Origin of the sequence: Amycolatopsis sp. M39 (assembly GCF_001651785.1) — a bacterium.
Lineage (GTDB): Bacteria > Actinomycetota > Actinomycetes > Mycobacteriales > Pseudonocardiaceae > Amycolatopsis > Amycolatopsis rubida.
Genome location: NZ_LWSF01000001.1, coordinates 330,004 through 387,674, shown reverse-complemented (window position 1 = coordinate 387,674; position 57,671 = coordinate 330,004). Strand labels below are relative to the sequence as shown.

Sequence of the window (57,671 nt, the reverse complement as noted above, 5' to 3'; positions counted from 1 at the left end):
CCCAGCACCCGGCCGAACAACGACTCCGACACCCCTGCCGCCATCGACGCCACCCCGGTGATCCTTCAGTTCTTCAAAGCGCACCGGCTGGGCAGCGTCTCCCACTGACGTACGTGCACCGCGCGCCTCAGCTGACCCGCTCCACCGGTTCCCGCTTCTTGGCGAGCATCCGGCGGAACCCCTCGGCGACCACCTTCGCGGTGTCCTTGCCGTGGTCGGCGGTGATCCGCTTGACCATCTCGGCGGACTCCGCGGCCACTTCCTCGTTGCGAGCGAACATCCGTTCCTCGTGCAGAGCCAGCGCGGTCTCGACGTCGTCGGGATGCGCAGCCAGCAGCTGGGCGAGGTCGGAGCCGTCGAGCATGGCCAGGTTCGCGCCTTCGCCGTTCGGGCCGCGCAGGTGTGCCGCGTCGCCGATCAGCGTCACGCCCGGGACCCGCTCCCACCGGTGCACGCCCGGCAGCGTGTAGTGCCTGCGCAGGATCGGCGCGGTGTCGCCGCCGGAGATCAGCTCGCGGATTTCCGGGGCCCATTCGGCGAACTCGGCCGCGATCCGGGCGAGCGCGTCCGGGGTGTCGAGGCCTTCAAGCGCGTCGAACCACTCCGCCGGTTTCTTGAGCATCGCGTAGGTGTGCAAGGCGTCGCGTTCGCAGTGCACCATGATGCGCCGGTCCGGCCCTGGGGCGCCCATCCCGCCGCCGCCCACGACCTTCGCGGCCGCCGGATGCCGGGTCTCGGCGTCGTAGAGATATGTCTCGATAAAGGCGAGGCCCAGGTACTCCGGCACCGCGTCGGACAGCAGCGGCCGCACCCGCGACCACGCGCCGTCCGCTCCGACCAGCAGCTTCGCGACGACCGAACCCCCGTCGGCGAAGGAAACCTCGTGGCCGTCGGCGACCGTGCGGACGCCGCTGACCTTCCGGCCCCAGCGGACGGTGCCGTCCGGGAGCGAGTCGAGCAGCATTTGCCGCAGCTCGCCGCGCAGGAGTTCGGGACGGCCGCCGGTGCCGTCGTCGGGGTGGTCCAGCAGGACGGTGCCGTCGGGATCGAGGATCCGCATCTGCTGGCGGCCTTCGAGGATCAGGCCGCGGAACTCGTCCATCAGGCCGGCCGCCTCGACGGCGATCTGGCCGTTGTAATCGTGAATGTCGAGCAGCCCGCCCTGGGACCGCGACATCGGCGACGGTTCGGCCTCGTAGACCGTGGCCGGAATCCCGTGCAGGTACAGGACCCGGGCCAGGGTCAGTCCGCCGAGGCCGGCGCCGATGATGGTGACTGGAGTCTGCATTGTTCTCCTCTGTGAGCTGGTGATGTCTGAAGAGTGGCTGGCATCGCTGGCACCGGCCGCACACTCCGCTGGCAGTGCGCTGCCAGGCGCTGACAGCTAGTCAGGGTCTGGGATCCGAGACAGAATCGGCCGGCGGCTACTTGGCCGAAAGGGCCGTGCTGACGTTGAGTTCGTCCAGCGCATTCACCGAAGAACCGCAGGAGGAGCACGTGGCGGCCACGCTGGAGCGACGCTCGATCGACCCGGTGCCGGAGTCCGAGCGGCACGGGCACCCGCGCAGTCTCTTCACCCTGTGGTTCGCCGCGAACACGCAGATCACGTCGGCGGTCACCGGCGCGCTGACCGTGCTGGTCGGCGTGCATCCGCTGTGGGCGATCGTCGCGGTCGTGGCCGGCAACGCGCTCGGCGGCATTCCGATGGCACTGCACGCCGCGCAGGGTCCGAAGCTCGGCATTCCGCAGATGATCCAGTCGCGCGCGCAGTTCGGCGTGTACGGCGCGGCGCTCCCGCTGGTGCTGGTCGTGGTGATGTACCTCGGCTACTTCGCGAGCGGTTCGCTGCTCGGCGGCCAGGCGGTCGCCCAGATCACCCACCTGCCGACGGACGTCGCGATCGCGGTCTACGCACTCGCCTCGGCGCTGCTCGCGATCATCGGATACCGGCTGATTCACCGGTTCGGCTGGATCGCGTCCGCATTGTCCGTAGTCGTCTTCCTCTACCTGACGATTCGCCTGATCAGCGGGCACGACCTCGGCACCGTGTTCGCCGCGCCGCACCTGGACTTCCCGAAGTTCCTGCTCGCGGTCTCCCTGACTGCGTCGTGGCAGCTCACCTTCGGCCCGTACGTCGCCGACACCTCGCGCTACCTGCCCTCGGCGACGTCGGTGCGCGCGACGTTCTGGTGGACCTATGGCGGCACGGTGCTCGGCGCGGTGTGGGCGATGTCGTTCGGTGCGCTCGCCTACGCCATTGCCGGGAAGGCGTTCAAGGGCCACGAAGTCGCGTACGTCGTCGGCCTCGGCGGCGAGGCGCTGCTCATCCCGCTGCTGCTGGCCATCGCGCTCGGCAAGTTCACGGTGAACGTGCTGAACATCTACGGCGGCTACATGACCGTCGCGACCGCGCTGACCGGTTTCGGTCGCCGCGCGGCGCTCTCCCAGGCGACGCGGATCGGCTACATCGCGGGCGTCGGCGTGGTCGGCGCGGTCATCGCCATCCTCGGCCGCGGGCAATTCCTGTCGAACTTCGTGTTGTTCCTCGACTTCCTGCTGTACTTCCTCACGCCGTGGAGCTCGATCAACCTGGTCGACTTCTATCTGCTGCGCAAGGAGAAGTACGACCTCGACGCGCTCTACGACCCGGACGGCCGCTACGGTCGCTGGGCCTGGCCCGCGCTGGCCGCGTACGTGCTCGGCATCGCGGTGCAGATCCCGTTCGCCAACGTCGAAGGTATTTTCGTCGGCCCGATCGCCCCGCTGCTCGGCGGCGCGGACATCTCGTGGCTGCTCGGACTGATTGTGCCCGGCGCGCTCTACGTGGCGTTCATGCGCCGGTCGGTCGCACTTCGAGCGTGACCGTCCGGGCCGAGTCCGCGCCTTGGTCCGCGCTGGAGACAGCGAACGCGGTCAGCGGCAATCCGCTCTCCGCGGCCAGCACTCGGGCCGCAGCGGACGCGCGAGCCAAGGAGACCGTCGAACCGCCGCTCGCCGGTCCGCCGGGGACAGCGACGCCGTGGCCGATCACGGTGATGCGAATGGACTGTCCCTTGAGGACACGAGCCCAGTCCGTCAACGCAGTTCGCCCGGCTTCGTTCGGAGTTGTCGCATTAGGACTGAACAGGCTGCGGTCGAAACTGACGATGACCGCGTCGGAACCGGCCTTTGCGGACACACCTGGTGCCGCCAACGTCTTCGCCAGCTGCTTCAGCTTTTCCTGCCGTTCCTTCGCGGCGGTGGCATCGCGGGATTCCTCGCCGTGGAGACGATCCAGCTCTGCGCGGAGACCGCCGTCCGACTTGGCCACCGTAGCGACGGGAGGTGGCGGCGACTGTCGCGCAGTCAGCACCACCCCGCCCGCGATCGCAGCGCCGAGCACCACCACCGCACCGGCAGTCAGCAGATACCGGCGAACCGGTCGCCGCCGCAATCGTCCAGAGTGGACTTTCGCGATCACTCGACGTCCCGCCTCCGCGGCGGAATCGCCCGGCCGCAAAGCCAAGACAGCTGCCCACGCCGCGTCCGCCGCCGCGAGATCGCCGGACTGCGCGTGCACGCGAGCGAGCAGATCGAGCCGCGCGGGATCACCGGCCGAATCCGGTTCCAGAAGCGCGGCGGCCGCCTCGTAGCCGCCGCGCCGGGCGAGGTCAGCTCCTTCGGCGAGGACGAGTTCCCGCTCCAGCGCCTGCGAAAGCCCGCTCATTCCCGCTCCCCGCGCAGAATCCCGCCGCCCGGCTGACCTGGCCGGTCGTCCGGGAGCAGCCGGCGCAACCGGCGGTTGACGTCCGGCAGCGCCGCCCAGTTCGACGTCGCGACCACGTGCTCGCCCTCGCGGATCAACTCCCGCGCGCGGGCCGGGTCGGACATCGTGTCGCGCGCGGCCCGCAGCGCGTTGAACACCTCCAGGTCCAGCGAACCGTCCCGGCGCAGCAACAGCACTTGCAGGTCCAGCACCCGATCCGACAGCCGCTCGCCCGCCTCGACGTCGGGTGATTCGGCGATGGCCGCGTACCGGCGCTCGATCCCGGCCAGCTCGGTCCGGTCCTCGTCCGCGCCGACCCGGTCGACCAGCTCGCGGCAGTGCTCGATCTGGTCCCGCAGCCGTTCCAGCACCTCGGGAACGCGCAGCTCCGCCTCGATGTCGTCGAGATCCGCCTGCACGTCGCGCATCCGCCGTTCCGCGGCGACCGCGGCCCCCTCGTCGGCTCCCCCGGAGCGCACCTCGTCGCGGACGGCCGCGACGCTGCCCTGTTCGTCCAGCCGGTTCAGCAGCCCGCGCGCCCGGTCCGACCGCGTCCCCTCGACCTGCGTCCGCACCTGCTCGTGCCGCGCTTCCAGCTCGTTCAGCAGCCGCCGCAGGGTCTGCGGATCCGGCACCTGCTGTTGTTTGAGATCGATAACCGCCTCGAACTCGTTGTCCAGCAACGGAACCTCCGCCACCACGGACACCTGCCGCGAATCGTCCATCTCGAAAGTCATCACGACCTCGCTGCCGCGCGGCAGGTCGAACCGCACGTCCTTGGCGCGGATCTCGATGACGCCCACCTGCTGGTTCCGCTCGCCGCGGCGGCGTTCGCCTTCCGCGACCGGAATCCGGATCACCGAGGACGTGTTGCCTCGCAGCAGCGTCGCCGTGGTGAAGAACGTCTGCCGTTTCGCCGCCGGCAGCGGCGCGTTCTTCATCAGCATCGGAGTGAACGACCCATCGGCCTCGGTCAGGCCGACCGTGTTGACCACCGTCTGGCCCATCATTTCGTTGAGCTGGTGGGTGATCGTGAGCGAGTCCGGCCGCACCGGAACGCGGGTGCCAGCCGGATCGAGCAGCTCGATCTCGAACCGGTTCGTGCTCAGCTCGTCGAGCACCGTGTCGACGGTGAACGTGCCGTCGGCGGAAAGCGAAACCTCGGACGTCCGGTAGACCGGCTGGCGCTGCGGCGCGCTGAGCGCGATCCGGAACCGCGCCCAGCCGGCCGAACCGTCCGTCGAGCAACGGCCGGACACCGGCACGCTCGGCAGGCTGGTGGTGGCCGGATAGGACAGTTCCAGCGAGTACTCGCCGCGTTTCGCCGGACGTACCGTCCGCGGGCGCGCCACAGTTCCGGCGTATGCGGCGGCACCGCGCGCTACCACCGTGCTCGGGTCCTGGCTGTGGTCGAGCGGAATGCCGAGCCCGGCCGACGGATCGGCCAGCAGCTCGCGCAGCCCTGGCGCGAGGGTCGGGCCGCCGACCAGCAGCAAGCGGTCGATGTCCGCCGGACGCAGGTTTGCCGACTCCAGCGCGGTCCGGCACAGCTGCACGGCACGGAGATAGAACGGCCGCGCCACCTGGTCGACCTCCTCGCGGCGCAGGGTGTACTCGAACATCTCCTCCTGCCCGTCGCCCCGGTCGAGGTCGAGCAGCACCTGAGTCTGTTCTGCCTGGGAGAGCTGGATTTTCGCGGTTTCGGCGGTACTGCGCAGCCGCACGAAGTTCCGTCGCCAGCGCGGATTGTCCCGGCGGAAATCGGTGAGCCCGAGCTGTCGCACCACCTCCGGAGCCAGCACCTGGTCCAGCACCGCGTGGTCGATGTTGCGTCCGCCGAGGTGGGTGTCGCCGGCGTGGTGCAGCACGCTCAATTCCCCCTCGGCAGTGCTGACCACCGCGGAGTCGAACGTACCGCCGCCGAAGTCGAACACCATCCAGTGCGCGCCCTTGCTTTCGTTCTGGAAGCCGAACGCGAACGCCGCCGCGGTCGGTTCCTGCAGCAGCGGGCAATTCCCGGTGAACCCGGCCAGTTTCGCCGCTTCCTGGGTCGCCTCGGTCTGGTTGAGCAGGAACGCCGCGGGCACGGTGATCACCGCCGCGTCCGGCATTTCCCGCGGAGCGACGGAACCGCGCAGCGACCGCAGCACTTCCGCGGACAGTTCCACCGGCGTCATGCTGACCCCGGCCTTCGGGAATTCCCGCCGCGCGTCCGGCAATCCCATCGACTGCTTGAATTCGACCTGCACACTGTCCGGGTCGTCTTCGAGCCTGCGTCGTGCCCCCGCCCCGACCTCGATCACGCCGCGCCTGCGGCACCAGACCGCGGAGGGCGTGTAATCCATCTGCAGGTTGTTCTTGAGCACCGACACCGCACCGTCGTCGAGCACCGCGATCGCGCTGTTCGTGGTGCCGAGGTCGATCCCGAAATCGATCGTGTCACGCATCCGCTTCCCCGTTCCCCCGGGCGGCCGGGCGCCCGACGATGACCTGTCCCATCTGGATCCGGCGGCCGGTCAGATAAATCGACGGCCGCACGGTCTCCACCACCCGCTCGACGTCCAGGTCCGGTTCGTCCTGGAACAACAGCACCTCGAGCGCCATCCCGGAGCCGAACGGGATCCGGTCGTGGTCCTGCACCAGCACCCCCGCCGCGTCGAGCGCGTCCTGGCTCGCGCTGAGGAACCGGCCCGCCTGCCGCGCCGCGCGGTCCTCAGCCCCGGCGAGCTTCCGCCGCGCCCGCCACAACGCCGTCGCCGCCTCCGCCAAGTCCGATTCGGACAGTGGCGGCGCGTCGTCCTTAGCAGTCAATACCGCGGAGAGCTGTTCGAGCACTTCCCGCAGCCGAGCGCGTTCTTCTGGCTGAAGGCCAGGTTCGGCGATCCGGAATTCCTTGTGCTGCTTGCGTTGCCGCGCTTGTTCGCCTCGCCGGTTTCGCATCACAAGCTCCTCCGCACCCGAACGAACGGGGCGACGTACAACAACGCCGCCGCCACGGCAATAGCCACCCCATACGGCAGCTCGACTGGACTGAGCGCGAGGTAAACCACGAAGTCCAGCCCCAGCAAAGCCGGGTACCGCCCCGGTGTGGTCCACGGCCGGGCCGCCACCACGCAATTCGTCAGCGCTGCTGGCGCCGCTCCGAGAAACATGACCGCCGGAAACACTTCCTCCGGAAGTTTGAACGCGAGGAACATCGTCGCCGCGACCGCGTGCAGCAACGCACCGAAGATCCGAGCCGCCGACGGTTCCCGCCCCGGCGGAGCAGCCGGGACGTCGGCCGTGGCAGCGACCTCGTTGCGCGCCACGGCTTCCAGGGTCTCCGGGTCGCGGCTGCAGCGACGAGCGACCGCGAACACCTCCCGGATCAGGCTCGCGGGCCCGCCGCGCACCTCCGCGAGCGCGACCCCGATGTTGTTCGCCACCACCGCGATCGACTCCGAAAGCGACGCGGTCCGGCGGAATTCCGCCCGCGGAACCACCTCTTCGAGCCGGTCGAGCAGCGGTGCGGTCTCTTCGATAGCTCGTTCCGCGGCCGCCTGAACCCGATTTCCGTCCAGGTCTCCCCGAAGCTCTTTGAGCAACGCCTCGACCCGCCGGTACGTCCCGTCCGCGATAGCCGCCCGCGCGTCCTCGACCGCGTGCCGATCAGCTCCGAACAACGCAAGGTAGCCGGTGAACCGCCGCGGCTCAGCCGAGCGCGTGGCTACTTCGATCAACGGTGCGAGCAATGCGTCCGGCAACGCCGTCCGCAGCCCGTCCACAGTGGATTCGTCGAGCCGCCGGTCACCCAGCTTCTCGACGCGGTGGTTCAGATGCCGCCAGAAGGATTCGCTGCGCAGGACCGCCGTCCAGCAGCGAGCCGCTTCGGTCCACAAGGGAGTGGGGTGGTCGTCGGTGCGGTCGGCTTCCGCATCGAGGGCTGCCGCGTAGGCGGCGACCGCGTTGTCGTGTGCGCGGTGGAGCGGGAGCGGGCATTCGCAGTCGGCGGGCATGCCCCAGGTCCAGAAGACCTCGTCGACGAGCCGGTGCTCGGTGTTGCCGAGCGCGTCGAAAGCCGCCCGCACCTCGTCGACGGTCGCGTCCGCGGGCACCCCGTCCGGCACCGCGCCGCCGACTTCGAGCACCCCCAGGACTCGAAGTCGCCGCTCCCGCACCTCGCGCCGCGTCGCGGCCGCGGTGAGCCCGACGATCCGGAACGGGTTGCGCCGGTACAGCTCGGGGGTCGACACCTCCCGCACCCGCGCCGCGGCGGTCCGGCCGCGCCCCTCGTTCGCTCCCATGCCCGGGAAGGTAGGGCGACCCGGCTGGGAGGGGTCCCGGACCAGCCGGGCTAGCTGGACTCGCGCACGACCAGCGACACCGGCAGGACCTGCGCGCCCGGCGTGACGTCCTCGCCGTCCAGCAGCCGCATCAGCGTCGAGACCATCGCGTGGACCTGTTCGCGCGGATCCTGGTGCACCGAGGTCAACGGCGGCGTCATGGCCGGTGCCAGCGCCGCGTTGTCGTCGAAGCTGACCACCGCGACGTCGCCGGGCACCTCGCGTCCGGCGTCCGACAACGGCACGGTCACACTCACCACGGTGCTGTTCTCGTCGCTGGCCGGGTTCGCCTTCGCCAAACTGCGCTTCCGCGGCCGCAACGGTTTGTTCGTGTTCATCGTGGTGACGCTCGCGGTGTCGAAGCTCGGCTGGGCGGGCGGGCTGCAGTCGGTGATCGTGCCGAACCCGGTCACCGCGTTCGGCGTGTTCTGGATGCGACAGTACACAGTGGACGCTTTGCCGTACGAACTGATCGAGGCCGCGCGCGTCGACGGATGCAGCATGATCCGGGTCTTCTGGAATGTGTGCCTGCCCGCGGTCCGCCCGGCCGCTGGTGGTGCTCGACGCGGGCAGTCCGACCGTGCGGGTGGCACCGGAGAAACCGCAAAGCGGTTACTACGTCGACTATTCACGGGTGCTCGCGGGCACCACGCTGGCCACGATTCCGATCCTCATCGTCTTCCTCCTGCTCGGCCGCCAGATCGTGGCCGGGATCATGCAAGGCGCCGTGAAAGGGTGACCATGTCCGCACAGCCGATCCCCGAGGTGCTCGCGTTCCCGGACGCGTTCGGCTGGGGCGCCGCCACGGCGGCCTTCCAGGTCGAAGGCTCGACCACAGTGGATGGACGCGAGACGTCCGTCTGGGATACCTTCGCCGCGCCCGGGCGCGGTGGCCCGAGGCGACACCGGCGACCCGGCGGCCGACCACTACCGCCGCTACGCCGACGACGTAGCGCTGATGCGTTCGCTCGGGCTCACCGCCTACCGGTTTTCCCTTTCCTGGCCGCGAATCCTGCCGCACGGCAAGCCGGAGCCGCGCGGAATGGACTTCTACGACCGGCTCGTGGGCGCGGGCATCCAGCCGTGGGCGACGCTGTATCACTGGGATCTCCCGCAGTCACTGGAGGATCGCGGCGGCTGGACCGCGCGCGACACCGCGTATCGGTTCGCCGAATACGCCCAGACCATCGCGGCCCGGCTCGGCGACCGCGTGGCAAGCTGGTCGACGCTGAACGAACCGTGGTGCGCGGCGATGCTCGGCTGCGGCTCGGGCGTCCACGCGCCCGGCCGGACCTCGCCGGAAGGCGCCGTGGCGGCGGCGCATCACCTGCTGCTGGGACACGGACTGGCGATGGACGCGCTCCGGCAGCACACGAGCAGCCCGTCCGGGATCACGCTGAACCTGTACCCGGTCGTCGCGGACTCGCCGGACGACGCCGACGCCGATGCCGCCCGCCGGATCGACGGACTCCAGAACCGGTTGTTCCTCGACCCGCTGCTGCGCGGCGGTTATCCCGCTGACCTGCGCGAGGACCTGGCGCGGTTCGGCTCCGACGCCGTGGTGCGCGACGGCGACGAGGCGGTGCTCGGCAAGCCGATCGACTGGCTGGGCGTGAACTACTACCGCGGCTACCGGGTGGCCGGTTCGGCGCGGCCGGGAAGCAGGTGCGTCCCGGCGGGCTGACCGAATCGCTGCGGCAAGTGCATCGGGACTATCCGCCGATGCCGTTGTACGTCACCGAAAACGGCGTCGCGTATCCGGACCCGATCCGCGACGGCGAGGTATCCGACGACGACCGCATCGCCTTCCTCGACGCGCATCTGCGAGCCACGCACGACGCACTGACCCACGGCGTTGATCTCCGCGGGTATTTCTACTGGTCGCTGCTGGACAATTTCGAATGGGCAGAGGGGTACGCGAAGCGCTTCGGCCTGGTGCACGTGGACTTCCACACCCAGCAGCGCAGCGCGCGGTGGTATGCGGAGGTGATCGCCCGTAACGCGGTGCGGTGACCTACTCCCGGGTTCACCCGCACCGCCGGGAAAGACTTTCTCTTCGGGTTTCGCGTCACGGGGTCCGGGCGCGGCCGTCGGACCAGTGCCGGGGCTGCCCCGAACGGCCCCGCGAGCGGAGACTGGAGTGTCCGATGACGGTGCGGAGCCGGGTGACCGACGAGGTCACCACGTGGCTGGCCGGGGAATTCGCGGGCCGGGTGCCCGCCGAGGCGGTCAAGGTGGTGGTGCGGGCGGCCGGACGGGACCTCGACGGCAGGGTCGTCCCGGACGAGCACGGCGACCTGCTCTACCGAGTGGCGCGGGCCAGGCTGGTGCGGATGCTCGCCGCACCAGGCGAGCCGCACATCCCGCGTTCGCGCCGGTAAGCCGTTTGCTCCCGGATCCGCGCGGGCCCGGGAACAGATTCCGGTGGCGTGAGGTAACCAGGCGCGCGCCGACCGTGTTCGCCGCGCGCCGGAGACTGCTACGAGCCCGGCACCCGGCTGCTCAGCGGCGCGTGCGAACGCTCCGGCGGCCACCAGACCTGCGCGGGCGGCGGGGGAACGTCGTCGTCTGGAAGCTCGAGTGCGTCCGCGCCGCTCTGCCAGCGGTTCCAGTGCACGGAACACAGTCCGCGCCACAAGGAATCCTCCGTGCAGTCCCGCCTGCGACACCTGCGTACCTGCTGCCCGCTATCAATCACGTCCACGACTCCAAACCGCGCTCAACCTCCCCGCCGGCTCCAGTCTGCCTCGGCTCCGCCGGGAACGCCCCGTACTCGCGCCAACACAACCCTTGTGCAGCAACGGAACGGGAGATCTCACCCTACTCCAGCCACCTGCGCGCGTGCCGCGCGACCACAGTGCACTCTTTCAGCGGTTGACGCCTTCGCCGCCCGGCGTCAGCTGTGAATCTCCTGTGCCGCAACGGAGAGTGTGCACCCGACGGCATACCGTAGATACGTCCACAATGGATGATCAACGTCGCGGATGATTCGCGTCGTACTCGTGCGCGGCAGTGCGCTGGGTGCGGGCGCGCAGGAGCTGCTCGTCCGGGGAGTCGTCCACATCGGCCAGCCCGAGCGAGACCGCACGGCGGATCTGCTCGCGGTTGTCGCGCACGACGGAGGAGAAGAAGTCGTCGATCCGCGGGTCCAGAAGGACTTCCAGCAGGACCCGGAAGGACGTGTCCACGGTGGCGCGGACGATCTCGTCGTGGAACGGCAGCCTGCGCAGTCTGCCCAGCTGCGGGTCTTCGGAGATCTTTTCGGTGATGATGGCGCGCAGTTCGGTCTTGTTCTCGTTGAGGGATTTGGCGAGGTTCTCCGGGTAGTTTCCGGTTTCGAGAACCTTGACCACCTCGTCCAGGACGGCGATGGTCACCGGTTTTTTGATGGCGCGGACGATGGGTTCGGAGAGCTTGTCCACCAGGCGGTAGGTGAACTGCTCCCCCACGGCGCGGTCGGCGGCCCTTCCCAGCCGGATGATCAGGAGGATCACGCCGAGGACGTGATGGTTCGCGGTGAAGTCCGGGTGGGCGACGGGGATCATCGCGAAGACTTCGTACCAGGTGCGGGCCAGGAAGGCGGCGCGCCAGCCTTGTTTGCGCCAGCGGTGGAGGAGTTCCAGGAAGAAGATGCCGCAGATGACGCAGTCCGCGAGGAAGAACCAGTGGCTGATGTCCGACGGGGGCGGGCTGATGAGGAGCCAGGCCAGCATTCCGGTGGAGACGACCGCCAGGGCGAGCATGATCCAGTCGTCGGCCCGGACGTTGCCGGGGAGGATGCCGCTGTTGAGTTCGGTACGGGCCGGACGGCCGGTGGTCATGCTGGCTCCCTGGTCCTGGGGGTGTTGCCGGGGGTGATGATCCCATGGGAGCGCCGGTGGGGCTGGGAACGCTGGGGCGTTTTGGACGGCTCGTGCTTCGCACATCGCGGGTCGGTCGCGCGGTGGGGCACCCCGAAGCTTGATTGTGCTGACGGTTTGAGGGTGCTTGTCAAGGCGGGAAAGATGCCTTGACAAGCACCCTCAGACCGCATTTTGGCTTCGTATCGGGGTGCGGGGGCGGTGTGGGTGCACCGTTCACTGGGTGCGTTGGCTGCGGTTTCGCGAGTGGGGCCAGCGGGCGCGCGGGCTGTCCGCAGAGGGACCCGTCGCTGGTCGTGAGGGGAACCCTCAGGGAATCAGGGGCCGTGAGGGTGACCCTCACGTACCGCTACGGAACCGGTTCACCTTGGACTTCGAGGCCGGACATCTTGACACCAAACACCCGGTACAGCAGGCTCTTCTCACGCCGCCTAGTTAGGAAAGTTTACTAACAAGGAGACTCCGAAAATGCCCGCTTCCCGGAAGGTGGCGTTGTTCGCCGCCGCTTCCGTCTCGCTTGCTGCTGCGCTGGCTGGCGCTGGGCCCGCTGCCGCGGCTTCCGTGGCGCGTCCGTTTCCGGCGCACGTCACCTATCAGACCGGTGTCCGCCCCTCGGTCAGTCAGACCGAGCAGGACGCCGCGGTCAAGAAGCAGTACGACTCCTGGAAGAAAACTTACCTCCGCCAGGCTTGCGGCGGTTACCTCGTCTGGGCGACCGACGACGCGCCCAACAAGGGCACGGTTTCCGAGGCACAGGGATACGGGATGAACATCGTCCCGTTGATGGCGGGGTATGACGACCAGGCCAAGACGATTTTCGCCGGGATGTGGAAGTTCGTCCAGGACCACCGGGACAGCAAGGGGCTCTTCCAGTGGGTGATCGACGGCAAGACCTGCGAGTACGCCGACGACGGCACCCCTGACTCGGCCACCGACGGCGACCTCGACGTCGGCTACGGGCTGATTCTCGCGGACAAGCAGTGGGGCGGCTACCGCTCCGCCGCCAAGGACTGGCTTGCCAAGATCTACAAGTACGACGTCGCCTCCGATGGGCATCTCAAGATCGCCGACGACGCGGGCGACGACGACACCCGGCCCTCCGACTTCATGCTTGACCACCTGCGCGCGTTCGCGAAGTACGACACCGCGCACGACTGGAACAAGGTCGTCACCCGCACCGAGCAGCTGATCACGCAGTTCACCGCCAAGTACTCGCCGAACGCGAATCTGCTGTCGGACTTCGTGGTCGGCGCGAACACCACCAGCCCGAAACCCGCGCCCGCGGATCACCTGGAGAACCAGCCGGACAACATCGTCGGCTACAACTCCGTCCGGGTGCCTTGGCACCTGGGCACCGATGCGCTGCTGTACGGCGGCAAGGTCGCGACCGAGGTCGCCAAGAAGGAATCGGCCAGCTACCAGAGCCACTCCGGCGGTAACCCGGCCAAGATTTATCCGCACACCAAGCTCGACGGCACGCCGACCAAGACCAGTGACCAGTCCGAGGTCGCGGCCAACCCGGTCGGGGTCGCGGCGATGGTCGCGGGCGACCAGGCCTGGACCGATTCGCTGTGGAAGTACCTGGCGGGCAACCCCTACGACGACACCTACTACGGCGAGACCATCAAACTGCTCGTCTACCTGGTGATGTCCGGCAACTACTGGGCCCCGTGACCCCGGGCCCGCCCGCGCGGACGGCTAACCGGCGGCGTCCGTGCGGGCAGGCGGGCACGTTCCGCCTGGGGTGGTCAGCAGTTCGAAGTGCCACATCTCGTTCGCGTACACCTGGCACAGACCGTATTTCTCGCCGTGCTGGATGAGCCAGTCGGCGGCTCGGGTGGGGGCGACATCGACGGCCTTACCGGACACGTGCGTCGATTTTTCCGGCGTGTTCACGAACTTCCGCGCCTCTTCCAGGCTGCCGTACTTTTCGATGCCGCCGTCGAGCAGCTTCTGCTGATACTCCTTCGTCCGCCAGCCCGACGCGATGTGCATGTCCACTTTGCGCTGACGAGCGTCGGTTGCCGCCTCCTGCAACGCTTTCCGCAGCGCCGGATCGAGATTCCCGACCGCGGGGTAGCTCGTGTCGAAGGGCGTGAGCGTGACGCCTTCCGGGGCGCCGCCCTGAGCCGGGTCGTGGTCTGGATCGCCGTCGAGCGCCGGGAGACCGGAGCACCCGGCGACGACGACCGCGGGCAGCGCGAGCAACACTGGTTTGACCTTGTTCCGCAGCACGCCGCAACTATCGCGAGCGGGTGTCCCCGGAGGGTTCGGCGAACGTCCGCGCCGCGTAACAAGACCGCATGATCAGGTAACGCCTCAGGCAGTCAGCCCGATCCCCGCTTCGGCGGTGTTGACCAGGAAGGTCAGCGTCTCGTAGAAGTACAGCTCCACAGTGGACGCGTCGTGGCTGGAGTACCCGATGGACAGATCCTGTCCGAAGTGGAGCTCGTAGTCGCCGCCGCGGGTGGACAGGACACAGGCGCCGCTGATCGCGGGCGTGCGGATGAGTTCGCCGTCCACGATCTGCTTCAGGTGTTCCAGCACCGGATAACCGTGGTTGGCCGCCTCGTACGCGGCGGTGAACTCGTCGTCGCTGAGCAGGACGGTGTACGGCCCGGCCACGCCCGCGTCGCGCAGTTCGGCGATCGCGTCTCCGATCGCCTTCGGATAGCTCGGGGCCTCCGACGGCAGCGCGATCGGCGACAACGACGAAGCCGGCCGGATCCCGGTGATGCCCGCTTCGGCGAAACCGTCGAGCACGATCCGGTCCTCGGCGTACGCGATCTGCTGCGCGGCGTCCTTCACCGGCTGCCAGTCCGCGTCTTTCGCGCCCCACTCGACCGAATCGACTTCCTCGCGCGAGACCGTGAACGGCACCCGCAGCTCCACGATCCGCTGTGCCGTGCGCAGGCTCGTCGCGACGCCGTCGAACTTGCCGCCGACGCGCTCGCGGCGTCCGGTGCCGATCGCGGCGAGCGCCGGGTCATCGGTGACGACGACGTCGACCACTCGGCGCGCCGCGGCGAACTCGGCGAAGGTGCGCTTCGCCTCCTCCTCCAGGTCCGCCCACGCGGCGGCGGAGATCGGGGCGAGTTCGCGATGCAGGTTGTTCATGACCGAATGCTCCTTCGCAGGCTTCCGATGCCCAGCGACGTCCCGGCGGGCGTCGCGGCAGCCGGTGGTTCCGGCTCGGGCGGGGCGTCCGGCGGATCTTCGAGGAAGTCCGCGGTCGGCACGTAGAACAGCGCGCCGGTGTGCGGCGTGGAGAAGTCGAGAATCCGGTCGTAGGTGCCCGGCGGCGACCCGACGAACATGTTCTCCAGCATTTTCTCGATCACCGCCGGAGATTCGGTGTAGCCGATGAAATAGGTGCCGAACTCGTCGTGCCCCGGACGGCCGAACGGCATGTTGTCGCGCAGGATGTCGAGTTCGTTGCCCTCGTCGTCGGTGATCACGTTGAGCGCGATGTGCGCGTCGGCGGGCTTTTCCTCGTCCGACATCTCCACATCGGACAGTTTGCGCCGTCCGATCACCAGTTCCTGCTGTTCGGTGGTGAGCGCGTTCCACGCCCCCATGTCGTGCAGATACTTCTGCACGACCACATAGCTGCCCCGGTTGAACGGTTCGTCGTCGTCCACCAGCACCGCCTGGTTGACGCCGTTGCCGGTCGGGTTCTCCGTGCCGTCGACGAAGCCGAGCACGTCGCGCGCGTCGAAGTACCGGAAGCCCTGCACCTCGTCGAGCACCTTCACCGAACCGCGCAGCCGGTCCATGATCAGCGATTCCAGCTCGAAGCACAGGTCGAGCCGCTCGGCACGGAGGTGGAACAGCAGGTCGGCCTCGGCGGTGCGGACGCTCGTGTGCTTCTCGCCGGAGAAAACCGGCAGCTCGTGCAGCTCGGCGGGCCGCGGGCCGCCGTAGATCCGGTCCCACGCCGCCGAGGAGATCCCGGCGACACAGGTCAGCCCGGCCCCGGCGGCACGGAAACCGACCGCGCGCTGCAGCCCGGCCAAGTCGGCGAGCAGGTCTTTCGCGGTCTGCTCGGCACCGGCCTCGACCTGGACCATCAGGAAGATCGCCGCCCTGGTCAACGGTGCGGAAACGGCCTGCGGCCCCGGCGGTTCAAGGTCCCCCGCTTGCACGCTCGCGCACCCCTTCTCGCCCGGTGACCGTCCGAGCGCATCCTAACCACGGACGGGCGAGCGCACCCGGCATCGCCACTCGGGCGGGGTAACCGAGTGACGCGGCACAGACGACCTTGTCCGTCTCGACAACTCGCCGGGTCAGAACTGCCCGCCGCCCGCGTGCACCGTCTGGCCGGTGACCCAGCGGGCCCGCTCCGAGGCCAGGAACCCCACGATGTCCGCGATGTCGCCGGGTTCGGCGATCCGGCCGAGCGGCGTCTGGCTCGCGCTGTACTCGACCACCCCGGGCGGCCCGTCGGCGAGGAGCGCGTCGGTGCGGACCGCGCCCGGCAGCACACTGTTCACCGTCACGCCGCGCGGGCCGAGTTCCTTAGCCAGCACCCGCACGAACTGGTCTCCGGCTGCTTTCGCGGCACCGTAGATCCCGGTGCCGGGCCGGGCCGTCTGGACCACTCCGCTCGACACCACGACGATCCGGCCGCCGTCGCGCACTCGCCGGGCCGCCTCGCGCAAGGACACGAAGGTGGGCCGCAGGTTCGTGGTGAAGATCAGGTCGAAGATCTCGTCGGAGGCCTCGGCGAGCGGCACGAACCGGGCGATCCCCACGTTGGCGACGACCACGTCGAGGCCGCCGAATTCCTGTTCCGCGCGGTCGAAAAGGCCACGTAGCTCGGCGTCGTCAGTGACGTCCGCGCGCAGGGCGACTGCCCGCCCGCCGTCCGCGCGGATCTTGGCGACGACGGCCTCGGCCGAGTCCTGATCGGAGCGGTAGTTGAGCGCGACGGAAAACCCGTCCGCGCCGAGTCGTTCCGCGATGGCCCGGCCGATCCCGCGCGAACTGCCGGTGACCAAGGCGACGCCCGTTTCCCTTTGCACAAAGCCAGTTTAGAGCTCATCGGTGCCCGGCCAGGCTCAGCCGAACCGCCACCTTCGCCAGCCGTTCGCCGACCACGAGCCCGAGTGCCCCGATCCCGGCACCGACCACGAATCCCGCTAGCACGTCGTGCGGATAATGCGCCCCGACGTACACCCGCGAAATCCCCATCAGCACCGCGAAAACGAGCGCCCAGAGTCCCCATTTGCGGTTGACCAGCAACAACGCCACCGCGAACGCGGCGACGATGACCGTGTGGTTGCTGGGAAAGGCGTAGTCAGCCGGCGGGTCGCAGGGCAGCAGCGTGTGCACCCCCGGAACCACGCGGCACGGCCGGACCTCGGCGAACACCGACTTCAGCACGGTGTCCACGGCGAGCGCCACCGCGATCGCGATCGGCACCCACGCCGCGGCCGCCAGCGCCGCCGGTCCCCTGGTCCGCGCCCGCCAGAGCACCGCGAGGATCACCGGCACCACCAGGAACACCCCGTACTCGCTGAACGTCGTCGCGATTCCCGCCAGCCAGTGCTGTGACCAGGCGAAATCGGTGACATCGCGATACCAGCCAGCGTCGATCATCGCGGCACGCTCCGGCGTGCGCGGACGAGTTCGACCAGCAGCGGGCTCAGCGAAAGCAGCACCACGACAGCGATGATCGGCAGCAGGTACGTGTCGATGTTGGGCACCGACGCTCCCAGCGCGTACCCGGCCAGCGTCACCCCGACCGTCCACAGCAGACCGCCGAGCACCTGCCACAACGCGAACTTCGCGGCGGGCATCCCGGCGATGCCGACGAGCGGGTTCAACACGGTCCGGACCACCGGGATGAACCGCGCCAGCACTACCGCCTTGCCGAGTCCGTACCGGGTGAGCAGCGCCGATCCGCGCGCGACGCCCTCGTGCAGGTGCTTGCTGCGCACCCGGGCGAGCAGCGCGCCGCCGCCGCGCCGGCCGAGGACATACCCGGTCTGCGCACCGAGCAGCGCTCCGGCCGCCGCTGCGACGATGACGGCCGCGAGCGGCAGGTGCAGCTTCGACGAGGCTGCCAGCACCCCCGCGGTGAACAACAGCGAGTCGCCGGGCAGGAAAAAGCCCACGAGCAGGCCGGTCTCGGCGAACATCACCGCGAAGACGCCGAGCGGGCCGAACGCGGCCAGCAGCCACTTCGGGTCGAGCATGCCCCACCTCCAATTACTACATAACTGTCGAAATTCTACATGAACGTAGTAGCTGACTGAACTGCTTCGACAAGCAGGTAGAATTTGGGGCATGCGCAACGGACGGGGCGAGAGTGCCCGGCGGGCTCCCGGCGAGCTGGAGGCCGAGGTGCTCGCGGTGCTGTGGGAATCCGACGAGCCGATGTCGGCCGCCGGCGTGCAGGAGCGGATCGGCGGCGGGCTGGCCTACACCACCGTCGTCACGATCCTGTCCCGGCTGTTCGAGAAGGGCGTGGCAACCCGGGAGAAGCAGGGCCGCTCGTTCACCTACCGCGCCGCCGACGACGAACCCGGGCTCGCCGCCCGCCGGATGAGCAAGGTGCTCGACGCCGAAGCGGACCGGTCCAGCGTGCTGGCGAAATTCGTGTCGAACCTGTCCGAATCGGACGAGGCCGTGCTGCGCGACCTGCTGCGCCAGAACGGCGGCTGACCGTGAACCCCGACCTGCTCGCTCCGCTGCTGCTGCCGCTGGCGTCCTGGCCGGTGGCGCGCTGGATCGCACCCCGATTGCCGCCGCGGCTCGGCAGCTGGCTGCTCGCCGGTTCCGCGCTGGTGCTCGCCGTCGGCAGCACGGCGACGCTCGCGGTCCTCGCGGCGGCGGGTCTCGCGCAGTTGCCGTTTGTCGGCGAGCTGGGCGATTTCTCCGCGATCGCGTTCCACGGAGCCGACGCGGTGAACCTGCCGCTGGCGATCGTCAGCGGGGTCGCGCTCGTCGTCACCGCTGTCGCGTTGACGCGGGCGGCGATGCGGCACGCACGTTGGCACCGGAAGGTGCACGCCGAGCTGAACACGCACACCCGCGAGGCTGGCTTCGTTCTGCTGCCGGGTGCGGAACCGGTCGCGTTCGCGGTGGCTGGAGGCGGCGGCCGGATCGCGGTGTCCAGCGGGATGCTCGCGGTGCTGGAACCCCAGGAACGCCGCGCACTGCTTGCGCATGAACGCGCACATCTGCGGCTGCGGCACCACGTTTTCGCCGCGATCGTGACGGTCGCGACCACGGTCAACCCGGTGCTACGACCGCTCGGCTCGGCGGCCCGGTTCGCACTCGAACGCTGGGCGGACGAAGCGGCCGCGGACCGCCTCGGCGACCGGAAACTGGTGGCCACGGCGGTCGCGAAGGCCGCACTGGCCAGCCGGTCCCAGCCGTCGCTCGCGCTTGCCGCGACCGGCGGACCGGTGCCGCAACGCGTGCGTGCACTGCTTTCCGCCCCGCCGTCCGGTTCGCGGCGGAATCCGTTGGCGGCCGTGGCGGTGGCGGTCGTGCTCGGCGCATGCACCTGGTCAGCGGCCAGCACGCTCGACGCGGCGACCGATCTCCACTCCGGACTCGAGACCGCGCAGCACGCCGCTTGCGTGCTCGCGCAGGGGACCCACGGCGAGTCCGCGCTCCCGGCATTCCGACACCAGCACCGGGACTGCGCCGAGCGCTGATCGCCACGCTCCCGGCGCGGCGGCGACGTCGGAGTCGTGCAGCAGAATCGTGCCGCCGCCGGTCAGTTTTCGGCACACGGTGCGCACGACTGAGCGCGGAGTGGCGCGACTGGTCCAGTCGAATCCCCAGGTACTCCATAAAACGGGCTGAAGTCCGAGCATTCGTGCCGAGACCAAGGCACTCGCGCTAAACACTCCGTACGGCGCGCGCAGCCACTGTGGTCGCGTGCCGGTGACGAGTTCGATCAGGTCGACGGTGTGCGCCAGTTCGTCGTGAAGGGCCTTCGGCGAGCGGCGCAGGAAGCAGCGGTGATCCCAGCCGTGCACTGCGATCTCGTGCCCGGCCGCGGCGATCTCCTGGCCTAGTTCCGGCGCGGCGGCCAGTTCCCGGCCTAGCACGAAGAAGGTCGCACGGACGTCCAGTTTTTCGAGCACTCGCAGGAATCGCGGCGTTGACTCCGGTTTCGGGCCGTCGTCGAAGGTCAACGCCACGTGGCCAAACTCGCCTCGTCCGGCAAGCCGGGGCGTTCTCAGCTGCGGTACGAAGAACGCGGCTGGTGCTCCGTGCACAAGGGCCGCCGCGGCGAGACCGCCGATCATCCGACCGCCTTGACCGGTCGGGGCAGCAACCACTCCAGTGCCTCGGCCAGCTCGCTCGGCGAACGGACCCACGGGACGATGCCGTCATTGTGCAGCACGGCGGCGTTGGCTCGGCCGTGGCCGGGCAGGCAACGGTAGGTCAGCACGGGAAGGCCGGTCGCGAGCGCCTCCGACGTCGTCAACCCGCCCGCGTTCTGCACCACGACGTCGCACGCGCGCATCAGTTCCGGCATCCGGTCGACCCAGCCGAATACGTGCCGGTGTCCGGTTTTCCGCAGTTTTTCCGCCAGCGCTTCGTTGCGCCCGCACACTACGACCGGCTCGATGAGTCCGGTCGCGAGAAGGTCGCCGGCGGTCTGTCCGATTTGGCCGACGCCCCAGGATCCGGCCACGATCAACGCGAGCGGGCCGTCGTGCGGAAGGCCGAAGGCGAGCCGGAGCCGCAGCCGTTCGGCGATTCCGGCCGCGGGCCGGAAGGCGGGCGCGACCAGCGGGCGCGAGACGAGCGTGCGATCGGCTCCGAGCACTTGGGCTTGGCGGGCGGCGGTTTCGTTGGGAGCGACGGTGAGCGTCGCGTCCGGGCTCACGCACAGCCGGTGCACCGACGGGTCGGTGAGGTAGACGACCAGCGGCGCGGTCAGTTCGTGCGACCGCCGCAGCCGGGCGACCGCGAGCGTGGCGAGCGGATAGGTCGACACGACGACATCAGTGTCCTCCCCCAGCAGTTCGCGCAGCCGGGGCGTGGCGAGGCCGGCGAACCGGCGGGCGGCACCAGCCAGCGCGGGGGTGCCCAGTGCGCTGAGCAGCCAGTCCCAGCTGCGCGGGACCGTGTTCAGCTGCTGGCGGTAGGCGCCGCAGAGCAGCTCGCCGAGTCTTCCCGGCAGCAGATCCAGGAAATCGGCTCTGACGACGTGCGCGCCGCGGCCGGAAAACCACCGGTCCAGCTCCCTGGCGGCACCGTCGTGTCCCGCTCCGATCCGGGCGGACACGATCACCACGCGGGCCATCGGGCACCTCTTTCTACCTCTACATGTTTGTAGTAAAACTACATCGCTGTAGAATCAGAGTCGCGGCCGGGCCGCCCGCGGAGATGCACCCTCGGTCCGGCATTCCGGGCACCCTCTCCGCAATTTGGGGGAAGCGGCAACCCGTCCAGGTGAGACGCCCGCTACCGTGGGTCTTTCGACCACCGGATGTGGCAGGAAGAGGAACCCCGATGCGTCGCAAGACTTCCAGCGCGCTCCGCGTCGCCCAGGTGCTCCTGGCCGTAGTTTCGCTGCTGGTCCTCGGCGGCACCGCGTTCGCGTGGTCGAAGCTGAACCAGATCACCGACGGCCTGACCAGGTCCGATGTGATCGGCTCCGGTTCGAACTCGCCGATGGACGAGCAGAACATCCTGATGGTCGGCCTCGACACGCGCACCGACGCGGAGGGCAATCCGCTGCCCGAGGATGTGCTCGACCAACTGCACGCGGGCGGTGCCGAGGACGGCGGCGACACGACGGACACGATGATCGTCGTGCACATCCCGGCAGGCGGCGGAAACGCCACGGCCATCTCGATCCCGCGTGACTCGTATGTCCAGCTTGCCGGGAAGTTCGGGAAGCACAAGATCAACTCGGCTTACACCTATGGGCAGACTGCCCGGAAGAACGAGCTGAAGGCTCAGGGGGAGTCCGGGGCCCCACTGGAGACAGACTCGGCTCAGGCTGGGGCCAAGACGGCGATTGAGACCGTTCAACAGCTGACGGGGTTGACCATTACGCATTATGCCGCGGTTAATCTGGCTGGGTTCTACTACGTTAGCCAGGCCGTTGGCGGGGTTCCGGTTTGCCTTAAGGCTCCGGTTCGGGATTCCTACTCTGGGGCGAATTTTGCGGCCGGACCGCAGAATGTTGCCGGGGCACAGGCGTTGCAGTTTGTTCGGCAGCGGCATGGGTTGCCTAATGGGGACCTGGATCGGATCAAGCGGCAGCAAGTTTTCATGGCCAGTATGGCCAAGACTATTCTTTCCGCTGGGACGCTTACCGACCCAGGCAAGTTGGATGCGTTGATCGGGTCGGTCAAGAAGGCTGTCGTTGTTGATACCAACTGGGATTTGCTCGGGTTTGCTCAGCAGCTGCACGGGATGAGCGCCGGGAGCATCAACTTCGTTACCGTGCCGGTGGTCAGCATTACGTTGAAGACGCCCAATGACGGCGATGCGGTGCAGGTGGATCCTCAGCAGGTGCAAAAGTTCGTACGGGAACAGACCGGGGCCGCGACCTCCGCTCCGCCGTCTTCCGCGCCGCCGTCTTCGGCTGCTGGGGATCCCGCGTTGGCGTCCTATGTGGTGGATGTGCGCAACTCGTCCGGGGCGGACGGGTTGGCCAATCGGGTGGCGGACAAGCTTGCTGCTGCCGGGTACCAGCGGGGATCCGTGGCGAACAGTGCCACTCGGCGGACTTCTACTGTTTATTACGGTCGGGGGCAGCGTAGCCAGGCTGAGGCTATTGCCACGAAACTGGGCGGGGTTGCGGTGGCTTCGGACAGTTCTTTGGACAAGGATCATTTCCGGGTTTATTTGGGGCAGAAGTATTCGGATGATTCCGGGGTGCATCCAGCTTCGGCTCCGGCGGTGATGGAGCCTCCTGCTGGGAATGCTGAGGGCACCGGGAGTGTGCCGGAGATTACTGCTGATGGGGTTACTTGTGTGAACTGACCCGGCTCGTGCTTCGCACATCGCGGGTCGGTCGTGCGGCGGGGCACCCCGAAGCTTGATTGTGCTGACGGTTTGAGGGTGCTTGTCAAGGCGGGAAAGATGCCTTGACAAGCACCCTCANAAGCCAAAATGCGGTTTGAGGGTGCTTGTCAAGGCGGGAAAGATGCCTTGACAAGCACCCTCAAACCGCATTTTGGCTTCGTATCGGGGTGCGGGGGGGTGGTGTGGGTGCGCCGTTCACTGGGTGCACCGGCTGCGGTTTCCCGTGGGGGGGCCAGCTGTCCGTGAAGGGCCCCGGCACGGACCCGTTACTGGTCGTGCGGGGTGGCCCTCACGTACCTAGCGGAGGGCGGGGCGGGGACGCAAAACGGGCCGGTCCGCAGAGGACCGGCCCGTTGCTGAAGCAGGGTTATGCGTTAGATCAGGCGTTGCTGCGACGGCGGCGAACCACCAGGATCATCGCGCCGCCCGCGATCACCAGGGCTGCGCCGATGCCGATGGGCAGGGCGGCGTTCACGCCGGTGTTCGCCAGCGGGGTCTGGCCCGAGTTGTTGCCGCCGGCCGCGGGGGCGGTCGTCGCGGGCGCGGTGGTGACCGGGCCCGTTTCGGTCCAGGTGCCGGTCGCGGCGGCCTGGACGCCGCTCTTCTGCGACTGCGCCACGATCAGCGACTGCGCCGGGTTGTCGTCGTAGTTCTTGGCCACGAACAGACGACCGGTGTTGACGTCGCCCGCGGCCTTGATCGCGAGTTCGGCAGTGCCGGGCTTCGCGTCCTTCGGGACGTCCAGGAACAGCTTCGTGCCGTTCTTGATCGCCGAGGACTTGATCTCCTCGCCGTTCTCGCCGACGACCTTCACGCCCTCGGGGAGCTTGCTCGTGAAGTCGGTGACGCTGCCGGTGGTCGCGACGGTGAACGGGCCGATCTTCGTGCCCGCTTCGCCGGTCGCCTTGGCCGGAGTGATGCTCAGCGCCGGCTTCGTCTCCTCGACGCCGGTGTTGGCGTCACCGGTCAGGTAGTTGTACAGCGCGAGAACGTCGGCCGCCTCGTCCGCGGAGCCGTTGCCCAGCGGGTTCTTCTCGTCGAGGTCCTTCGCGTCGCTGTAGTGCCACACCGCGGCCTGGGTCGCGGTCAGCGCTTCCTTCGTGGACAGACCGTCGTGGAGCTTGGCACCCTTGTCGGTCAGCGTCTTCTCGAGGGACGCGACGTCCTCGGACGGGTAGCTGTGGTGCAGCACCCAGTTGATGTTCTTGTTGTTCTTGCGGAACGGCGACTTCGCGTCGGGGTAGTCGTTCCAGCCGTGTTCGACCATGGTCTCGCCGAACCGCGCATTGACCTCGATCTGCACGCAGTACATCTTCGAGACGGCGCCGTCGGACAGCTTCAGGTTGAACAGCGTCGTCTGGACCTTGCCCTTGCCGGCGATGTTGACGTCGAAGCCCGACGCACCGCCGCGTTCCAAGGTGCCCGAGGCCGCGCCGCTGCGCGCCGAGGGGGCGTTGTCGTCCGCGAGGGCGACCGGCGCGGCGATCATGAGCGCCGCTGCCGCGGACGCCACCGCAGCCCCTCCCCGGACCAGAATTGACCTGCCGTGCATGCTTTCTCCCATCCAGTCCCGAACACGAACGACGGACCGCGTGAGACCACATCTCCCCGACCACGACGGCCACCAATTCGGGTGAAGAATCCACCCAGTCAAGCGATGGCGAAGCATACACAGGGCTCACATGCGCACCGTGAGTGGTCCCCTGAAGGCGCTTTAGTACCACCAGTCGGAGTCGTTCTTCCCCTTGCGTTGCTCTGGGTAAATATGCAAGGAGCTGCGGAAACCCGAGAGAAAGGGCACGGAACGGTGCACAAGCAACCTCCGGCGGACGTGCTGGCCGCGTTCGGCTGTGCCGAGGTCCCGGTCCGGCTGGAAGGCGGGAAAGGCGGCACCTGGCGCGCCGGGGACATCGTGCTGAAACCGGTGGAGTTCGCTCCGGAAACGCGGTGGCGGGCGGCAGCGCTCGCCGAGGTGGCGGAGTCGGCGGAGTTCCGGATCGCGCGTCCGCTGCGGGCTCGCGACGGGGAATGGATTGCCGGGAACAGGACATCCGCCGGACAGCCGTCGCTCGGCTGGGAGGCGAGCCGACTGGTCACCGGCCGCCCGGACACTTCCCGGCCCGACGACGTGATCCGGGCCGGGATCGCGTTCCATCAGGCGATCGCCCGGCTGCCGCGTCCGGGCTTCCTCGATTTCCGTACCGATCCGTGGGCCATCGGAGACCGGATCGCCTGGGCGGAACTGCCGCCCGAAGGCTCGGAGACCGCGCACAGCCTCCTCCGCCCGTTGCTCGATGCGCGCCGTCCGGTCGAGTCGGCCGCGCAGGCGGTGCACGGCGATCTTCCCGGCAACGTCCTGTTCGCGCCGGGACAGCCGCCCGCAGTGATCGACTGGGCGGTCTACTGGCGTCCCCAGGCTTGGGCCGCCGCGGTGGCGGTCGCCGACGCGTTGTGCTGGTACGACGCGACCCCCGGCCTGATCGGCCGCTGGGCGCAGCTGCCGGAATGGCGGCAGCTGCTGATCCGCGCGCTCGTCTACCGGATCGTCACGCACGACCTGGCCGGGCACTGGACGCCCGGCCAGGTCACCGCCTACCAGCCCGCCATCGCGGCCGTGCTCAGTTGACCAGGTTCTCCAGCGGCTCGCCCTTCGCGTAGTGCGCGAGCTGCCGTTCGGCCAGCCGCTTCGCGCGCGGGTAGAACGAGTCCGAACCGCCGGCGATGTGCGGGGTGATGATCGCTCCGTCAAGGGTCCACAGGGGATGGTCGGCGGGCAGCGGCTCCGGGTCGACGACGTCGAGCGCGGCGCGCAGGCGACCGGCGGAGACCTCTGCGGTGAGCGCGCCGGTGTCCACGGCGGTGCCGCGGCCGACGTTCACCACCAGCGCCGTGTCCGGCAGCAGAGCCAGTTCCGCGGTGCCGAAGAGGCCGCGCGTCTGCGGGGTGTCGGGCAGGACCAGCACCACGATGTCCGCGGTCGGCAGGAGCTCCGGCAGTTCGGCGATGCCGTGCACGCCGGGGCGAGCGGTGCTGGCGACCCGGACCACCTCGGCCTCGCCAGCCTCCAGGTACCGCTCGATGGCGCGGCCGATCGAGCCGTAGCCGACCAGCAGGACGCGGCAGTCGGCGAGCGAGCGCGTGTGCACCCGGTTCCACGAACCGGCCTGCTGCTGCGCGAACCAACGCGGGAAATACCGTTGCGCGGCAAGGATGAGCGCGAGCGCGTGCTCGGCGACACTGAGATCGTGCAGGCCCCGGCCGTTCGCCAGCTGCACCCCGGACGGGACGAGCGGCAGCAGATTGTCGTAGCCGGCGGAAAGCGTCTGGACCGCGCGCAGTGACGGCAGTTCCGGGATGAGCTTCGCCGCCGCCGGGCCTTGGTCGTAGGGCAGGACGTAGAACTCGACGTCGTCGAGGCCGTCCGGCGGGGCGCCGCGGCCGTCCCACCCGACCGCGTTCAGTTCGGCCGGAACGGAAATGTCGGACCAGGGCACCAGTACACGCGCGGTCATGCTCGCCTTTCCTTCGTCTTCACCGGAACCGCGAGCACCAGCACCGCGGCTGCGGCCATTGTCCCCGCCAGCATCAGGAACGCGGCAGCCGTGCTGCCGGTGGCGGATTCGAGCCAGCCGACCAGGTAGGTCCCGAGGAACCCGCCGAGCGCGCCGGCGGCGTTGACCACGGCTACCGCCACCCCGGCGGTCCGCTGCGGCAGGAGTTCGGAAATCATCGCGAAGAACGGACCGTACGGCGCGTACAAGGCCACCGCGGCGATCGCCAGCAGCACGAACGCCCACCAGAAGTGCTGCTTGCCCAAGAGGTACGAACCGTAGAACGCGACCGCGCCGGCGAGCAGCCACGGCCATACGAACCGCCGCCGCGCCCCGGACCGGTCCGAGCCGCGCGAGTTGATCAGCATCGCCACCACGGCGAACGCGTACGGGATCGCCGACAGCAAACCGGTCGCGCCGATTCCAGCCGACGAACCCGCCTTGACGATCGACGGCAGCCAGAACACGAAACCGTACACCCCGATGCTCCATAACAGATACTGCGCCGCCAGCAGCAGAACCGCCTTGGACCGCAACACTTCCCGCACCGGACGCTCAGCCGGTTCCGGCAACCGCGCCTGTTCCGCGGCGATCGCGCTTTCGACCGCGTCGCGATCGGCCGGGTCGAGCCACGGAGTGTCGGCAGGCCGGTCGCGGACCTGCGCGCGGAACACGAAAGCCCAGATCAGCGCTGGAATTCCCTCGATGATGAACATGCCGCGCCAGGACGTCGCCTCGATCAGATAACCGGACGCCGCCGACAGCCACATCACCGTGACCGGATTGCCCAGGATCAGAAAAGCGTTGGCACGGCCGCGTTCAGCCTTCGTGAACCACCGTGCGAGCAGCACGACGAGCGCGGGCAGCACCGCCGCTTCCACCGCGCCGAGCAGGAACCGGACCACGATCAGCACCGGCACCGAACTGAGCAGGCCCTGCGCGGTCGCCAGGACGCCCCACGCGAGCACCGACCAGAAGATCAGGCTGCGCACGCTGCGACGGTCGGCGTAGAGCACGCCCGGGACCTGCAGCAGGAAGTAGCCGAGGAAGAAGGACGCGGCGATCAGGCCGGACGTCGTGCGCGTGAGGTGCAGTTCCTCGGCCATGCCGCCCGCGGTCGCGATCGAGAAGTTCGACCGGTCGAGGTAGGCGAGGCTGTAGGTGACGAAGACGATCGGGATCAGCCGCAGCCAGCGCTGCCTCCCGAGCGCGCCCGCCTGCTCGACGGTGTTCATCCGGTACTCCTGTCGCCGCTGACCCAAGTCCTTGACGAGCTTTCCGTAATATGGAAAGCTATTCCGCAATACGGTGAGAGGCAGTGTGCGTTGCCGCGCCCGGGACGTCAAGGGGGTCCGATGGCGGACATGGTGGGCAAGGCTTTGCGGGTGCTGTCCCTGCTCGGCGGCTACCCCGAGGGCGTGTCGCTGTCCGAACTCGCGCGCGCCGCCGGGTATCCGGTGAGCACCACGCATCGGCTGCTCAGTTCCTTGCAGAGCGAGGGATTCGCGCGCAATGACCCGGTGTCGAAGCGGTATTCGCTGGGGCTGCGGCTGTTCGAGCTTGGCCAGTCGGTGTCGCAGGCGCGCGGGTTCGCCGGCGTCGCGCTGCCGGTGATGCAGAAGCTGTCCGCGGAGACCGGCGAACCGACACTGCTGGCCGTGCTGGACGGGCACAACCAGGTTTACGTGCACTCGGTGCAGGGGTCGCAGCGGCTGCAGATCCGGGGCGAACCGGGCGCGCGCGGGCCGTTGCACTGCACTTCGATGGGCAAATGCCTGGTCGCGTTCGCGGCGAACCGGGAAGAGCTCGTCGCTTCGCTTGAGCTGCCCGCGCTGGGCCCGCGCACGATCACCGGGCGAGAGGCTTTCGCGGCGGAGATCGCGGCGGTGCGCGAACGCGGTTTCGCGATCGCCGACGAGGAGCACGAGGAAGGCATCCGCGCGGTCGGCGTTCCGATCCGGACCCCGGACGGAACTGCGATCGCCGCGTTGTCCACCGCCGCACCGGCTTATCGGCTGACGGTTGCTCAGCTAGCGGAGTTCGTGCCCGCTTTGCGTGCTGCCGCACGGGAATTGGCGGCGTTGTTGCCCCGGTGAGGTCGTGCGTGTTTATCCCGGTGCTAACCGGGATCGCCACTCACGACCCGATCTCGCCCCGGATCCACGAGACGAGCTGGTCCACGCGCGCCGCGGTTTCGATGCCGGGCTGCGGACAGTCGGGGCCGAAGTTCTCGACCGCGATCAGCGTGTTCTTGCCCTTGACCGGCACGAAGAACGGCGAGCCCGAGTCGTCCGGGCATGGGCTGTTCTCGACGGTGCGCTTCTTCAGCGGTTCGAGGGTGATCTCGTTCTTGCGCACCTGGTCGACCTGGAAGTCGCCGCGTTTGATGTGGTCGGTCTGCACGACGACCTTCGAGGACAGCGAACCCCAGCCGACGAACGTCGTGTGCTGGCCGGGATCGGGCGGACCGTCCGGCAGCGCGAGCGGTTCGATGTCGGTGACCGGCTCGGACAGTTTGGCCAGCGCGAGGTCGTTGACCGCGGACTGGCGCGTGTCCACGACCGTCAGCACGTGCCCGCGCGGATCGGAATCGGTGAGCTTCCCGATCGCGGCGGTCATCGTGTAGCCGGGCTTGCCGCTGACGCGCGTGCCGTCGAGGTCGTGAAAACAGTGGCCGGCGGTGACGATCCATTGCGGGGCGATCAGCGAACCGCTGCACCCGCCGGTGCGCACGCCGCCGCCCTTCTCCGGAATGTCCTTTGAGGACAGTTTGACGCTGAACGGGGTCGGGTGATCGGGCAGCCCGGGCGGCCGCGCGGAGGACTTGCCGGTGTTGCCCGCGCCGCCGCTGACCGTGCTGCTGGCGTTGCCCGCGTTGCCGCCGGCACTGCGCGCGACAGCGACGTTCGACACCGGCTTGGCAGTCTCGGCCTCCGCCGTCCGGTGCAGGCCGACGTAAGCCCCGGCGAGCCCGGCCCCCAGGACCGTGGCAGCCGCCAGGGCACCCAGCCGAAGGCTCGCCCGCTGAGCGGAACGTGACTTTACGTGCACCACGGGGTCCAAGATAGCGAAGTTGTTAACCCGAATGAGTGAGTGTGCCCAATTAATCCGGTGACCCGGGTAGAAACTGACCCACTCGATACGCCGGGTCCGGGTTTGGTCACGGAATGCTAACGACGCGGCGGTGTTTTGCCTGGAGGTTGGACCGTTTGGCCGCTGGGACCGGATTGTGGGAGTTGCTCCCGATCAGCGGGACACCTGCGAGCGCGGGGTTTGGTTCAGGCGGCCTCAATGCGGGCTTCTCGGTTGCGCAGCGTGCGGTGGGGTTCGCGGCAGTGGTCGCCAGGTGCCGCGAAGCACCAACCCACGAGGCGCGGCGGCGGGTCCTCTCTCCGCGGAGGTCTGTGTAGGGCTGCTTGAGGGAATCTGATTCCTTCAAGGAGCCCTACACGGACCTCGCCACCGCGCGCCAGTCCGCCGCGGCAGCCCCTGCGGGCGCAGCCGCGAGGCGGGCGAGAAGCTGCCCTCGNNNNGGGAATCTGATTCCCGCAGGGTTCCCCTCACAGACGCCAGCGGGAGCGGGAGCGGGAGCGGGAGCGGGAGCGGAGAAAGCCTCGCTGCGGTGCTGCGCATCACCGCAGCGAGGCCGCGCACCACAGCTACCGGGAAACCCCAATCCGGCTTTGGGCGCATCCCACGCACCCAAAGCGGTATCCAGTGCATCCCACACACCCAAAGCGGCATTGGGGCACCAGCTCGCCACGGCAGAGGCTCAGTCCAGCAACGCGAGCCGGTCCACCAGCACCGCCAAAACCCCGTCCGGCCAGGGGAACATCGGGGCCGCCGGGCGGAGTTCGGCTAGGCCGTGGAGTCCGGCCCACAGCGCAGTCGCGTCGGAGAACGCGGAGGTGCTGCGTGAGAGGCCAGCGTCCGCGCAGTCCTGGACCGCTTGTGCCAGCAGGGCGAAGACGTCCTGTCCGATCTGCTCCGCCGCCGGGGTCATTTCCGGGTTCTCCGCGGCCCGCGCGGCGTTCCATACGCCGCCGAACAGGATGCGGTAGCGCTTCGGGCGTTCGAGGGCGAAGTCGAGGTACGTCGTGCACACCGAGCGCAGCCGCGCGTCCGGCTCGTCCATCTCGGCCAGTTCCGCCTCGATCCGCCCCTTCAGTTCGGCGAACGCTTCCCGCACCACGGCCAGCAGGATCTGGTCGCGATCGGTGAAGTGCCGGTAGATCGACGGGGCCGCGATGCCGATCCGCCGGGCGACCGCGCGCAGGGTGACCGCGTCTTCGCTGCCGCCTTCGTCGAGGATCTCGGCCGCTGCTCGCACGATCTCCTCCCGCAACCGGGAGCCTTCGCCGCGGCGGTTCCGGGAGCGTCCTTCTGCTGCGTTCACGCCCGCAAGCTTACAACCGTTAGCGATATGGGTTTACACATGTTAGGTTATGGCCATATGGTTACAGCTGTAAGTCGAACTTGAGGAGGAAAGGCCATGAAGAAGATCGTTGTGAGCGGAATCGCGGCTGCGCTGGTCGCGGGCAGCGCGGTCAGCACCGCGCAGGCCAGCTCCCGGATTCCGCACGTCGTCAAGGCGTGGGCGGAGGCCTGGAACGCCGGCGACGCCGCCGAGATGGCCTCGCTGTTCACCAACGACGGCACCTACCGGGACAACGCGTTCCAGGTCGCGATGAGCGGGCGGCAAGGGGTCGAGAACTGGGTCAACATCACCGAGAGAAGCATCCGCGACGCGCACGTGGACGTGCGGGACGCGTTCCGCTCCGGCGATCGCGTCGCGGTGCGCTGGACATTCTCCGGCACCGACACCGGAGCGTTCGACAAGACCCGGCCCGCCACCGGCAAGTCGTTCCGTGTGCCGGCCAGCACGCTGATCGACCTCCGGGGCGAGCGGATCCAGCAGGTCACCGACTACTACAACCTCGCCGACGTCCTCCGCCAGGTCGGGCTTCCGGCGGGTCCGTGGACGCCGCCGGGCAGCTGACCGGCTAAGCAGCGGGCAGGTACCGAGGTGCCTGCCGCGCGTGTGCCGCCTGCTCGTACGCGTAGGCGAAGCTGAGCAGCTGCGCGTCGCGGTATTTCGTGCCCAGAAAAGAGATTCCGACGGGCAGCGGTCCCGCGAAGCCGGCTGGCACGGTGATGTTCGGATAACCGGCGACGGACGTGTTGCGGGTGCTGCTCAAGAACCTCGGGTCGCCTGGGCGGTCCAGCGGCGAGGCGGGCAAGCCGCTCAGGGTGACGATCGCGTCGAGACCTTTCGACGCCAGTACGTCGTCGATCGACCGTTGCGCGATGCCGGTCGCGGCGGCGCGGTGGCGGCGGTAGGTCTGGTCGTTCAGGTTGCTGCCGGCCTTGTTCGCGTCGATCAGCAAGCTTTGGCCGAACAGCGGCATTTCGACGTCGCGGTGCTGGTCGTTGCAGGCGATCAGCTCGGACAGGTTCCGCGGGTGATTGCCGGGGGTCGCGGCGAGGTAGGCGTTCAGGTCGTGGTTGAACTCGGTCAGCAACGCGGGGAAGAGATCCGGTTTGACCGACCAGGAGACGTCCTCGACCTCTGCCCCGTCGACGACCGTCGCGCCGAGCGAGCGCAGAGTGTGCACTGTGGACTCGAAGACGCGGTCGGCTTGTTGATCGATGCCGGCGTGCCCCTTTCGCCAGACGCCGATGCGCTTGCCGCGCAACGCATTTCGGTCCAACCGCAGGTCATTCGGAATCGCTGAAGCGGCGGCCGCCGAGGCGGGGTCGGCTGGGTCGGCACCGGCTAGCACGGAGAGGGTGAGTGCGGCGTCGGTGACGTTGCGTGCGATCGGGCCGGGGGTGTCGTGCTGGGCGGTGACCGGCACGACGCCGGTGCGGCTCACGACACCGAGGCTGGTTTTCACGCCAACGGTCGAGGTCGCGGCTGCTGGGCACACGATCGAGCCGTCGGTCTCGGTGCCGATGGCGACCGTCGCGAGACCAGCCGCCGCGGCGACTGCCGATCCGCTTGAGGAACCGCACGGGCTGCGGTCCAGTGCGTAGGGATTGCGGGTCTGGCCTGCGACGCCGCTCCAGCCTGGGATCTGCCCGATCGAGCGGAAGTTCGACCATTCCGACAGGTTCGCTTTGCCGAGCACGACAGCACCGGCGGCGCGCAAGCGCTGGACCAGGAACGCGTCTTTCGCTGGCCGCGAACCGAGCATCGCGGTGGATCCCGCGGTGGTGGTCTGCCGGTCCGCGGTGTCGATGTTTTCCTTCAGCAGCACTGGAATTCCTTCCAGGGCACTGCGGGAGGCGTGGGTCCGGCGGCGAGAATCGCTTTCCCTCGCCGCCGCCAGCGCGTCCGGATTGGTTTGCACGACGGCGTGCAGTGTGGGGTTCAGCTCTTCGATCCGGCGCAGGTATCCGCGAGTGAGTTGCTCCGACGTCAGTTGCCAGTGGTCCATGGCGCGCTGCAAATCGGGAATCGTGGTTTGGTCGAGGAAACGAGACGGCGCGGCGTCCGCCGCGGCGGGCAGGAGCAAGCCCGCCGCGGTGAGAACCGCCACCGAAATCCGTTTCAGCGAAGTGCGCATTGTTCTTCCTTCTTATTCGCGGAGGCCGATGGCGTCAATGGGCTTGGCGCGCAAGGTGACCCGAGTGGACAGACCGAGCGAAACCAGGCTGAGCAAGAAAGCTCCGGCGATGATTCCGCCGAACACCGCGGGCGTTCCGGACGGCAGCGGGGTGTCTCGCAGGGCGAGATTGAGAATTGCCAACGGAATTGCCGCCACCACGGTGCCGAGCAGTGCCGCGATGCCCGCGGTCGTCAACGCTTCCAGGCGCATCATTCGCACGACCTGGCCTCGCGTGGTGCCGATCAGCCGCAGTAAGGCGAATTCCCGCGAACGCTGCGCGGTGGTCATCACCAGAGTGTTGGCCACCGAAATCACCACGTAGCCGAGGATTACGCCGACCGCGACGAGGTTCAGGTAGAACTGTTGCTGTGCCGAAGCGCTTTCCAACGCCGAAACTGTGGAGCCGGGCGTTACGGTGAGGCCTGGGTAACGGGCGCTGAGCTCGCGCAACGCGGCGGTCACCGCGGCCGGATCCGCGTTCGGGTCCTGGCGCACCAGAACGGAACTGTCCATCCGGTCCCCGGTGTGCTCGCGGGCGAGATCGGCGGGCAGCACGTACTCGCCGAACGCCTGGTTGTGCGTGTAGACCGCGACCAGTTTCACCTTCGCGGGACGGCCGTCGCCGAACCAGAAGCCGACCTCGTCGCCGATTTTCTTGTCGTACCAATCGGCTTCGCCCTTGCTCATCGCGACAGTGTCGCCGCGCAGGTCGGCCAGGTTCCCGGACACGACACCGAGGTCGAGCACGCCGCGCACCTGGTCGCCGTTCAGGCCCTGCGCCGGATACTTCATGACGCGCAGCCGCCGGTCCTCCTTGACCGTGGTGACGACGTCGGTGCGGATCACCGAGGTAGCCGCCGCGACTCCGGGGATCGCCCGCGCCGCCGCGGCGACTTCCGGCGACAGCGCGCCGGTCGTGCTCGTCAGGACATGGTCCGCGGTCGTCGACCGGACCGCCTGCTCCTGGGTGGCGGCGGCGGACGACGTCTGGCTGTAGAACATCGAGAGCGCGAACGCGACCGCCAGCAGCACCGGGGTCACCGCCGACGCGAGCCGCCGGGCGTTGGCCTGGTTGTTCGCCGCGGCCAGGTAGCCGCTGATCCGCGAGACGCCGGAGTACACCGGGCCGATGATCCGGGTCGCGAAGGCGATCACCTTCGGCCCGAGCAACGAGAGCCCGATCACGACCACCAGCGCGGACATCGAGGAGGCCGCGAGCGCGCCCGGGCCGGTCACGTACATCGGGACGGTCGAGCCGCCGAAGCCGAGCACCACCAGCAGCCAGCCGAAGAGAAGCCGGGTCCGGCCGAGTTCGCGGCGTTCCACGGCCGCCTCGCCGAGCGCTTCGATCGGACGGATCGACGACGGGCGCCGTGCTGCCGACCACGCGGCCAGCCGTGCCGCGCCCAGGCCGAGCAGGAACGCGACGACGAGCGGAAGCGGGCCGATCGCGAGGCCGAAGTCCGCCGGGATCACGCCGACCGCGGCGAAGGAGTTGCGCAATCCGTAGCCGACGGCCACGCCCAGACCCGCGCCAAGCACTCCGGCGAGACTCGCGACCAGCATGGTTTCGGCGCCGATCAGCTTGCGGATCTGCTTCGGGGTGGCGGCGATCGCCCGCAGCAGCGCGAATTCGCGCCGTCGCTGGTTGATCACCAGTGCGAGCGTGCTTGAGACGACGAACACCGCGACCAGGATCGCGAACCCCCCGAACGAACCCGCGAGCGCGAACAGCAGCACCCGGGTTTGACTCACGTCGAGGAATTCGACCGTGCTGCGTTCCATCCCCGCGGTCACCGTGACCGGTTCGCCCTTGACCGCCTCGCTGACGCGGTCTTCCAGATCGCCCGTCGATGCTCCAGCAGCGGCGAGCACGCCGATCGCGTGGACCTGCCCCGGCTTCCCGGAAAGATCAGCGGCGCGCGCGGCGGAGAAGAACAACGCCGACTGCCGGGTCAACCCGTTGCCGGACTGGGGCACGGCGATGCCGGTGACCCGGAACTCCATCGGCGTGGAACGGGTCGAAACCCGCACTGTGCTGCCGACCGAAACTCCGCCGCGGGCAGCCAGTTCCGCGTCGAGAACCACCTCGTTCGCCGCTTCCGGAGCGTGCCCTTCCCGGAGGGAGAACGGGGCCAGCACGGCCGCGTCCCAGTTGTGTCCGCGCGACGGAGTTCCGTTCGGGCCGGTGAGCACCTTGCCGCTGGAGGTCACGACGTTCGCCGGGAAGTCCTGCTCCGGCACTGCCTGGCGCACGCCGGGCACTGCCGCGATCCGGTCGATCAGCGTCTCCGGCACCGTGGTCTGTTCGGTGACCTGCTCGGACTCGCCGAAATCCGATCCAGGCGGTTTCGTGGTCTGCGGTCCGCCGACCACCACGGCCGCGTCGGCGTAGCGCTGGGTCGGGACTCCGGCGCGCAGGCCGGACTCCAGGAGAATGCCGCAGCCCGCGACGAGCGCGGTGCCGCAGAGAATCGCGATGAACGCACCGACGAACCCGCTCAGCCGGGCCCTCGTCGTCTGCCAGGCCAACGACCACATGGCGGTCACCACTCCCCGAGGTGGGTCAGCCGCTGCGCGACCCGCTCCGGGGTCGGCTGCGGGAGGTGGCCGGCGAGCTTGCCGTCGGCGAGGAACAGCACTCCGTGCGCGGCGGACGCGGCGACCGGGTCGTGGGTGACCATCAGCACGGTCTGGCCCATCTGGTCGACCACGGTGCGCAACAGGTCGAGCACCTGACGCGCGGTGCGGGTGTCGAGCGCACCAGTCGGTTCGTCGGCGAGCACGACCTCGGGCCGGGTGATCAGCGCGCGGGCGATCGCGACGCGCTGCTGCTGGCCGCCGGACAGTTCCGCCGGGCGGTGCTCCAGCCGCTTCGCGATGCCGACGCCGTCGACGATCTCGCGCAGCCAGCGGGCGTCCGGCTTCTTGCCTGCCAGGCGCATCGGCAGGGTGATGTTCTGCAGCACATTCAGCGACGGCAGCAGATTGTAGGCCTGGAAAACGAACCCGATCCGGGTCCGGCGCAATTCGGTGAGCGCTCGCTCCCGGAGTCCGCCGAGTTCGGTTTCGCCGAGCAGCACCTTTCCCGAACTCGGCCGGTCGAGCCCGGCCGCGCAGTGCAGGAAAGTGCTCTTGCCCGACCCGGACGGCCCCATGACCGCGGTGAACGAGCCTCGCTGGATCCCGACCGACACCCCGTCCAGCGCGGTGACCGCGCCGTCGCCGGAGCCGTAGATCTTGCGCACCGCTTCCAGCCTCAGGGCGGGCGTTCCGCCTGTGTTCATCTTCGTGTCGCTCCTCGGACCAGCGGATTTCTGTCCTTGCCAAACTATGGCGGCGGGAGCACGGAAACGATCCCGAGCGCGAGAGTCTTGGGGGTAGCGCAGGCACCACCACGCCCGGTAGGGAGGTCCTAATGGGACACTGTGCGGGTGAAAAGGTGGCTGCGCTCGTGGTGGTCCGGACTCCGCTATTTGCTGGTCGGGGCCGCGACCTCGTTCCTTGCCATGCTGCTCTTTTTCGCGATGGCCCTCGTGCTCGCGACGTGCCTGATCGGCGTCGGGATCCCAGCGCTTCCGGTGGCGCTCAAACTGCTCCGCTACCCGCTGCGGTTCGAACGCCGCCGGGCCGGGCGCAGGCTCGGCGAGCCGATCGAGGAGCCCTACGCCAACGTTTCGCCCATTCGTGACCCAGCGAGCTTGCGGGATCTCGCGTGGCTCGCGGTGCACGCGGTGGTCGGCTTCATCGTCGGGGTGCTCGCGTTCAGCCTGCCGCTCGGCGGACTGCGGCAGATTCTCACCGGGGTGTTCTGGTGGCTGGTGCCCGGCGGAATCCCCAGTTCGCTGGCGTTCGTGGTGAACTCGTGGCCGCTGGCCGCGCTCTGTGTGTTCAGCGGGATCGTCATGATCGCGCTCACCTTTTGGGCCGCACCGCTGGCTCGCTGGCAGGCCCTTGCGACGCGGGCGCTTCTCGGCCCGCGGCCCGGTGCTTCGCTGACGGACCGGGTCGTCGAGCTGACCGCGACCCGCGCCGCCGCGCTGGAGGCGCACGGGGCCGAACTCCGCCGTCTCGAACGCGATCTGCACGACGGGACGCAGGCGCGGCTGTCCGCGGTCGTGCTGCAGCTCGGGATCGCGGACCAGCTTTTCGAGGGAAATCCGGGCAAGGCAAGGGAATTGCTCGGCAAAGCACAGGACGCGGCGACCGAAGCGCTCGCCCAACTGCGCACGGTCGTGCGGAGCATCCACCCGCCGCTGCTGACCGACCGCGGCCTCGACGGCGCGATCACCGCCCTCGCCGACCGATGCGCGGTTCCGTGCACTGTGGACGTTCGCAGTTCCGCGCGCCGCCCGGCCGCGGTCGAGGCGGCGGTGCACTTCATCGTCGCGGAAACGCTGGCGAACGTGACCAAGCATTCCGGCGCGGAACACGCGTCGATTACGCTCGGGGGCACCGTCGACACCGTGCGGATCGAAATCCGCGACGACGGCCGCGGCGGCGCGGACGAATCCCAGGGCAGCGGACTGGCCGGGATCCGGAAACGCGCCGAAGCTTTCGACGGGACGGTCACGCTCACGAGTCCGCCCGGTGGACCGACTGTTCTGGAAGTGGAGTTGCCATGCGGGTCGTGATCGTCGAGGACGACGCCCTGCTGCGAGAAGGTTTGGTGCTGCTGCTGGACACCTCGGGCATCGAGGTCGCCGCGGCTTTCGACCACACCGACGACTTTCTCGCGTTCGTCCGCGCGGACCGGCCGGACGCGGTGATCACCGACGTCCGGCTGCCTCCGACGCACACCGACGAGGGCCTGCGAGCGGCCGTGCAGGCGCGGCAGCTGCACCCCGGGCTGCCGGTGCTGGTGCTCTCCGCACACGTGGAGACCCGCTACGCGGCGGAGCTGCTCGCGGACGGCAAGGGCGCGGTCGGGTACCTGCTCAAAGAACGCGTGGGCAAGGTCGCCACGTTCCTCGACTCACTGCATCGAGTGGTCGAGGGCGGCACGGCGATGGACCCGGAGGTGGTGGCCCAGCTGCTGGCGCACCGTCGCGACCCCCTCGACGCACTGACCGCGCGCGAACGCGAGGTGCTCGGGTTGATGGCGGAGGGCTACAACAACGCCACGATCGCGGAGCTGCTGGTGGTCAGCGACGGGACGGTGCTCAAACACATCCGCAACATCTTCGCGAAGCTGGGGCTGCCGGAGGACAACGGGCATCGGCGGGTGCTGGCGGTGCTGGCTTATCTGCGCTCGTGAGTGCTGATCACGGTTCTCACCGTGATCAGCACTCACGAGACCCTCTAGGTAGCGCAGGCACCACCGTCAACTTGGGTGTCCACAGCCTGTCCGCCCCCTCCGCCGCTGCATAGTGTTCCCGGCATGGAAACTTCCCGAAGCCGCACCGCGGGCGGCCCCGTGGTGACTACCTTGCTGTGGCTGGTTTTTCTCGCCGGTGCCGCCGCCAATTCGATCGGCCAGTTCGCCGGGTTGGACGCCACATACCGCTACCTCGGCGGCGGGATAGCGGTGGCGTGCCTGGTGTTGCTGCTGGTGCGCTTTCTGGCCCGGCGCAAGGACTGACCCGGCTGCGGGGCCGGGCAGCGAACGCCCGGCCCCGCAGTCCTCAGGACACCTTGGGCGTCGCCCGCGCGCCGAAGTGCAGGTACGGCTCCCCGGTCGGCAACGTGTAGAACAGCACCGGCGTCCAGAACTGCCCGCCCGGCATGCGGAGCACGAACAGCGTGTCCGAGACCGCCACCAGGTCGAACTCCTGGACCTTGTCCGGCATCAGCTCCGCCAGCGGTCCGGTCGTCGTGTACACGACGCGCAAACCGCCCTCGCGCTCCACCACCTCGACGTGCGCGCCAGCCCGTTCGTACACGCCGAGGTGCCGGCTCACGTCCACGGTGACCGGCGTGGCCGGGGGTTCGAGCGGACGCGGCATGGCGACGTCAGCGAGTTCGGCGAAGATTTCCCGGTACAGCTCGGTGTACAGGTCCCGAGCGTGGCCGCCGTTCGTCAGCAGCGTGACCGCGAGGCCCGCGTCCGGCAACAGGCGCAGGAACGCCGACTGGCCGATCGTGTTGCCGTCGTGGCCGATGACGCGCCGACCACCCCAGTCGTCGCGGATCCAGCCGAGGCCCCACGAATCGCCGAGGGTGTGCTTGTCCGGGACATCCGCCTGCTTTTCCGCCATGGCCGCGGCCGACTCCGCCGACAGGATCCGCGTGCCGTCCTCGGTCAGGCCGCCGGTGAGGTGCAGGCGGGCGAAGGCGAGGACGTCCTTCGTGCGGGCGGTGATCAGGCCTGCCGGTCCGGCCGAGCGAGGCAACTGCCAGACCGGAGCCGGAGCCGGGTCCTGGTCATCCGGCGCGACGTGACCGACGGCGGCGCGGAACAGCAGCGCCTCCTCCGGCAGCGTGACGGTGTGCGTGAGGCCGAGCGGGGTGTAGAGCTTGTCCCGCATCGCGGCGTCCCAGGTCTTCCCGGTGAGCTTCTCGATCACCCGGCCCATGAGGACGAAACCCGAGTTGCAGTAGGAGAAAGTCGCGCCGAGAGGATGGTTCTGCGCGGCCTCCTCCAGCAGGTCGACGAACTTCTCGACGCAGTCGTCGCCGCGGCCGGTGTCGGTGAAGATGTCGCCGTCGATGCCGCTGGTGTGCGTCAGCAGATGCCGCATGGTGACCCGCTTGGTCACCTCCGGATCGGACAGGCGCAGTTCGGGCAGCACGTCGACGATCGGCGCGTCGAGGTCGAGCAGGCCCTCGTCGACGAGCTGCAGCACCACGGTCGACGTCCACACCTTGGAGATCGAGCCGATCTGGAACAGCGAATCCTCGGTGACCTCGACCTCTGTCCTCTTGTTCAGCACGCCGTGGGTCGCGAACACCTCCTCGCCGGTGCCGACGCGCAGGATTCCCAGCGACGCACCGGGAACGTCGTGCTTGCGCGCCAGTTCCGCCAGGCGACGGCTCCAGTGCGCGGCCTCGATCGGCACCCGCGAACCGGCGTACTGCTCGACCCAGTCGACCACGCGCCGGTTGAAGTCGACGCGGTGCGACGGCGGACCGTCCAAAACGAACAGATGCGCGCCGCCCGGGTACAGCACGAGCCGGGACGGCACGTCGCGCTCGCGCAGCGCGGTGAACCATTGCTCAGCCTGGCCGACCGGGCAGCGGACGTCTTCGCCGCCGTGCAGGATCAGCGTCGGGGTACGGACGTTCTCGACCTGCGCGTGCGGAGAGGAGTTCTCGTACTGGCTCCACGAGAGTCCGGCGAATTCGTTGACAGCCATGAAATGTCCGCCGTCGGACGTGCCGGCCAGGCTGGTCAGGTCGCTGACCACGCCACCGGCCACGGCAGCGGCGAAGCGGTCGTCGCGGCTGGTCAGGTAGCAGGTCATGAAGCCGCCGTAGCTGTATCCGGTGACGGCGAGCCGGTCCGGGTCCGCGAGACCTTCGGCGACGAGCTGGTCGATCGGTTCGAGGAAGTCCGGTGCGTCCGCTTGGCCCCACGCGCCGACCGTCGCGGTGTAGAACGCTTCGCCGTAGCCGTCGCTGGCACGCGGGTTGATCAGCAGCACTGCCCAGCCGCGCGCGGCAAGGGTTTGGTGGTACAGGTGAATCGAGTCCGCGGCGCCGTTCCAGGAGTTGTGCGGGCCGCCGTGGATGTCGATCAGCAACGGCTGCGCACCGGTGCGTTCGGTGTCGCGGATGAGCCAGCCCTGAACGACCGTGCCGTCGCTGATGGTGAATTCGCGCGATTCACGGGGGAACAGTTCCACTTCGGACACTGCGTCGCCGTGCTTCGTGCGCACGTCGACTTTGCCCGTGGCGCGGTCGAGTACGGCGATCTCGCCGAAGGATTCATTAGTGGCCAACACAATCGCGGCCTGATTGCCAACTAAGTCCACTCCGGACACCACGTTGCCGTCGCCCGTCAGCACCGCACGAGGCTCGCCACCGGCAAGGTCCACTTCGTACAGATGAGTGCAGCCGCGGTCGCGGATCGCGAACAGCACGACATCGCCCGCCTCGTTCGGCTGCGGCAGCGCACCCGGGTAGCCGGGGCCGCCAGGCATCACGTTGCGGTCGAGGCTGGCGGCCAGGTTGACCGTCTCGCCACCGTCGAGCGGAACGCGGAGCAGGCCGAGGTGCCCGGTGGTGGTGTCGGTGCGGCCGACCACCAGCAGTGCCTTGCCGTCCTTCGTCCAGCCGACCGTGCCCGCCATGCCCTCATCGGTGCCGGCCAGCCGGGGTTCGGCGTTCCGCTCGGTGACGTCGAGGACGTAAGCGGCGGAGCGGAAGGTGAGGTCGGCGTCGGCGTCCAGGGCCGCGGTGAACGCGACGTGCTTGCCCTCGGGCGACCAGGCGGGCTGGCCCGCGTGCCAGTCGCCGAAGGTGCGCTGCTGGACTTCGCCGGTGGCGACGTCGAGGACGTGCACGTGGCTGCGAAGCGTCTTCAGCAGCCCGGGGCCGTCGGATTTGTAGTCCAGCCGCTCGGCGACGATCGGCGTGTTCGCCGGCGGCGCTTCGGCAACCGCGGCGAGGTCGATCGGCGCGGAGAACGCGATCTTGCTGCCGTCCGGGCTCCACACCGGTGCGCCCGCACCGAGCGGGAGCTTGGTGAGCTGCTCGGCCTCGCCGCCGTCCGCCGGGAGAACCCAGACCTGCGGCGGGCCGTCCTGGGCGCGCAGGAACGCGAGCCGGGAACCGTCCGGAGCCCATTTCGGCGCCGCGTCCGCGTTTCCGCGCGTGAGCTGGCGGGCTTCGCCGGAGGAGGCGCCGACCGTCCACAGCGCGTCGACGTTCCGGTCCTCCTCCCGGTCCGCGGTCCGGACCACGTAGGCGATCCGGCTGCCGTCCGGCGAAAGCGCGGGCTGGCTTGGCGCGGCGAGGTCGTACAGGTCATCGATGCCGAGACGGCGGGTCATACGCTGGCTCCTTGAGAGATCGCGGGCTCGTGGCCCTCGGGTTCGCTACTGTGCTGATCGTTGCTCATCCGACCGCAGCCACGGCCTAATGGCTTCGTGGCAACGGTTATGTGCCGAGCGGGGGCCGGCCTTCTTGTGGCCGGATGAGGAAGTGACAGGCCGCGGCGTGCCTGCGGGGCGCGGTGTCCTCGGCCGGATCGGCCCGGAGGCAGATCTCGCGGTCGCTGCGCACGAGCGGGCCGACCGGGCAGCGCGGGTGGTACCGGCATCCGGCGGGCGGGTGGTGCGGATCCGGCGGTTCCGCGTCCGCGGTCGCGCCGGGTTCCTGGTCGAACAGCGACTTGTGCGCCGAGGGAGCGGCGTCGAGCAGGTCGCGGGTGTAGGGATGCTGCGGATCGGTGAGCACCTGCCCGGCCGGTCCGGCTTCGACGACGCGGCCGAGGTACATCACCGCGACGAAATCGCTGAGATACCGGATCACGGCGAGGTTGTGCGAGATGAACAGCATCGACAGGCCGAGCTGTCGCTGCACCGAGCGCACGAGGTTGAGCACCGCGCCCTGCACCGAAACGTCGAGCGCGGAGGTGATCTCGTCGGCGATCAGCGCTTCGGGACGGCCCGCGAGCGCCCTGGCGAGCGCGACACGTTGCCGCTGCCCGCCGGACAGCTGGCCCGGGAGATGCGCGGCCCGTTCGGGATCGAGATTGACCAGCTCAAGCAGGCGGGCGACCTCGGCGGAGCGATTCGTCCCGCGCGGCATGGCTTCGGCGACCGACTCGCCGATGGTCATTCGCGGGTTCAGCGAGGAATACGGACCCTGGAACACCATCTGCAGCGGCCGTCGACGCGGCAGCTTCCGCACGTCGACGCCGCCGAGCAGCACCCGTCCGGCGCTCACCGGCGACAACCCGACGGCCGCCTTCGCCAGCGTCGACTTGCCTGAGCCCGACTCGCCGACGAGGCCGACCACCTTGCCCGCCGGGACGGTCAGCGAAACGCCGTCCACCGCGGTGAGCCCGCGCCGCCCGCCGTACCGGACGCTGACCGAATCGAAAACCAGCTCGCTCATTCCGCCCCTCCCTCATCCGGCCTGTGCCCCGCTCGGCGGTACGTGAGGGGAACCCTCAGGGACTCTGATTCCCTCACGTACCTTGGCCAGCGGCGGCAAGCCTCGCTCATTCCGCCCCTCCCGCCACGACGAGCCCCGCTTCTTCCGACAGTGCCGCATCCGGATGCCAGCACGCCACCCGGTGTTCCGGCGCGAGCACGGTCAGCTCCGGGTCCTCCTCGCGGCATCGATCGGTCGCCACCGGGCACCGGCTCGCGAACGCGCAGCCGGCGGGCATCTGGTCCGGTTCCGGCGGGCGGCCGGGGATCACCGCGAGCGGCGCGTCCGGGTCCGTCTCCAGGTCGAGCGTCGTGGCCAGCAGCGCCCGCGTGTACGGATGCCGCGGCGCGATGTCCGCTCCGGCGGCGGGCAGATCCTCCACGATCCGTCCGGCGTACATCACCAGAATCCGTTCGCACGTCTGGGAAACGACCGCGATGTCGTGGCTGATCAGGATGATCGCGGTGTCCCGTTCGGCGCGGGTTTGGGCCAGCAACCGCAACAGCTGCCGTTGCACGGTCACGTCCAGCGCGGTCGTCGGTTCGTCGGCGATGATCAGCCGAGGGTCACCCATCAGGCCCATGCCGATCATCGCGCGCTGCCGCATGCCGCCGGAAAACTCGTGCGGGTACTGCTTCGCCCGCCGTTCCGCCGCCGGAATCCGTACCGCGCGCAGCCGGTCGACGGCCCGCTCGAACGCCTTGGCCCGCGAAAGTCCGTGGTGCTGCTCGGAAACCTCGGCGAGCTGGCGGCCGATCCGGCGAGTCGGGTTGAACGAGGTCATCGGGTCCTGGAACACCATCGCCAGCGACGTCCCGAGCAGCGTCCGCACTGCGCGTTCCGGCGTGGTGAGCACCGGGGTTCCGGCGAAGTCCAACCGGTCCGCGGTCACCGAACCGGGCGATTCGATCAGCCGCGACACCGCGAGCCCGGTCAAGCTCTTGCCCGAACCGGATTCGCCGACGACCCCGATCGCCTCGCCCGACCGCACCGTGAAACTCACGCCGCGCACCGGAACCGTCCAGCCCGTCGGCCGCGGGAACGCGACTTCCAGGTTCTCGACCACCAACACGGCGTCATCCGCGGCAACTGAGTCCACTTCGGACTTACGCCGCACCCGGGGAGTCAGCCGCGGCAGCCGGGTCCGCACGCCGATCACTCCGGCGACAGTCTCGCCGAACAGGTTGAACGCGAGCCCGGCGATCACCACCGCGACGCCGGGCGCCAGCGCCGCCGCCGGGTTGACGTAAATGCCGTTGAGGCCCTCGTTGAGCAGCCGACCCCAGTCGTAATCCGGGGCCTGTACACCGATCCCGAGGAACGACAACCCGGAGAACGCCAGCAGCGAACCACCGGCGCCGATGGTGGCGTTGACCGCCAGCGGCTCGCCGATGTTCGGCAGGATGTGCCGGAACAGCAACCGGATCCGGCCCACTCCGGCGACCCTGGCGGCGGATACGAAGTCCCGCCCGGCCACCGAAGCCGACAACGTCTGGGTCAGCCGCGCGAACTGCGGGGCCAGCGCGAACCCGATCGCCATCACCGCGCCTTGGGTGCCCACGCCGAAAATCACCGCGAAGAACAACACCAGCAGCAGGCCGGGGAACGCGACCGCGATGTTCACCGCCGCCGTCAGCAGTCTGCCGAGCGGACGCGGCAGCACCGCGGGCAGCATGCCGAGCACGAGACCGGTCGCGACGCCGAGCGCCGCGGCGATCAGGGCCAGCAACACCGAAAGCCGGGTCGCCACGAGCACGCGGTAGAAAATGTCGCGACCCAGTTCGTCCGTGCCGACCAGATGGCCGCCCGAGGGACCCTGGCTGATCGCGTTCGTGTCGATCGCCGAAGCCGCGTCCTGCCACAGGATCGGGCCCAGCACCGCGACCGCGAGCACCGCCACGAGCAGAACCGCGGCGAACGCGCCGAGCGGGGTGCGCACGGCGGCCAGCCATTGTTGTCCGCGCCGTTTCGCCATCTCAGTTCTCCCGGATCGTCGAACGCGGATCGAGGACCGCGAGCAGCAGGTCCACGATGAGGTTCACCAGCAGCACGCCGATGCCGTACACGAGCACAATCCCCTGCACCAGCGGGTAATCCTTCTGCAGAATGGACTGTGAGATCGTGGACCCGAGGCCGGGCCAGGCGAACACGTTCTCCACCAGCACGGTGCCCGCGACGAGGCTGGTGAGCATCAGCCCGCCGAGCGTCAGCGTCGCGGTCAGCGCGTTCGGCAGCGCGTGGCGCAGGTAGACCAGCCGGGCGGGCAGTCGTTTCGCCCGCGCGGTGCGGACGAAGTCGTTGCCCAGCACGGAAAGCGTCTCCACCCGGACGATCCGGGACAGCGTCGAGGTCGGGCCAAGCGCCAGCGCGATGATCGGCAGCACCAGCGAACCCGCGCCGTCGTGTCCAGCCACCGGGAACCAGCCGAGCTGCACCGCGAAGAACGCCACCAGCGCCACCGCGACCAGGAACTCCGGAATCGCGGCGAACAGCACGGTGGTCGAGGTGAAGCCCAGTTCGGCGCCGCGGCGCCGGCCGCCGCGGGTCAGCACGGCGAACGTCAGGCCCAGCGGAATCGCCAGTCCGATGACCACCACGAACGCGGGCAACGCCAGCTGCAGTGTCGCCGGGAGCCGGTCGGCGATGACGTCGCCGACCGGCTGCCCGGTCAGCATCGACGTGCCGAAATCACCGCGGAACAGCCCGCCGAAGTAGTCGAGGTACTGCTGCCACAGCGGATGGTCCAGCCCGAGCGCGGCACGCCGGGCGTTGACCAGCTCGATCGGCGCGGTCAGGCCGAGCGCCGAACGCACCGGATCGCCCGGGATGAGCTGAATCATCAGGAACGCCATGCTCACGAGCACCCACAGCGACACCACGAACCGCCCGAGGCGGCGGGCGCCGAAGGTCAGCCAGGGACTGACCTTCGGGCCCGCGACGGCGATCGCGCCGGTCATCAGGCGTACATCCGGATCGTGGCCGGCTTGATGTAGCCGTTGACGATGTCGAACTTCGCGTTGCTGCCGTAGGTCGGGACCACCGAGTTCGCGAACTGCACGACGTCCTGCCGCTCGTACAGCGCCGATTCCGCGGCCATCCAGTCCGCACAGCCCGCCTGCCCGGCCTTCGTGGCCGCCTTGGCGACCAGCGCGTCGTACTGCGAGTTCTTGATGTGCGCGAAGTTCGTGCCCTGCGGCGGTTCCCCGCCGGACATGAACGGCACCAGCTGGCTCGGCAGGGTGAGGCCGAGCGGAGCCATCGAGATGTCCCACTCGCCGGTGGCGAACAACGACTGGCTCAGACCCGGGCTGTCGACCCCCTTCAGCGTGACGTCAACGCCGACGCTCTTCCAGCCCTGCTGCATCAGCTCCGCACCCGGGGGCATCGTCGGACCGGCCTGCGTCCCGTAGATCGCGGTCAGCGCGAGCCGCTTCCCGTCCTTGACCCGGATGCCGTCCGGCCCCGGTTTCCAGCCCGCCTGATCGAGCGCGGCCTTGGCCGCGGCGACGTCGAAACCAGGGATCTTCCCGGTGGCCGAATCACCCTCGCACGGCCGCGGTTCGATGGTGACCATCCCCTTGACCGGCGCACTGCCGTCGCGGGTCAGCACCTTCGCGACCTGCGGGAGGTCGATCGCCTGGGTCAGCGCGCGGCGCATCGCCTGGTCCGCGCCGAACCGGCCGGGCGCCTGGTTGAAGAACAGCTCGCCGAACGGGGAAACGATGTCGGCGTGGTACAGCCGCTGTGCCTTGAGCCGCTGCTGGTCCTGCCCGATCACCGAGGCGGCGTTGACCTCGCCGGACAGCAGCAGGTTCGACGTCGTGGTCATGTTCGGGATGACCCGGATGGTGACCTTCTCCGGCAATCCCCGCTGCTTCGGGTCGAACTGGCCCGGACCCCACCGGTAGTCCTTGCGCCGGGTCAGCGTGTAGTGGTCGTTCGGCACGATCTCGGACATGGTGAACATGCCGGTGCCGTTCTCGCCCTTGGCGAGCGTCTTCCGATCGGCCAGCCCCTTGGCGCAGACGATCGGCAGACCCGCGATGTTGCGAAGCAGGAACGCGTCCGGCGCCCCGCTGGTGATGGTGACCTTGTCCGCGTTGGCGACCGCCTTCGTGCCGCTCTTCACCGTGACGCCGGCGAGCGGGGACTTGTTCGCCGGGTCGCCGACGAAGTTGATGTTCGCCGCCACGTCGGCCGCGGTCAGCGGGCTGCCGTCGGAGCAGGTGACGCCCTTGCGCAGGGTGAAGGACGCCGTGGTCGTGGTGGCTTCCCATTTCTCGGCGAGCGCCGCCTCCGGCTGGCCCTTCGCGTCGAGGTTGATCAGCGCGTCGTAGAGGAACTGGTCGAGGTTGCGGGCGACCGACAGCACGGTGATCGCCGGGTCGAGCGTTCCCGGATCGGTCGGGATGGCATAGGTGAAGGTCTTGCCGTCGACCAGTTTCTGGTTCGCGGTCCGGTCCGTCCCGGATTGCGCTGATCCCCCGCACGCGCTCACGGTCAAGGCCACCACGCCCGCCATCGCGGCGGTGAGCCGGGCAGTTTTCATGGGATTTCTCCTACGGGGTCACGCTCTGGAGGTGGTCGAGCGCCAGCCGGGCGGCGGCGCCGATGGACGCGTCGACCGCGGGAAGGCGGTCTTCGAGAGACTGCGCGCGAGTGAACACCGCGACCGCGAACCGGCGGCCGTCCCCCAAGGTCACCACGCCTGCTTCGTTGCGGATTCCGGGCAGCGTCCCGGTTTTCGCCGCCACCGCGACGCCGGGCGGGAAGCCCGACGACAGCCGGTGCGGCCAGATCTGCTGGGCCATGATCGTGCGGACCCGTTCGCACGCTTGCGGTTCGCCCGCGCGGTCAGTCCAGATCGCGTCGAGCAATTCGGTAATCTCGCGCGGCGTGGACGACGTGGTGCGTTCCGGGTCCCGGACCGACAGCTTGTCCATCTGCTCCGGAGTGGCTTCGGCGAACAACGCTTCGAGATCGGCGTCCGGGGCACCGCCGAGATCCGCGACGACGGAGGCGAACAGGTCCTCGCAGCAGCCGATCAGCCGGGTGCGGGCGAGCTCGAGATCGGCCAGCACCCGGTCCACCTTTTCCTGGCCGAGCCGGTGGTACAGCACGTCGGTCGCGGCGTTGTCGCCCATCGTGAGCATGAAGTGCGCGAGGTCGCGCCAGCTCATCTCGACGTCGTCGGCGCAACCCGCGGTGCCGATGCCGCCGATCCGGTACCGCGCGGTCACCTTGGTCCGTTCGGTGTCGTCCAGCCGTCCGGCGGCGACCTCGCGGGCATAGGCGAGCGCCACCGGAATCTTGAACACCGAGGCGAGGACGACCGGGGCGTCTCCGCCCGCCGACACCTCAGGGCCGGGCACGCCGATTTCCCGGGCGTGCAGGAACCCCTCCGCGCCAGCGTCGGCGAAGACGGCCTCGATCCGCGCGCGGATCCCGCTCACGGGGAGACCCGTCGGTCCGCGCGTCCGGTGTGGAGGAACTGTGCGCGGCCGTGGCCGTCGTCGCCGACGAACGCGTGTGCCATGTAGACACCCGGCAGCTGTTCAGTCTTGGCGACGAACGTGTCGCCCTGGGACGGAAACAGCTCTTCTTTCCCCGAAGGCGCACCGATCTCGGCGAAGATTCCCTTCGGGCTGCGTTGCATCCAGAGCCTGCCGTCCTCCTCGGTGACGACGGTGTCGGCGACCATCGACGTGTACTCGCCCACGTACCGGGAAAAGTCGGCCGGAGCGGCGGCGGGATTCGGCTCGGGCCGCTCCGGAACAGTGACGCCCGCGAGTTCGTCCAGCAGCTTCGCGAAGATCTCCTGGTACACGTGCATCGGCTGACCGCCGTTGGTCAGCAGCGCGACCGCCACGCCCTTCTCCGGAACCACGCGCAGGAAGGCCGACTGGCCGATGGTGCCGCCGTCGTGGCCGATCACCTTGCCGCCGTCCCAGTCGAAAAGCATCCAGCCGAGACCCCAGTGCTCGGCCATGCCGAGGCGGGGCACGTCCACCTGCGGTTCGCGCATCGCGAGCAGCGACTCCGGCAGGACCACCTGGGTGCCGTCGTCGGCCTTGCCGTCGTTCAGCTGCATCCGGACGAACGTCAGCAGGTCGCGCGGACGCATCGCGAGCGTCGAACCGGCGGGCGAGTTCGAGCGGGTGAGCGCCCAGACCGGCGCGGGCACCGGGTCCTCGCCCGGCTTCGGGGAGACGTGGCCGATCGCGGCGCGGTAGCGGATCGCATCGTAGGGACCGGACGCCGCGTGGGTCAGGCCGAGCGGCGCGAAGAGGTGGTCGCGCACGCAGTCGTCCCAGCACCTGCCGCGCAGCACCTCGATGACACGGCCGAGCACGCAGTAGCCGGCGTTGTTGTAGGAGAACCGCTCGCCGGGCGGGAAGAGCTGCGGCACGTCGGACAGCGTCGCGACGAGCTTCGCCACGCAGTCGTCCCCGGGGCCGGTGTCGGTGAAGATGTCGCCCTCGAAACCGGCGGTGTGACAGCTCAGCTGCCGGACGGTGATCTCCGCCGCGGCCTTGTCGTCGCCGAGCACGAACTCCGGCAGGTAGTCGCGCACCGGCCGGTCGAGGTCCAGTTTGCCCTCGTCGACCAGCTGCATGGCCAGCGTCGTCGTCCACACCTTGGTGATCGACCCGATCTGGTACACCGAGTCCACAGTGGACTCCACGCCGGTGCCCTTGTTCACCACGCCCGCCGCGTGGTCGATCACCTCGCCGTCGGCGAGCACCGCGATCGCGGCTCCGGGAACCTGATGCTTGGCGAGCAGAGCGGCGAAATTCTCCTGAAGCCAGGTCTCGATTTCGGAAATTTTCGACATGTGCACCTTCTGTCCGGGGGATGGTGGACCGGCGTTTCGGAAATGCTAGGTCGGTGGCGGACGTCACTTGTTCGTCCGGATCGAGGAGAGCGCGGGGAAAGTTCCTCCGCTCCGACGAATCAGGCCGTGCGCAGCGACTCCACCGCCGTGGCCGCGGCGAAACCGATGAACGTGTCGCGCTCGGGCACCCGGGAGCGGGAATCCCCGGCGCGGGTGAACACGGCGACCGAGTACCGGCCGCCGTCCGGGTACTCGACCACGCCGACCTCGTTGCGCACGGCGGGCAACGTGCCGGTTTTGCCACTGGTGCGGACGCGATCGTCCGGGAACCCGGAACGCAGGCGGTGCGGCCAGACCTGCAGTTCCATCCAGCGCCGGACGTCCGCGCACGCCTCCGGGGCGGCCGCCTCGTCGCGCCAGATCAGGCCCAGCAGCCGGGTCATTTCGGCGGCGGTGGTGCGGCAGGATTTCTCCGGTTGCAGCGCGCGCAATCCGGAAACCTGTTCGTAGGTGAGTTCGGCGAGCGCGCGTTCGTCGTCCTCGTAGGAGACGCCGAGGTCTTCGCCGATCGTGGCGAGCAGTTCGCCGCAGTCCTGCGGCACGACGGTTCGGGTGAATCCGAGCCGCCGCAACGTGTCATTTACCGCGGCTTTGCCGACCTCGGCGAGAATCAGGTCGGTGGCGACGTTGTCACTGATTCCGATCATCAGAATCGCCAAATCGTGCCAGGACATCTGGACTTCGTGGCGGAAGGTGGCGAGGCCGTACGGGCTCGGCGTCGGGTGTCCGGGTTTGACGGTGATGCGGGCACCGAGATCGAGCGCGCCTTCGGCGGCCTGGCGGGCCAGCTCCAGCGCGATCGGGACCTTGAATACCGAAGCGGGGACGACCGCGACGTCCTCGCCGATGCCGAGGCCGCGGGTGCCGTCGATCTCGGCGGCGTGCAGCCGGACCTCGACGCCGACCTCCTCGGCGCGGCGGACGATCGTTTCGGATGCGGTGGCCATGACCCTCCTGTCTACAGTGGACTATCCCGGCGGCAGGCGGGAATGCGTGGGGTGCGGGGCCGCCGGGTTCCCATGGTGGCGGGTGCGAGAGGGGCGGGGTTGGTGAGTTCGCAGGAAGGTTGCGGCGGGGGTTCCCGGTAAGGGAGGAGAGCGGCGGGCAATGCCGGTTCTAACCGGGATCGCCACTCACGATCGCTCCTCGGCCCGCTCCACGCGCGGCAGCAGGTGCAACTGGACCATCGCCGCGAACCGGTCCCCCGGATCGTCGAGGTCGATCCCGCCGACCTCGGCCAGCCTGCGCAACCGGTACCGGAACGTACTCGGATGCACATACGCCGCGGCCGAAGCCGCGCTGATGTCGCCGAACGAATCAAGCCAGCACCGCAACGTGTGCACCAACTGGGACTGATGCTTCCTGTCGTACTCCAGAAGCCGCGCGATCGGCCCGGTCGCGACATCGCCACGCGCCGTGGAAAGGTCGGCCAGTTCCAGCATCAGCGCCTCGATGTGCGCGTCCTCGGCGGTGATCACCCGCTTCGAGCCGCCGTTGGTGAGCAACACGCGCAACGCACGGTCGGCCCCGTCGCGAGAGGCGCGCAGGCCGGATCCGTCCAGGGCCAGCGGGCCGATGCCGATCACCGCGGCCACCCGGCGGCCGGTGCGTTCCAGGAACGTCGACGCGACGCGCACCGAGCGTTCGCGGCAATCGCCGTGATTCCCGGGCATCGGGACGATGCCGTACGCGACGTCGCCGACCAGCGCGACCGCCGACCGGGGTTGAACGGCGCTCAGGTGCATGGCGAACGCGTCGGCGACGCGCTGGCGTTCCGCGACCAGCCGGAGGTCGTCGTCGGGTGCCTCGATCAATCCCATGGCGAGCACGATCGTCGGCTGCCCCAGCAGCCCGAGGCGCGCGATGGCTTCCTGCGCGCCGGAACCGCCTTCGAGCGCGGTGCTGACCAGATCGGCGCGCAACCGGCGTTCGACGTCGGCCCCCGCGCGCAGCCGAAGCATATGCAGCGCCACGATTTTCGAGGCGTCGAGCAAAGCCGCAGTACGTTCTTCGCTTAGCTCTTTGTCGACAGCGGCCCAAATCGACCCGAGCACTTCGTCACCCGCCCGGACCGCGAGCGCGGCACGAATCATGACGATCTTCTTGTCGTAGCCGTGCCCCGGATAGACGTAAACCGGGCCCTGGTCGCGGTAGAGCCGCTCGAAAACGCCGTCCTTCTCCAGCTCCCGAGTGAACCGTTCGGGCACCTGACGGCCGAGGATCGTCTCGACGCGCGAGGGGTCGGCCTCGTCCTGACGGCCGGAGAACGCGAGCACGCGCGAGTTGCGGTCCTCGATGGTGACCGGAGCGTCGAGCAGCGCGGCGATGGCGTTGGCGAGCGCGAAAAGATCGCCGGAGGGCATCCCGCCGAGCGTCTGCGGAGAAACGTCGCCGACGTCGCCCTCGGAGAGCAACGTGCGGAGCATCGCGGCCAGCTGCGCCCACGACGCGCCGCTGGCGAGCCCGAGCAGCGCGACCCCGGAGGAAGTGGCCGCGCGCACGAGTTCCCTCGACACGGCGACCGGCGACCGCACGACCAGCGCGGTCGCCCCGCGCGCGGCGACGGCGTACACCAGCTGCACGATCTCGTCGGATTCGCGGACCCCGACACCGAGGACCACCGCCTGCGCCGGGAACTCCGCGTCGTCGTGCGGATCGTGGATCACCACCCCGCCGAGCTGCCGCCGCGTGTCGCGGCCGACGGCGACCGGTTCGAGGAGCACGTCCCCGAGCGCTTCGAGGACGCGTCCCAGACTCGTGTGCGGCTTGCTCGGCACCGGTGTCAGCACCCCCCGAAGGTAGATCCGGCCTCGCGCGGACCGGCTGGTCCGATCCGACCAAATCTACCTCCGGAATTCGTAGCGGGCTACGAACCGATCCACACCTTTGCCGTGGTCACCTCGTCCAGCAGCTCCGGAATCGGTGCCACGCCGAGGCCCGGTCCGGTCGGCACCGGCAGGTGCCCGCCGGACAGCACGAAGGGCTCGGTGATGTCGGTCCGATAGAACCGGTCCGAGGCCGAGGTGTCGCCGGGCAGGGTGAAGTTCGGCAGCGAGGCCAGCGCGACGTTCGCCGCCCGGCCGAGGCCGGTCTCGATCATCCCGCCGCACCACACCGGGATCCCGTGGGCCGCGCACACGTCGTGCACCCGCCGTGCTTCCAGGTAACCGCCGACGCGGCCGGGTTTGATATTCACGATCTGGACCGCGCCCAGTTTGATCGCGTCCGCCGCCGCGCGCGCCGACACGATCGACTCGTCGAGGCAGATCGGCGTCTGGATCCGGCGAGCGAGTTCGGCGTGGCCGAGCACGTCCTCCTCCTCCAGCGGCTGCTCGATCAGCAGCAGGCCGAACGGGTCGAGGCGGGCCAGCTGCGGCGCGTCGCCGAGGGTGTAGGCGGTGTTCGCGTCGACCTGCAGCAGCACGTCGTCGCCGAAGCGTTCGCGCACCGCACGCACCGGCTCGACGTCCCAGCCGGGTTCGATCTTCAGCTTGATCCGCACGTAGCCCTCGTCGAGATACCCGCCCACGACGTCGAGCAGCTGCGGAATGGTGTCCATGATCCCGACGGAAACACCGCACGGCACGGAATCACGCACCGAGCCGAGTTCGGCGGCGAACGACCGCTCGTGCGCGCGCAGTTCGGCGTCGAGAACAGCCATCTCCAGCGCGCCCTTGGCCATCCGGTGGCCCTTGAACTTAGCCAGCAACGGCGTCACCTTCGCCGCGGTGACGTCCTGCGCGGCCAGCAGCGCCGGAATCAAGTGGTGCCGCAGCACGTGTTCCGCGCCGTCGTTGTACTCCGACGAGTACAGCGGCCCGGCCATCGTCACGCATTCGCCCCAGCCCTCGCCGGCCGGCGTGACCGCGCGCAGCAGCAACAGCTCGCGAACGGACTGGGTGCCGAACGAAGTCCGGAACGGGGCGACGAGCGGCATCTGCACCCGGCGCAGTTCCACACCGCTGAGTTTCACTGCTCCTCCTTGGAGATCACGTAGAAGCCGGCTCGGTCGAAGCCGGTCACCCGGCCGCCCGCGGCCATCAGCCCGCCGAGCGATTCGCGCAGCGCGGCCCGCCACGCGTCCGCCTTGCCGGGATGGGTGGCGCGCAGGCCTTCGATGTCCGGCGGGACCGCGACGAGCACCACCGGCGCGTCCGCTTCGCCGGCGGCCGGACCGCCGTCCGCGGCTACTTCAAGGGCCACTGCCGCGCCCTGGTCGAGCAAAACCTTCGCGTCCGTGCGAATCGGCTCGCCGAACGCGGCGGTCCGCACGGTCGGACTGGCCAGGTCCCAGGACACCATCAGCCGGTCGGTGTCGCCCGAACCGTTGATGCCGTCCGCCATCGGCCCGTAGAAATCTGGCAGGTAACGCACCGGGAGCGCGCCGAGTTTGCCGAGGTTGAAATAGCCGTTGCGGCGCACCAGCGGATCGAAGGTCCATTTGATCGTCGAGACGTCCTGCGCCAGCGCCCAGCCGCGCTGATGCAATTTCAGCGCGTATCCGATTCCACGACCCGCACCGGCCTTGGACACCCCGGCGATGTGACTGTGCAGACTGCCTTTTCCGGGATTTCCGAAAAAGCCGACACACGCACCGAGCAGTTCTCCGCCGGCGAACGCGCCTGCCACGTAATTCCCCGCCGACGACAGCGCGCGCAGCAGCTCCGTGGTCACCGGCCGGGTTCCCGGCGCGGACCGCCAGATCGTCTCGAACAGGACTCCGACCGCCGTCATTTCCGCGATCTCGGTGATTTCCCGGACTTCGGCCCCCGAGGCGCCGGCGGCCGCCCGGGCGAGCGCGACCGCCTCGTCCGCGACGGGTCTTTCCGTGTTCATCGCAAGATTCGTCACGGGATGATCCTTTCCCGGCTTCCCCCGGAGAGTCACCGTCGTGCTCGACCAGAATCGCCGTCCGGATTCGTCGGAATCGACGGACTTCCCTTGGTCAGCACGTTCTCCACCAGCGCGGCCAGCAACGCCGTCCGCCGCGGCAATTCCTCGACCAGGACATGTTCGTGATCGGCGTGCGCGCCGCCGCCGACCGCACCGAGACCGTCGAGCGTCGGTACGCCCAGGCCCGCGGTGTAGTTGCCGTCCGAAGCCCCGCCGACGGCGGCCTCGGTCAATTCCGGCAATCCCAGTTCCGCGGCCAATTCCTTCGCCAGCCCGAACAACGCGGCCGAGGAAACCGCGTCCAGCGGCGGCCGGTTGATCCCGCCGGTGACCCGGACCTGTGCGTCTTCCAGCACCGGTTGCAACGCGCGTACCTCGCGGTCGACGCGAAGCTGTTCTTCCTCGTCCCACACGCGCACGTCGACCTCAACCGCGGCTGCGGCAGGCACGGTATTCACCGTGGTACCAGCCGAAAGCACCGTCGGCACGACACTGGTCCCGCGCTCCGGACTGGCGAGCGCGGCGACCGCGAGCACCTGGTACGCGATCTCGACCCCGGCGTTGATCCCCTTTTCCGGTTCGAGCCCGGCGTGCGAGGCGCGTCCGGTCACCTCGATCCGGTAGTGGGAAACGCCTTTGCGCCGGGTTTTGATCGCGCCGCCGTCCGCCGAAGCCTCCAGCACGAACGCCGCCGCGCAGCCCCGCGCCTCTTCCTCGATCAGCCCGCGCGACGACGGCGAACCCAGTTCCTCGTCCCCAGTGACCAAAATGGACAGTCCACTTCGGTCAGCCAGCGAAGCCGCGACATGCAGTGCCATCACGACGCCGGTCTTCATGTCGAAGCAGCCCGGACCGCGCAAGACACCTTCCTGCAAGGAAAACGGATGCGTCTCCAGCGATCCCATCGGCCAGACCGTGTCATGATGACCAAGCAGCAATACCCGCGGCGGACTGTCACCGAACCGCCAGCGCAGATGTGTCCGTCCATCCAGGACAATCCGTTCCGGCTCCACGCCAAGCAACGCCTTGCCGACACCGGTCAGCACGTCCGCGCTGTGCGCCACCGCGGCAAGGTCGGCCGATGGGGATTCGCAACGCACCAAAGTTTCGATGTCGGCGAGCAAAGCGTCCACATTGAACTCGGTCATCGCGGCTCACCTCGCAGCGGCTGGCCGGGGAAGGCGTCGGTGAGCAACTGCCCGTCGCGCACCACCGCAGTGCCCGCGACGAACAGGTGCCGGACGCCGACCGCGGGCCGGGTCGGGTCGAAATACGTTGCGGCGTCGGTGATCGTGGCCGGATCGAGGATGACGATGTCCGCGTCGGCGCCGACGTTCAACCGGCCCTTGCTCCGCGCACCGGGCGCGACCTCGTCGAGTACCCGTGCCGGGAGGTAGGAGCAGCGCCGGAACGCCTCCAGCCAGGTCCAAACCCCGGCCTCGCGCACCATCAGCCGCAGCGACTTCGAGAACGTCCCCGCCGTGCGCGGATGCGTCGCGCCACCGGGCGGCAGCGGCCACTCGGTGGATTCGTTGGCCCCGTTCTGCCAGTACACAGGCATGGCGTCGCTCGCGACGATCGAGTCCGGGAAAGCCAGCGCTTGGTGCAGCAAAGCGCGGTCGACCGGGTCCTCCTCGTCGAGAAACTCCAGAATGCACGGCGCACCCGGCGTCTCGGCGCGAACCTGCAGCAACCGGCCCTCGTCCGCGATCCGCTCGCCGGTCTCCAGCAGGATCACCCGCGACGGGTTGAGGCCCTTCATCTTCAGCCGCTCCGGCGAGATGAAAGCCGCGCCGACCGCGGTGCTGCCCGCGCCGTAGGGATAGGCCTCGACCGTCACCCGCGACCCCGCGGAGCGGCCTGACTCCAGCGCGCCGAGCACGCGGTCGATGTGCCGTCCGGAAGTGCTGTTGACGTGGCAGTGGTGCATCGCCGCACCAGTCTCGGCCGCGACGATCGCGATCTCCTCCGACCCGTCGGCTGGCGTGCCCGGGTCGACCTCGACCAGCTCGCGGACGTGCGTGTACGTCGGTGCTTCGGCCTGTTTCGCCAGCTTCGCCAAGGCCAGGAACTCGGCCGGATCGCTGGCCGGCGCGTACCCGAGCAGCACCCCGACGCCGAGCGCGCCCGCCGCCAGCTCACCCTCCACCAGGGACAGCCAGGCGGCCAGCTCGGTCTTCGACGACGACCGCTGCCAGGCCGGATTGCCGAGCACGGAGAGCCCGGTGTTGATGTTCGCGTCCGGTTCGATGCCCGCGAGCACCTTCGCCCGCGCGGAACCCCACGAGGCCGAGAAGCCGTAGTGCAGCGGACGCCCCGCCGCGGCGGCCTCGGCGTAGGCCCGTTCGACCGGCATCAGCCCGGCCTCCAGGTCGAGCGCCGTGGTGACGCCGTCCATGGCTTGCAGCCGCTGTCCCGCGATCGTGTGCACGTGGCTGTGCAGATCGATGAACCCCGGTCCGACGATGTACCCGGCGACGTCGATCTCGACCTGGTCGTCCGCACTCGGCAGTCCCGGTCCGACCGCGATCACCTCGCCGTCGGATACCAGCACGTCAGCTGTGCCGTCGAAGCCCGTAGCCGGGTCGATGACGCGACCGCCACGCAGCAGTGTCCGCATGCTTGCCTCCTCGCCTCGCTGCTGGCGACCCTAGGAGGTTTCCCGGGCAGTACGTTCGTGCGCGCGGACGAATCCGGGGCGGCAGATCTATCCGCGCGCACAAACCGGAATTCACTGGGC

Annotated in this window: 47 protein-coding genes and 4 pseudogenes (1 of these 51 running past the window's edge); 15 read left to right on the top strand and 36 right to left on the bottom strand. The window is 69.1% G+C overall.

Going from position 1 to position 57,671, the window contains the following annotated elements; all coding sequences use genetic code 11:
• Positions 1-108 carry the final stretch of a PHB depolymerase family esterase gene (locus A4R44_RS01940; protein ID WP_067575809.1) on the top strand. 813 nt of this gene lie to the left of the window's left edge, so the window shows 108 of its 921 coding nt (coding positions 814-921); its start codon lies beyond the left edge, outside the window; it ends in the stop codon at positions 106-108.
• A 19-nt stretch (positions 109-127) separates the two neighbouring features.
• On the opposite strand, the gene A4R44_RS01935 is transcribed toward A4R44_RS01940, so the two are convergent.
• A complete protein-coding gene (locus A4R44_RS01935; RefSeq protein WP_067575807.1) occupies positions 128-1,288 on the bottom strand; it encodes an NAD(P)/FAD-dependent oxidoreductase in 1,161 nt (386 codons plus the stop codon).
• Between the two features lie 209 nt (positions 1,289-1,497).
• Between A4R44_RS01935 and A4R44_RS01930 the strand changes: the two genes are divergently transcribed.
• Entirely contained in the window at positions 1,498-2,862 is a 1,365-nt protein-coding gene (locus A4R44_RS01930) for a cytosine permease (RefSeq protein WP_067576526.1), read from the top strand.
• Here the strand turns inward: A4R44_RS01930 and A4R44_RS01925 are convergent.
• The 5 genes and pseudogenes from A4R44_RS01925 to A4R44_RS01905 form a co-directional block, all read right to left on the bottom strand.
• Entirely contained in the window at positions 2,831-3,706 is an 876-nt protein-coding gene (locus A4R44_RS01925; RefSeq protein ID WP_067575805.1) for an OmpA family protein, read from the bottom strand. The genes A4R44_RS01930 and A4R44_RS01925 overlap by 32 nt on opposite strands.
• Positions 3,703-6,192 (bottom strand): Hsp70 family protein, encoded by a 2,490-nt coding sequence (locus A4R44_RS01920; protein WP_067575803.1) that lies wholly within the window; start codon positions 6,190-6,192, stop codon positions 3,703-3,705. The genes A4R44_RS01925 and A4R44_RS01920 overlap by 4 nt, the downstream gene beginning before the upstream one ends.
• On the bottom strand, positions 6,185-6,685 hold the full coding sequence (locus tag A4R44_RS01915) for a hypothetical protein (protein ID WP_067575801.1): 501 nt from the start codon (positions 6,683-6,685) through the stop codon (positions 6,185-6,187). Before A4R44_RS01915 ends, A4R44_RS01920 begins: the two co-directional genes overlap by 8 nt.
• On the bottom strand, positions 6,685-8,028 hold the full coding sequence (locus A4R44_RS01910) for a hypothetical protein (protein WP_067575799.1): 1,344 nt from the start codon (positions 8,026-8,028) through the stop codon (positions 6,685-6,687). The genes A4R44_RS01915 and A4R44_RS01910 overlap by 1 nt, the downstream gene beginning before the upstream one ends.
• A 50-nt stretch (positions 8,029-8,078) precedes the next feature.
• A pseudogene (locus A4R44_RS01905) lies at positions 8,079-8,306 on the bottom strand (substrate-binding domain-containing protein); the annotation flags it as partial.
• Between A4R44_RS01905 and A4R44_RS01900 the strand changes: the two are divergent.
• The 3 genes and pseudogenes from A4R44_RS01900 to A4R44_RS01890 form a co-directional block, all read left to right on the top strand.
• Positions 8,305-8,806: pseudogene (locus A4R44_RS01900) on the top strand (carbohydrate ABC transporter permease); the annotation flags it as partial. The pseudogenes A4R44_RS01905 and A4R44_RS01900 sit on opposite strands and share 2 nt — an antisense overlap.
• A 2-nt stretch (positions 8,807-8,808) precedes the next feature.
• Positions 8,809-10,080: pseudogene (locus tag A4R44_RS01895) on the top strand (GH1 family beta-glucosidase).
• 134 nt (positions 10,081-10,214) lie between these two features.
• A complete protein-coding gene (locus A4R44_RS01890; RefSeq protein ID WP_067575794.1) occupies positions 10,215-10,448 on the top strand; it encodes a hypothetical protein in 234 nt (77 codons plus the stop codon).
• A 591-nt stretch (positions 10,449-11,039) separates the two neighbouring features.
• Here the strand turns inward: A4R44_RS01890 and A4R44_RS01880 are convergent.
• Complete coding sequence (locus A4R44_RS01880; protein WP_067575792.1) at positions 11,040-11,888, bottom strand: ion transporter; 849 nt, start codon at positions 11,886-11,888, stop codon at positions 11,040-11,042.
• 507 nt (positions 11,889-12,395) lie between these two features.
• Here A4R44_RS01880 and A4R44_RS01875 point away from each other — a divergent pair.
• Positions 12,396-13,601 (top strand): glycosyl hydrolase family 8, encoded by a 1,206-nt coding sequence (locus A4R44_RS01875; RefSeq protein WP_067575790.1) that lies wholly within the window; start codon positions 12,396-12,398, stop codon positions 13,599-13,601.
• A gap of 24 nt (positions 13,602-13,625) precedes the next feature.
• On the opposite strand, the gene A4R44_RS01870 is transcribed toward A4R44_RS01875, so the two are convergent.
• The 6 genes from A4R44_RS01870 to A4R44_RS01845 all read right to left on the bottom strand — a co-directional run bounded on the left by A4R44_RS01870 (position 13,626) and on the right by A4R44_RS01845 (position 18,127).
• A complete protein-coding gene (locus A4R44_RS01870; protein ID WP_067575788.1) occupies positions 13,626-14,162 on the bottom strand; it encodes a M15 family metallopeptidase in 537 nt (178 codons plus the stop codon).
• An 84-nt stretch (positions 14,163-14,246) separates the two neighbouring features.
• Positions 14,247-15,044 carry a family 1 encapsulin nanocompartment shell protein gene (locus A4R44_RS01865; protein ID WP_067575787.1) on the bottom strand — a complete coding sequence of 266 codons (798 nt, stop codon included), beginning with the start codon at positions 15,042-15,044 and terminating at the stop codon, positions 14,247-14,249.
• Positions 15,041-16,072, bottom strand: a complete 1,032-nt coding sequence (locus A4R44_RS01860; protein WP_067575785.1) for a Dyp-type peroxidase — start codon at positions 16,070-16,072, stop codon at positions 15,041-15,043. Before A4R44_RS01860 ends, A4R44_RS01865 begins: the two co-directional genes overlap by 4 nt.
• 141 nt (positions 16,073-16,213) lie before the next feature.
• Positions 16,214-16,951, bottom strand: coding sequence for an SDR family oxidoreductase (locus tag A4R44_RS01855; RefSeq protein WP_067575783.1), 738 nt, complete (start codon positions 16,949-16,951; stop codon positions 16,214-16,216).
• A gap of 16 nt (positions 16,952-16,967) precedes the next feature.
• Positions 16,968-17,528 (bottom strand): phosphatase PAP2 family protein, encoded by a 561-nt coding sequence (locus A4R44_RS01850; RefSeq protein WP_067575781.1) that lies wholly within the window; start codon positions 17,526-17,528, stop codon positions 16,968-16,970.
• A complete protein-coding gene (locus A4R44_RS01845) occupies positions 17,525-18,127 on the bottom strand; it encodes a DedA family protein (RefSeq protein WP_067575778.1) in 603 nt (200 codons plus the stop codon). The genes A4R44_RS01850 and A4R44_RS01845 overlap by 4 nt, the downstream gene beginning before the upstream one ends.
• A gap of 91 nt (positions 18,128-18,218) precedes the next feature.
• On the opposite strand from A4R44_RS01845, the gene A4R44_RS01840 reads away from it, so the two are divergent.
• A complete protein-coding gene (locus A4R44_RS01840; protein ID WP_043828018.1) occupies positions 18,219-18,596 on the top strand; it encodes a BlaI/MecI/CopY family transcriptional regulator in 378 nt (125 codons plus the stop codon).
• Between the two features lie 2 nt (positions 18,597-18,598).
• Positions 18,599-19,597, top strand: a complete 999-nt coding sequence (locus tag A4R44_RS01835) for a M56 family metallopeptidase (protein ID WP_067575776.1) — start codon at positions 18,599-18,601, stop codon at positions 19,595-19,597.
• 156 nt (positions 19,598-19,753) lie between these two features.
• Here A4R44_RS01835 and A4R44_RS48750 read toward each other — a convergent pair.
• Both A4R44_RS48750 and A4R44_RS01830 read right to left on the bottom strand, forming a co-directional pair.
• A pseudogene (locus A4R44_RS48750) lies at positions 19,754-20,197 on the bottom strand (polysaccharide deacetylase family protein); the annotation flags it as partial.
• Positions 20,194-21,204 carry a glycosyltransferase gene (locus A4R44_RS01830; protein ID WP_067575774.1) on the bottom strand — a complete coding sequence of 337 codons (1,011 nt, stop codon included), beginning with the start codon at positions 21,202-21,204 and terminating at the stop codon, positions 20,194-20,196. The gene A4R44_RS01830 and the pseudogene A4R44_RS48750, both read right to left, overlap by 4 nt.
• A gap of 209 nt (positions 21,205-21,413) precedes the next feature.
• Here A4R44_RS01830 and A4R44_RS01825 point away from each other — a divergent pair, with 209 nt between their 5' ends.
• Positions 21,414-22,898: an LCP family protein gene (locus A4R44_RS01825; protein WP_067575772.1), complete on the top strand. Its 1,485-nt coding sequence runs from the start codon at positions 21,414-21,416 to the stop codon at positions 22,896-22,898.
• Positions 22,899-23,319: 421 nt separating this feature from the next.
• Here the strand turns inward: A4R44_RS01825 and A4R44_RS01820 are convergent, their stop codons facing one another.
• On the bottom strand, positions 23,320-24,453 hold the full coding sequence (locus A4R44_RS01820; protein WP_232791462.1) for a thioester domain-containing protein: 1,134 nt from the start codon (positions 24,451-24,453) through the stop codon (positions 23,320-23,322).
• 294 nt (positions 24,454-24,747) lie between these two features.
• Between A4R44_RS01820 and A4R44_RS01815 the strand changes: the two genes are divergently transcribed.
• Positions 24,748-25,566 (top strand): TIGR02569 family protein, encoded by an 819-nt coding sequence (locus A4R44_RS01815; RefSeq protein WP_067575768.1) that lies wholly within the window; start codon positions 24,748-24,750, stop codon positions 25,564-25,566.
• Here A4R44_RS01815 and A4R44_RS01810 read toward each other — a convergent pair.
• Together A4R44_RS01810 and A4R44_RS01805 are read right to left on the bottom strand one after the other, a co-directional pair.
• On the bottom strand, positions 25,559-26,452 hold the full coding sequence (locus A4R44_RS01810) for a 2-hydroxyacid dehydrogenase (RefSeq protein ID WP_067575766.1): 894 nt from the start codon (positions 26,450-26,452) through the stop codon (positions 25,559-25,561). The genes A4R44_RS01815 and A4R44_RS01810 overlap by 8 nt on opposite strands.
• A complete protein-coding gene (locus A4R44_RS01805) occupies positions 26,449-27,726 on the bottom strand; it encodes an MFS transporter (RefSeq protein ID WP_067575765.1) in 1,278 nt (425 codons plus the stop codon). Before A4R44_RS01805 ends, A4R44_RS01810 begins: the two co-directional genes overlap by 4 nt.
• A 120-nt stretch (positions 27,727-27,846) precedes the next feature.
• Between A4R44_RS01805 and A4R44_RS01800 the strand changes: the two genes are divergently transcribed.
• Positions 27,847-28,587, top strand: coding sequence for an IclR family transcriptional regulator (locus A4R44_RS01800; RefSeq protein ID WP_067575763.1), 741 nt, complete (start codon positions 27,847-27,849; stop codon positions 28,585-28,587).
• Positions 28,588-28,627: 40 nt separating this feature from the next.
• Here the strand turns inward: A4R44_RS01800 and A4R44_RS01795 are convergent, their stop codons facing one another.
• The gene (locus A4R44_RS01795; protein ID WP_232791461.1) at positions 28,628-29,545 is read right to left on the bottom strand and encodes a trypsin-like serine protease; all 918 of its coding nucleotides are present in this window, start codon (positions 29,543-29,545) and stop codon (positions 28,628-28,630) included.
• 718 nt (positions 29,546-30,263) lie between these two features.
• Positions 30,264-30,887 (bottom strand): TetR/AcrR family transcriptional regulator, encoded by a 624-nt coding sequence (locus A4R44_RS01790; protein ID WP_067575761.1) that lies wholly within the window; start codon positions 30,885-30,887, stop codon positions 30,264-30,266.
• A 96-nt stretch (positions 30,888-30,983) separates the two neighbouring features.
• On the opposite strand from A4R44_RS01790, the gene A4R44_RS01785 reads away from it, so the two are divergent.
• On the top strand, positions 30,984-31,490 hold the full coding sequence (locus tag A4R44_RS01785; RefSeq protein WP_067575759.1) for an SgcJ/EcaC family oxidoreductase: 507 nt from the start codon (positions 30,984-30,986) through the stop codon (positions 31,488-31,490).
• A 4-nt stretch (positions 31,491-31,494) separates the two neighbouring features.
• Here A4R44_RS01785 and A4R44_RS01780 read toward each other — a convergent pair whose 3' ends face one another.
• From A4R44_RS01780 to A4R44_RS01770, 3 genes are read right to left on the bottom strand one after another with little or no spacing between them, the layout of a single operon-like run.
• Positions 31,495-33,060 (bottom strand): amidase, encoded by a 1,566-nt coding sequence (locus A4R44_RS01780; protein ID WP_067575757.1) that lies wholly within the window; start codon positions 33,058-33,060, stop codon positions 31,495-31,497.
• Between the two features lie 12 nt (positions 33,061-33,072).
• On the bottom strand, positions 33,073-35,643 hold the full coding sequence (locus tag A4R44_RS01775) for an FtsX-like permease family protein (protein ID WP_095213191.1): 2,571 nt from the start codon (positions 35,641-35,643) through the stop codon (positions 33,073-33,075).
• 5 nt (positions 35,644-35,648) lie between these two features.
• The gene (locus A4R44_RS01770) at positions 35,649-36,389 is read right to left on the bottom strand and encodes an ABC transporter ATP-binding protein (protein WP_067575744.1); all 741 of its coding nucleotides are present in this window, start codon (positions 36,387-36,389) and stop codon (positions 35,649-35,651) included.
• Between the two features lie 147 nt (positions 36,390-36,536).
• Between A4R44_RS01770 and A4R44_RS01765 the strand changes: the two genes are divergently transcribed.
• The 3 genes from A4R44_RS01765 to A4R44_RS01755 all read left to right on the top strand — a co-directional run bounded on the left by A4R44_RS01765 (position 36,537) and on the right by A4R44_RS01755 (position 38,683).
• A complete protein-coding gene (locus tag A4R44_RS01765; protein WP_067576523.1) occupies positions 36,537-37,736 on the top strand; it encodes a sensor histidine kinase in 1,200 nt (399 codons plus the stop codon).
• A complete protein-coding gene (locus A4R44_RS01760) occupies positions 37,724-38,359 on the top strand; it encodes a response regulator transcription factor (protein WP_067575741.1) in 636 nt (211 codons plus the stop codon). The genes A4R44_RS01765 and A4R44_RS01760 overlap by 13 nt, the downstream gene beginning before the upstream one ends.
• Before the next feature lie 123 nt (positions 38,360-38,482).
• Positions 38,483-38,683 carry a hypothetical protein gene (locus tag A4R44_RS01755; protein ID WP_067575740.1) on the top strand — a complete coding sequence of 67 codons (201 nt, stop codon included), beginning with the start codon at positions 38,483-38,485 and terminating at the stop codon, positions 38,681-38,683.
• A gap of 43 nt (positions 38,684-38,726) precedes the next feature.
• Here A4R44_RS01755 and A4R44_RS01750 read toward each other — a convergent pair whose 3' ends face one another.
• The 13 genes from A4R44_RS01750 to A4R44_RS01690 all read right to left on the bottom strand — a co-directional run bounded on the left by A4R44_RS01750 (position 38,727) and on the right by A4R44_RS01690 (position 57,551).
• Positions 38,727-42,035, bottom strand: a complete 3,309-nt coding sequence (locus A4R44_RS01750; protein WP_067575738.1) for a serine hydrolase — start codon at positions 42,033-42,035, stop codon at positions 38,727-38,729.
• Positions 42,036-42,141: 106 nt separating this feature from the next.
• Positions 42,142-43,104 carry an ABC transporter ATP-binding protein gene (locus A4R44_RS01745; RefSeq protein ID WP_067575736.1) on the bottom strand — a complete coding sequence of 321 codons (963 nt, stop codon included), beginning with the start codon at positions 43,102-43,104 and terminating at the stop codon, positions 42,142-42,144.
• A 106-nt stretch (positions 43,105-43,210) separates the two neighbouring features.
• Positions 43,211-45,118 (bottom strand): dipeptide/oligopeptide/nickel ABC transporter permease/ATP-binding protein, encoded by a 1,908-nt coding sequence (locus tag A4R44_RS01740; protein WP_067575734.1) that lies wholly within the window; start codon positions 45,116-45,118, stop codon positions 43,211-43,213.
• A gap of 1 nt (position 45,119) precedes the next feature.
• Positions 45,120-46,100, bottom strand: coding sequence for an ABC transporter permease (locus A4R44_RS01735; protein ID WP_067575732.1), 981 nt, complete (start codon positions 46,098-46,100; stop codon positions 45,120-45,122).
• Positions 46,100-47,692 (bottom strand): ABC transporter substrate-binding protein, encoded by a 1,593-nt coding sequence (locus A4R44_RS01730; RefSeq protein WP_067575730.1) that lies wholly within the window; start codon positions 47,690-47,692, stop codon positions 46,100-46,102. The genes A4R44_RS01735 and A4R44_RS01730 overlap by 1 nt, the downstream gene beginning before the upstream one ends.
• A gap of 10 nt (positions 47,693-47,702) precedes the next feature.
• Complete coding sequence (locus tag A4R44_RS01725) at positions 47,703-48,596, bottom strand: serine hydrolase (protein WP_067575728.1); 894 nt, start codon at positions 48,594-48,596, stop codon at positions 47,703-47,705.
• Positions 48,593-49,978, bottom strand: coding sequence for a serine hydrolase (locus tag A4R44_RS01720; protein WP_067575726.1), 1,386 nt, complete (start codon positions 49,976-49,978; stop codon positions 48,593-48,595). The genes A4R44_RS01725 and A4R44_RS01720 overlap by 4 nt, the downstream gene beginning before the upstream one ends.
• 119 nt (positions 49,979-50,097) lie before the next feature.
• Positions 50,098-50,985: a serine hydrolase gene (locus A4R44_RS01715; RefSeq protein ID WP_067575723.1), complete on the bottom strand. Its 888-nt coding sequence runs from the start codon at positions 50,983-50,985 to the stop codon at positions 50,098-50,100.
• 186 nt (positions 50,986-51,171) lie between these two features.
• Complete coding sequence (locus A4R44_RS01710; RefSeq protein ID WP_067575716.1) at positions 51,172-52,827, bottom strand: CdaR family transcriptional regulator; 1,656 nt, start codon at positions 52,825-52,827, stop codon at positions 51,172-51,174.
• Between the two features lie 77 nt (positions 52,828-52,904).
• Positions 52,905-54,011 (bottom strand): o-succinylbenzoate synthase, encoded by a 1,107-nt coding sequence (gene menC, locus A4R44_RS01705; protein WP_067575714.1) that lies wholly within the window; start codon positions 54,009-54,011, stop codon positions 52,905-52,907.
• Entirely contained in the window at positions 54,008-54,874 is an 867-nt protein-coding gene (locus A4R44_RS01700; RefSeq protein ID WP_095213145.1) for a GNAT family N-acetyltransferase, read from the bottom strand. Before A4R44_RS01700 ends, menC begins: the two co-directional genes overlap by 4 nt.
• 47 nt (positions 54,875-54,921) lie before the next feature.
• Entirely contained in the window at positions 54,922-56,079 is a 1,158-nt protein-coding gene (locus A4R44_RS01695; protein ID WP_202505838.1) for a M20 family metallopeptidase, read from the bottom strand.
• The gene (locus A4R44_RS01690) at positions 56,076-57,551 is read right to left on the bottom strand and encodes an amidohydrolase family protein (protein ID WP_067575705.1); all 1,476 of its coding nucleotides are present in this window, start codon (positions 57,549-57,551) and stop codon (positions 56,076-56,078) included. The genes A4R44_RS01695 and A4R44_RS01690 overlap by 4 nt, the downstream gene beginning before the upstream one ends.
• Positions 57,552-57,671 lie beyond the last annotated feature (120 nt).

Coding starts and splice junctions, on each gene's coding strand:
- A4R44_RS01845 (WP_067575778.1), bottom strand. CDS start 18,127: ATGCTCGACCCGAAGTGGCTGCTGGCCGCGTTCGGCCCGCTCGGCGTC.
- A4R44_RS01755 (WP_067575740.1), top strand. CDS start 38,483: ATGGAAACTTCCCGAAGCCGCACCGCGGGCGGCCCCGTGGTGACTACC.
- A4R44_RS01775 (WP_095213191.1), bottom strand. CDS start 35,643: ATGTGGTCGTTGGCCTGGCAGACGACGAGGGCCCGGCTGAGCGGGTTC.
- A4R44_RS01880 (WP_067575792.1), bottom strand. CDS start 11,888: ATGACCACCGGCCGTCCGGCCCGTACCGAACTCAACAGCGGCATCCTC.
- A4R44_RS01915 (WP_067575801.1), bottom strand. CDS start 6,685: ATGCGAAACCGGCGAGGCGAACAAGCGCGGCAACGCAAGCAGCACAAG.
- A4R44_RS01740 (WP_067575734.1), bottom strand. CDS start 45,118: ATGGCGAAACGGCGCGGACAACAATGGCTGGCCGCCGTGCGCACCCCG.
- A4R44_RS01735 (WP_067575732.1), bottom strand. CDS start 46,100: ATGACCGGCGCGATCGCCGTCGCGGGCCCGAAGGTCAGTCCCTGGCTG.
- A4R44_RS01825 (WP_067575772.1), top strand. CDS start 21,414: ATGCGTCGCAAGACTTCCAGCGCGCTCCGCGTCGCCCAGGTGCTCCTG.
- A4R44_RS01785 (WP_067575759.1), top strand. CDS start 30,984: ATGAAGAAGATCGTTGTGAGCGGAATCGCGGCTGCGCTGGTCGCGGGC.
- A4R44_RS01920 (WP_067575803.1), bottom strand. CDS start 6,192: ATGCGTGACACGATCGATTTCGGGATCGACCTCGGCACCACGAACAGC.
- A4R44_RS01910 (WP_067575799.1), bottom strand. CDS start 8,028: ATGGGAGCGAACGAGGGGCGCGGCCGGACCGCCGCGGCGCGGGTGCGG.
- A4R44_RS01695 (WP_202505838.1), bottom strand. CDS start 56,079: ATGACCGAGTTCAATGTGGACGCTTTGCTCGCCGACATCGAAACTTTG.
- A4R44_RS01770 (WP_067575744.1), bottom strand. CDS start 36,389: ATGAACACAGGCGGAACGCCCGCCCTGAGGCTGGAAGCGGTGCGCAAG.
- A4R44_RS01850 (WP_067575781.1), bottom strand. CDS start 17,528: ATGATCGACGCTGGCTGGTATCGCGATGTCACCGATTTCGCCTGGTCA.
- A4R44_RS01840 (WP_043828018.1), top strand. CDS start 18,219: ATGCGCAACGGACGGGGCGAGAGTGCCCGGCGGGCTCCCGGCGAGCTG.
- A4R44_RS01700 (WP_095213145.1), bottom strand. CDS start 54,874: ATGAACACGGAAAGACCCGTCGCGGACGAGGCGGTCGCGCTCGCCCGG.
- A4R44_RS01800 (WP_067575763.1), top strand. CDS start 27,847: ATGGCGGACATGGTGGGCAAGGCTTTGCGGGTGCTGTCCCTGCTCGGC.
- A4R44_RS01715 (WP_067575723.1), bottom strand. CDS start 50,985: ATGGCCACCGCATCCGAAACGATCGTCCGCCGCGCCGAGGAGGTCGGC.
- A4R44_RS01805 (WP_067575765.1), bottom strand. CDS start 27,726: ATGAACACCGTCGAGCAGGCGGGCGCGCTCGGGAGGCAGCGCTGGCTG.
- A4R44_RS01830 (WP_067575774.1), bottom strand. CDS start 21,204: ATGGCCCGCGTGGTGATCGTGTCCGCCCGGATCGGAGCGGGACACGAC.
- A4R44_RS01890 (WP_067575794.1), top strand. CDS start 10,215: ATGACGGTGCGGAGCCGGGTGACCGACGAGGTCACCACGTGGCTGGCC.
- A4R44_RS01810 (WP_067575766.1), bottom strand. CDS start 26,452: ATGACCGCGCGTGTACTGGTGCCCTGGTCCGACATTTCCGTTCCGGCC.
- A4R44_RS01935 (WP_067575807.1), bottom strand. CDS start 1,288: ATGCAGACTCCAGTCACCATCATCGGCGCCGGCCTCGGCGGACTGACC.
- A4R44_RS01690 (WP_067575705.1), bottom strand. CDS start 57,551: ATGCGGACACTGCTGCGTGGCGGTCGCGTCATCGACCCGGCTACGGGC.
- A4R44_RS01730 (WP_067575730.1), bottom strand. CDS start 47,692: ATGAAAACTGCCCGGCTCACCGCCGCGATGGCGGGCGTGGTGGCCTTG.
- A4R44_RS01780 (WP_067575757.1), bottom strand. CDS start 33,060: ATGCGCACTTCGCTGAAACGGATTTCGGTGGCGGTTCTCACCGCGGCG.
- A4R44_RS01745 (WP_067575736.1), bottom strand. CDS start 43,104: ATGAGCGAGCTGGTTTTCGATTCGGTCAGCGTCCGGTACGGCGGGCGG.
- A4R44_RS01865 (WP_067575787.1), bottom strand. CDS start 15,044: ATGAACAACCTGCATCGCGAACTCGCCCCGATCTCCGCCGCCGCGTGG.
- A4R44_RS01720 (WP_067575726.1), bottom strand. CDS start 49,978: ATGTCGAAAATTTCCGAAATCGAGACCTGGCTTCAGGAGAATTTCGCC.
- A4R44_RS01925 (WP_067575805.1), bottom strand. CDS start 3,706: ATGAGCGGGCTTTCGCAGGCGCTGGAGCGGGAACTCGTCCTCGCCGAA.
- A4R44_RS01750 (WP_067575738.1), bottom strand. CDS start 42,035: ATGACCCGCCGTCTCGGCATCGATGACCTGTACGACCTCGCCGCGCCA.
- A4R44_RS01875 (WP_067575790.1), top strand. CDS start 12,396: ATGCCCGCTTCCCGGAAGGTGGCGTTGTTCGCCGCCGCTTCCGTCTCG.
- A4R44_RS01760 (WP_067575741.1), top strand. CDS start 37,724: ATGCGGGTCGTGATCGTCGAGGACGACGCCCTGCTGCGAGAAGGTTTG.